Source organism: Flavobacterium sp. NG2, from assembly GCF_034119845.1.
Taxonomy (GTDB): Bacteria; Bacteroidota; Bacteroidia; order Flavobacteriales; family Flavobacteriaceae; genus Flavobacterium.
In genome coordinates this window covers 1,827,815-1,885,485 of sequence record NZ_CP139420.1, presented here as the reverse complement: position 1 = coordinate 1,885,485, position 57,671 = coordinate 1,827,815, and the positions used below count along the sequence as shown (strand labels likewise).

The window sequence follows — 57,671 nt, the reverse complement described above, 5'->3', positions numbered from 1 at the left end:
TCGTTTTTTGCATCAAGCAGTTGTTTTTGAAATTCACTTACCCAGTTTTTAAATTCGTTTCGTCCTTTTACCACTTTACCAGCTGTTGTGATACTATAATCTTCGGTCATTAATTCGTCAATGGCATCTAAATCGTGTGGAATATTCCAAACTCGGTTAAAGAACTCTAGAACTAATTTTTCAGGAATGGGTTGCAATGGATTATTAGATTTATTCATCATAAGTTCAGTTTTTATAATTTAATTTCTAGTAATGCTGCTTTAATATTTCTTTGTTGATAGGGAAGGTCGTTTGAATTTGGAGCTGTATAGTATTCAATAAATTGAAATCCAAAACTTTTGTAATATTCAATTAAATTGCTGTTATCTGCCCAAGTCTCCATACGTATATATTTCAGTTTTTTTTTAAGGGCAATTTCTATAGCCCAATTCAAAACTTTTTTAAATTGACTTTGACCTTTGAAATTAGGATTAACAATTATTCTGTGGATGTAAATAGCATCTCCTTGTTCTCTTTTTCGCCATATTATTGGATCCCTAAAACAAACACTAAAAATACATAGTGTATTATTTTCCTGTGTGATTTTGAATTGTAATTTATTCTTAACGTCTTGTACTATAAAGTCTTTGTCATAGTTATTCCAACCAACATATTTTTTCTTTTTTTGATAAGAAATAGCTTCTTCAAAAAGCCAATAGATAGTATTTAAATCGTCTATGTTTGCATTTTCTATTTGTTGTTTTATCTTCACTTGACGTCATTTTTTTATGATTTTATGATGGTGTTCAACGTGGTATATAGTAAAGTACAAAAGTTCTCTAATTGTAATTATGCCCAATGCAGGATGAGGACAATTGTAGCTTTCTAAATCATCTTCCTCCCATTTTTGGATGTTTAAAATTAAATTGGAGAGTAGTTCTTTTCCTTGTACAATTAATTCCGTAGTATTTAAATTTGAATCTGGTATGTAAGGAGCGGTTGATTTCACCCCTTTTTTTAGAGCCATTTCATAGACCTTAATTAACGACTTATAGGTCATTGATTTTCTATTTGATAATCCAAAATTGAGTTCTATTGTTTCTTTTGGAATATTCAAAAAGTTATTCACCTGGGAAAGCACTTTATTTAGATGTTCTGTATTTTGGTTTACTGACCATTTACCATCATGGGAACTTGAAGTATTGGATAAATGACTAGCAGTTTCCCAGAATGATAGATGCACGGAATTTAATTGGCTATTTATATCTTTTTTATTCATCTTTATTTGCTTTTTTTAAGTACTCTTCGGTAAAGTGCTCGTTGTGTTTTTCTTTAGAAAATTTTTCAGCATTATAATTATTTGAATTGCCTTTTGGAATAGATAGGGAAGTCCATTTTTCTTTACAAATCATTTTTCCAATAAATACTATTTGTCCCACGTGATAGGGGTAGTGTGCTAGTTGTCTGTTGATAGCTTCAGTAACCGAATGTCCTTGGTTTCGGATGTAAATAGTTTTGGATAAATCTTCTTCTTTCAAAGCATTTAACGCATCGAAAAGGCAATTCCATCCTTGATTCCATTTCTGAATAAGTTCTTCTTTGTTTTTAATATCATTCTCAAATTCAGCATCACGGTGTCTCCATTCTTTCTCGCCGTCAGAAGTCAAGAAATCTGTCCATCGGGAAAGCATATTTCCGCTGAGATGATTGACGATTATAGCAATGTTGTTGCTTTCCTCATTAAATTTCCAAAGTAAATTCTCATCTGGAATTTGGTCAAAGGTTTTATCACCTAACATTTTATAGTACTCAAATTGCTTTGTAGCACTTTCTAAATAATTAGTATCCATACTGTTTTATTTTTAGGTTGTTGTTTTTTATTATAATATTCCAGATTCCAGTTGCTCTAAATAGATAAACTCAGGTGATTTTACTCCTGCTTCTTTTCTGATTTCGATTAGTTTGGGAGACTCAAAGAATTGCTTTGCATTTTCTATTGAAGACCAAACTGAAAAATGAACAATCTTTTTGGGGTCGTTCTCGTATTTGAGAACTTGATAGGAGATTTCACCTGCTTCTTTTCTAATTTCAGAAGCGTTATCGAATATTTTTTTCCAAGCGTTATAATCTTCAACTTCGTGGATTATTAAGACGTATTTCATTTTTTAGGTATTAAAAGTTTGTAATTTTAAAATTGAAATAGACAGTACAATGTATGATAAGTACTACTCTAGTGTAAGTATCAATTTGTGCTAATTTGTACTTGTTTGTTTTATAATATCAAATTTAGAATATAAGATTTGATTAAAAATGTGTGTTTATGATAATATAAAGGTGTTTTGCGACAATGTTTTTTAGTAACTTTACAATTGGAAAAACAATATGTTTTTACAAACAGTTTAAAGTTAATTGTATGAAAAAGATTGCTGTATTAATTCCTGAAACCACTCTAATAAATGTAATTACTGATGTTGAGCATTTTTTTGAAGTAATTAATCAGATTTTAATTAATAGAAGAATGGATCCGGTTTTTATAATTCAACTAGTAGGTTTGAACAAAGTCGTTAACCTGAATAATGGAAAATATAGTATAACAGTTGATATATTATTAGAAGAAGATAAATCTTTTGATATTGTTTTTGTTACTCCATTGAGCGGAGACATGAATGAAGCTTTATTACTCAATAAGTCATTTATTCCATGGATAATTAAACAGTACGAAAATGGAGCTGAATTAGTTTCATTGTGTTTAGGTTCATTTTTTCTAGCTTCTACAGGATTGTTAAATAATAAAAAATGTTCATCACATTGGTTTTTAGCGGATAAATTTCGTTTTTTATACCCACAAGTTGAATTAGTTGATAATGCAATTATAACCGAAGATCAAGGTATTTATTCTAGTGGAGGTGCTAGTTCCTACTGGAACTTATTATTGCACTTAGCTGAAAAGCATACTAATCGTTCGATTTCAATTTTAGCCTCTAAATTTTTTGCTATTGATATTGACAGAGAAAGTCAGTCTGCATTTTCCATATTTAGAGGCCAAAAAAATCATAATGATGAAATAATTAAACTAGCCCAGGAGTATATTGAAAACAATATTGAAGACCGTATTAACGTTGAGGTTTTGGCAGATAGGTCGCTTTTAGGTAGAAGAACTTTTGAGAGAAGATTTCGAAAAGCGACCAATAATTCAGTTTTAGAATATATTCATAGAGTTAAAATTGAAGCCGCCAAACGCAGTTTTGAGAATACTAATAAAAATATAAATGATGTTATGCTTGAAATTGGTTATACTGATAGTAAAGCTTTTAGAACTATGTTTAAAAAAATCACTGGATTAACACCTATAGAGTATAGAAACAAATACAATAAAATAGTTTTGTCTTAATGGTTTATTGTACTTGTTTCTTTTTTTGTGGTTCTATGCTTTTATATTTATTTTTTAAAACCATCATATCTTCACTTACTTTTCTGTTCAGGACTTTTGCATAATGCTGAGTTGTATAAACAGAATGATAGTTGGAGGAACAGGAAAAATAGAGATGCTTAGGCATCTTTTTTTGTTTATGAAGTTGTCAATTCAGGATGATTTGTAAGAAAAAATAAATATATTTGATTATAAATATTGTGTGCTAGCAATCACACATATAAACTAGTTCGGTGCCATAGTAACTCGAAACAGCAGAAATGAAAACAGAAGAGAAAATATTATTAAATATTATATGCGATTTACAAGAACGTTTTGAGAAACTAACCGAATATGACTTATTAAAAGCATCTGGATTAATTCGACAACTTATTGTTGATACCAATCCAATTATTGAACAAGTAAATAAAAATTACAAACTAAAAATAGTTTACCGAGTTCAAAAACGTTTTAAAATGCCTGCTGGAAAAATAGATGAAGATGGAACTATTTGGAAACCCCTTTATGGTATGACTTTTATTGCACCAAAAGAGGATTCATCAAATATAGAATTATTAAAAAAAGACGAGTTTTTTAAATATGAATTACTCCATTATAATGGTGAAAGTTTTTCAGTTTTAGATATAATAAAAATATGTGCAAATAAATATGGCGGAATTCACTATGATGAAACTAAAAACCAAAAAGAGTTATTAATCGATACAACACACTTTGGTTTAACTTTTAATAATTCAAGTAGTGTATTACAATCTATGTATTCGATAATTGAAATTTGTCTTGAAGCATTCAATCCGTTAATTCTACAAATAAAATCAAACTACGGAACCTAACAGCAAGAGTTTCGATGCGTGCGTAGCACGAACAATGAAACTCGTGTTGAACGGAACCGCTGCCATTCTACAACTATGGTTTTTTCGATAAATGAGTTTTAAGAATTTCAAGAGGCTATTGTGCCTCTTTTTTTATACTTGTCTATTCGGGATTACTACTTGTCAAATCGGGAGTAACTGCTTTAGAAATACCAACACTCCAATAGTTCTGTTCTATTTTTGAGGGATGGAATGGTATGAGATTTTAGGTTTTGTTGTTGCTTGGGTTTTAGGTCTTTATTTGAGAGGGAAGATTTATGAGCATAAGAATGGGTATAAACGGAATGATAGTTGGAGGAATAGGAAGGAATAGAGATGCTTAGGCATCTTTTTTTGTTTATGAACTTGTCAATTCAGGATGATTTGTAAGAAAAAATAAATATATTTGATTAGAATATAAAGGAAAACAAAGCTTCGACAATGTACCTGATTTTGGGTGTATGTGCTAAGGTTTGTCTTGCCTATATGCAAGTTAGTGGCTATTTTACGTAAATATTTACATATCACATTATGATTAAAAACAGAAAATATCATTGTAATCTCATATTTTGCACATCTCCATTAAAAAAGAAATATAGATTTAAAGATATGTTTCAAATTACTCCTCTGCCTACGGAATTTGAATTAGCCTATGACAAACCAACTCACTTCCCTATACTTTTAGAATATTGGATTGATTCGGATGAAGTAAAACCAATCAATCTTGAGGAACTGGAAGACATTAGTGACTATGTTTCAGAATCAACACTGCAAAATAATTGGCTAAATAAATTAGTACGATTATTAACTGCTTTTACAAATCATTATTTTTTTGTTTATGATATAGAACAAGGATGGTTTATACCTTTAAATCTTCAAATCCCAAGAGAAGAATACAATAAAATATCAAGTTCCTGGGGTGTGAAATTTTATTATAAAGAAGAGTTACAAAAAAGGTTTCTTATTAATCAATTAACAGATGTAGAATTAGAAAATATTGAAGAACAAACTCATAATGAATATTTTCAAAGACCAAATATTGATAATAGGAATGAAGAAATAACCATTAGTAAATATACTAACGCAATGTTTGAAGCATTCTTTCTTCTTAATAAAATGGAAAGAAAATATTTTGACTCCGCTGTAACTTTAATTTACAATGGACAGCAAATTAAAGATAAAATGAGAAGTTTAGCATTTCTATCTTTTATTTCAAGTATTGAAACAATGACATCTTTAGAGTTTAAAGAGAAACAAGAAGAAATTCATTTAAAATGTAACAGTTGCAAAACAATCGAAAATTCTCCCTTTTCGTGCACTCAATGCGGTAGCCCAATTTGGGGTATTAGTCAACAATTTAAATTATATTTAAAAAAATATCTTACTACTGACCCAAAAGCAAATTCAGTAATAAATAAACTATATGGAACAAGATCTAAAATTGTTCATTCAGGTCAGTTGTTACTTGGTGATAGTTTTATTGATTGGGATAAAAATAAGCAACAAAATGAAGAATACGAGAGTTTAATTAGTATAATGCAATACAGTAAAATGAGCTTGGTTAATTGGCTATTAGCAACTGGAATAGAAAAAAACAGCCACTAACAGCTACTACAACGGATTTGGGGCATTTGGCTTAATGGAAAAATGGTTTTAAATTTGGGATGATTTGGCAAATCCGAATAATGGGCTTAATTTAATTCCAAACTGCTTGTAGCTCGAGAACGTTGTGTTATATAATACAAAATCTATGAAAATAACATCATATTTTGAAAACCATAAAAATATAATTGAAGTACAGTTATCTAAAGCGCAAAAAGAGGTGATAATTGGAGTCGCATGGATAAATTTCAACATATATTTTGATATTTTTAATGATCTTTTGGAAAGAAAAATAAAGTTAAAAATAATTTGTACGGATAATCCATCTAACCGAAATAATATAGTAGAGATAAATAAATTAAGACTAAGTGGTGCAGAAATAAAGCTTTTACAGATGCCAAATAGTAATTCACATATGCACCATAAATTCGCAGTTATTGACTCTAAAACTATCATGAATGGTTCTTTTAATTGGTCCAAAAATGCAATTAAAAGCTTTGAAAATCTTATGATTATAGAAGATTGTCCTGAAGAATGCAGAAAGTTTAAAAGAGAATTTGATAGAATTTTACAGTTAGAAAAATCGACAATTAAACATTTACAAAAATTTGTCAAGTGTAAAAATTGTGATGGAGAAATGCTAAACTTATTGGTATTTAGCGAGAGAAGTTCAAAATACTTTGAAACATACGGAGATGTCGTTAAAGCATGTAATTGTTGTATGGAATATGAAACTATGGAAGAATGCATACAAGACACTCAACTCTATATGTTGGTAAATAGTTTAAATGGTTCGAGTGATGATTATGAATACGAATATCTTAATGATTTAATTTTCAAAGAACTTAATTCATTTACAAATACTGAAATACATGCTATTGGAAAAGTAAAAACCACTTACGATCATCATGATGATGAGGACGTTGAAACTGTAATATTGTGGAAAAATAAATTTGTTGGAGACAGACTTGAAGATTCAATTGATAATGATTTTGGAGTTTACTATGATAATTAAAAATCACATCGCACAACAGCTAGAGATTCGTTGCGTGCGCAGCACGAACAATGAAACTCGTGTTGAACGGAACCGCTTATATCATAGTTATAAAGGCGCAAGATCTTCATAAAAAGAGATGTCCTGATGATAGCTGGAGGAAGAGAAATAGATAAGGAATATTATAAATTTAATCTAATCCCACAAAAAAGATGTTGAGGCATCTTTTTTTTATATAAAAACTTTTCATCGGAGCTTTTGAAAACAAACAAACTATGAATACGGTTAATTTATTAAAATATATTATTGATTTGTAGAACTATACACTAAATTTAAAAATTATTATCAAAATATAATATGAGTACAGATAAAGGAATTTTTTCAAAATTTGAGAGAGACGAACTTAATAAAATTACAGCTAAGTCAATATTAGAAAAGTTAATGAATATTCGACAAAATATCAATGTAGAATTTACTGCAAGAAGACTTGTATGGGAATTAATACAGAATGCAAAAGACAATGTAAACTTATGCAATGAAGCTGGAGAAAAAGTAGATGTGTGCATAAAAATAACTGAAAATCAATTCATCTTCTCTCACAATAATGGATTTTTTACAAATGAACACATAAGGGGATTAATTAGAAAGTATTCTTCAAGTGATAAAGACAGAGACCCTGAACAAATAGAAAAAATCATCAAAACAACAGGACGATTTGGTACGGGATTTATGACAACACATCTGCTTTCTGAAATAGTCCAGATTGAAAGTTATTATAAAAATGAAGATGGTACATTTAATATTTTTAATTTTTGGTTGGATAGATCTGGGAAAGGAGAAAAAGAGATAATTCAAGGAATTAATAAAGCTTTCGATGATGCTGAAGAAAGCATAGCGAAGTCACAGAAAATAAAACTAGATGAATTAGATTTTGTTACCTCTTTTACTTATCCACTATCAGAAAACAAAATAAGTTTAGCTAAAATAGCACTTGAAGAAGCTGAAAGTGGAATTGCATATACTTTAATCAATGTTCCTGAAATAAATTCAGTAACTATCGATAACGATTTACTTGGAGAAACCATTTATAAAATTGATTTAATTGAAGAAATACAATACTTAGATGATAAATTTTTAGTATACAATCTTTTAATAAATAATAAAAAAACGGAAGAATGTTTTATTACATTAGAAGATGAAGAGCTTAGAATAATAATACCTATTTCCAATGTAAAAGGAAAATATTATGTGTCAGAGCTAAGTTCTACAATTCCTAGACTTCATTTAGATTTTCCATTGATTGGAACAGAAGATTTAAACATACCTTTTACTATTAATAATTCATTATTTGAACCAACAGAGCCTAGAGATGGAATAAGCTTAATGTATGATAACAACATAGCCTCTCAAACAAATTGTGATATTATGTTACGGGCAGTATCGTTATATGAACAATTATTATCATTTGTTGGTGATAATAAAGATTGGAATAATTTATATAACCTTGCAAGGATAAAACTGCCTAATAAACATTCGTGGATTGATACTGATTGGTTTAAGGATAATGTATTACTTCCAATTCGGAATAAGGTTTTACACACACCAATTGTTGATGTTACTACTGGAGATAGAATTTCAATATGGAATGTTTATGATGAGCCGCAAGTCTATTTTCCTTATGCTGAAAAAAGTGTCGTTAGAGAAAAAATTTGGAGTTTATTACATAAATTATATCCAGAGTTTACGCCGATAAAAGAACATGTAAATGAATGGAATTCTATTGTATGGAAAGACTGTTATAAATTTTCAATTGAAGAGCTTTCAAAAGATATCGAATCTAAAGGTAGTATTTTGAATCTAAATACTAGTATTAATAACGAAGAAATCACTAGTACTAGATTTCTAAATGATTACTTTAAACTATTAAATTTAGAAAAAGAACATATTAAAGATATTAATAATGATAAATATAGAGTAATTCCGAATCAACAGGGAGAATTCATAAAAAAATCCGAATTATTTATTGATAAGAATATTGATGAAACATTGAAAGAAGCCTGTTCTTTAATAACTAATAGTCCTAAAGAATATTTAATTTGTAAAGGAATTAACACAGGCGAAGGATTACTTTACCATTCTAAAAAACAAGAAGACATAATAATTGTTATTAATAAAATTATTAAAGAAAGTACAGATAATAAAATTGCTGTTGTTTGTGATTATTTAGCATCTCTTTTTCCTGAAAATAATATTACCGAGAAACGAGCAAAAATTTTTGAATTTTCTCAAAAGATTTATCCCGAAGATTTTACTCAAAAAAGAGAACTGAAATACTATGATGATAGAATTTGGGAAGAGTCAGACAAGAAGTCTCTATTTTATATTGTCTCAAAAATAGCGGAACATAAAACAGTCGAAAAGGCATTTCAAGAATTTGGATTTGAAAGCAATCAATTCTTTATTGAATGGCTAAATAATTTGGTTACTTTTTTAGTTAAACAAGGATTTGAGAATAATATAAATAGAGAGAACCACCCAATTTTGCCTAACCAAAATGGAGATTTCTGCACAAAGGATAATTTATTTTTAGATGCTGGTGATATCGACAATGAATTAAAAGATATCTCCGAGGAATTAGGTTATGATTTTAGAGATGAATTATTAGAAATTTCAATATTTCTAGTGCTGCCAGATAATAGGTCTCACAATATAGAAAATGTTGCAGAAAAAATATCTGCCAATATAAAACCAATACTTAGAGATGTTGATAAAAGAAAAGTTTATAAAGAAACTTTGAAAAAATTTTATTTATGGATGAATGAAAATAGAACTAAAGCCGAAATTTATTTTCCTGATTTGTTCGAAAAAAGATTTCTTTTTTTAGAGGATGAAGATATTTCTAAAAACATAAAAAAGGCTACAGAATTAGATCAACTAATGGAGGAACACGGTATTGAATCAATTGAAGACCTTCGTGTACAATTATCAAAACTTCAGAATAGTAATAATTCAGAGAATAACGAGCTTGATAAAATTGATATTACCAAAGAGATTTTGGCAAGTTTAGGTATATCTTCTCCTGAAGAATTAGAAGAAGCATTTAAAAACCCTATGATATCATCAAGATTTTATCACACTTCAACACCCACAACTGAGATGTTTATTTATGCACAAAGTCTTATAGAAAGAACTAAAGAAAATATTATTAAATTTCTTCAAAACCATTCAGAATATGATTGTACTGATATTGAAGAGACTGCACCAACAACTTTAGCTGGAATAATTAAAAATGGAGTTTCAATTCAAATCGTAACACGACCATCAGATAATGGTGAAGTTATTTTATATTATTCTTCTGAAAAAGATACTTTAGATACTGATAATTCTGAACTTTGGGTTGACAATGGTATTAGCAATCCACATATTCTTACTTTAGGAAGAATTCTAAAGAGTACAGGTATTAATAGAATTCCAATAAATATGAACTAAAATATGACTTTACAAGAACAATTATCTTCAATAATATTACAGCCAGAAAGTGAAACTTTAGAGTATAAAGCTGTATTGCCTCCTTCGAAATCAATTGCTCAAATAATTTGCTCTTTTGCTAATACAAATGGAGGTATTCTTATATTGGGAGTTTCAGAAATAGGAGGTTTAAAAGTTTCAGGTTTAAGTGAAGATTTTCGAGCAACTTCTATAACACACAAAGCAATAGACTTATTAACTCCAAAACCGATAGTTGATTATGGTTATATATCACATAATTCAAAAAAATTATTTGCCATTAAAGTTGATAAATCTGCTGACATTGTTTCACTTGCTGGAAAAATTTATATTAGAGAAGGTGAAAAAATAAGACAATCAAATGCAACTGTTAATGTTTTTATCACAGGAGGATATCAGGGAATAACTTTGCTTAGTGCTACTCTAGAAAAATTGAAAATTGATGCAACAGACTCAAAAATAAGATTGATAGAGCATTATCAAAGTATCTTAAAAATGATGGATACGCTTAAGCCAATATTATATCCCGAAGATCCTGGTTTGTTTACGCTAGTAAAAGAAGGAAAGGTGTTATCAAGAATACTTTTCTCATCTGTTGTTGATAATTTTGAAACCTATTTGTCTGATATTCTTTTTGAAATTTATTTAGCAAAACCTGAAACTTTGAAATCAGATCAAATGGTAAAAGTTGAAGATGTCTTAAACTGTGTTGATATTCAGGATTTTATTACTTTTTGGGCAAAACAAAAAATAGGTAAGCTTCAAAAAGGAAGTGTTAAAGGTTTTATATCTGAAAACAAACAGATTAAAGATTTAAATATAATTGATAAGGCTGCTGAGGAAGAGATTGAAAAAATTCTACAAATAAGACATTTATACTCACATCGAAATGGAATAGTTGATGATAAATTTCTGAAGTATTACCCAACTGGATTTACAATAGGAACAGAACATCAACAATCAACAGATGAAATTTTAAATAAATTAAAATATTTGTCAAATGTTATTGATAAAATTGACAAAGCAGCTATTCAGAAGTATAGCTTATCAACAATTTAGCAAATGACTAATTATATTATGTGCTTTTGGATAAAGAGTGTTAAGAGAACTTATGTTTTGAATCTTTATATCTTCACTTGCTTTTCTATCTAGGACTTTTGCATAATGTATAATAGTTTTTAAATTTTTGCTTTCTTAGTATTTTGCTTCCAATTGCAATTTGAAGTTTATAAAAAACAAATTAAATGAAAAAACAATATATCACAGTTGCCCATTTTGCTGATAACCGACTAAGTCCATTAAATCAATCCAAGACTAAAGTTGTGTTACAGTTATTTGTTGGTAAATTTTCTGACGGTACAACGCCTAATTATCAACTTTTGTATGGATGGTGTATTGTTACATCACGACCTGATATTTCTGATGAGGCAACAATTAGTACATTTGAAAAAGTATATAGCGCAAATAGTTTTATTTGTGAAATAGCAAGAATATCTATTTATCAGTATCCTGAAAAAATTATTAAAATAGTTAACTCATTTCTTGCAGGAACAGCTTTTAAACTGTCTGCATCAAATGAAGGAATTAATGTAGATAAGATAAGATTCGATTTTTACTACAGTGCAGCTGTCGATGGTAACGTAGTAATTAGACCGATAATTTTCAACGAAACAAGCTCTACTGTTTCAAGAAATATGTTTGAAAAATACTCTCATAATAGTCCTTTTGGTAATACACCCTCTTTTACATTGCCAATAATAAGTTTAGATAAACTGAAAGTTTTTCAATCATCGGATGGCTACTATACTGATTACAAAAAAATATTAATTAAAATTTTAGACTATCTCTCTCAGGAAACAAAATTATTGTTTTCAAGTACTGAAAGTGCAAGATTTGGTAACATTGAATTAATTAATGGACCATGTGCTAATATTTTTGAAAAGGCTCAAGTATATTTCGAAAATATTAGTAGTGAAGAAGAACTTGAGGGTAAGAAGATTAAAACTTCCAAAAAAGTTGAGGTTACTATTTTGCCTAATGAGATTATTTGTTCTGAAGTTATATTAATAAATTGTTTTTCAAGAAATAGTGGTCAAGTAATTTTGGATGAAATTAAAGAAATAACTTACGTACCCAATGAAACTCTCGTGGTCACTTTTAATACTCAAGAACCAATAAGTGATTTAGTAGTTAGTATCTGGATTAAAGATGGTGATAAATGGCAAATTTGGTTCAAGCACTCTGCTGTATTATTAAGAAACATTGTGACAACAATGGGAATGGTAAGCAGAACTGGAAAAGTATCATCGTCATTTCTTGGTAAAGTATTAGCTGCAGGAAGTCATCTTAAAAAAGATGTTGATAAAGCAATGGAAATTAACAAATCAAGTTATCAAACTATGTCGATAGGTGGTCATAAACTTGACCCTTGGGTTGAAGTAGACAATAATTTTAATTCTTTAGTAAAGTCAATAGTTCCCGAAAAGTCAGAAGCAGCTTTTTTTCCGAAAGGATGGAATTCTGAAAATGAAGAACATGGAGCACTAGCTTTTTTGGAGTGGTTTAAAAAAGTTTGTGATCAAGCGAGTGATGTAATTATTCAAGATCCCTATTTTGATACGATTGGTTTAGAATTTCTAGCGAGAACAAGTAATTCAAATACTTCTTTTACGGTAATTACATGCACTCAAACACCTTCTAACGATGATGATAAAATTAAAAGTCAAACAATTTGGGAGGCTCTTAAATCTTTCTTTAAGATAAAAGAGAAAGAAATTGAAAGTATACCTAACCGAGCAACTCGTATAGTTAATTTGTTAAATGGCTTGCCAGAATTGTTTTCTTCTTTAAAATTAACTGTTTATGATTATCGAAACAAAACATCTAGTAATAAGAATTTATTACACGATAGGTATATAATTGTTTATTCTTTAAAGAGCGAACCAAAAGGATTTCATCTTTCAAATTCTATTCAAAATGCAACACAGAATTATCCCTTACTAATTACACCAATACCCTTAGATGTTCTTCGAAGTATTGAAAAATATAGTGTTGATTTAATCGAAGATGGTAGTCAAAAAGACACATTAGAGATGATACCGCTTTATGATTATAGGAATGAAATGGATTTAAAACAACGAGCAAAATCTCAAAATAGAGATTTACCACCTGATGATGAGTTATTTTCAAAGCTGAAAGCATTTGTCAAGAATGAAGATAAGCCCGATTTCAAATCAATTGAAAGTATGATTAGTTCTTATATGACCGATGACTATTTGAAATTCGAAAAGTTTTGGGATACTTTTGGATACTTTCTTGCCCGAACCTCTTCATGTGACGAGTTGTTAGATAATTTAAAAAAATGGTTCCCGATAGCATATTCTCATTTCCTATCTCAATATTTACAAAATTTAGTAAATGAAAATAATTTGGATAAATTTTCAAATGATAGAAATTTGAGTAGAAGTGGCTTTTATTTGCTTTTTCTTGAAGATTTTGATGAAGCGTTGGAAGCTTCTTTTAGAGTGGAAAATAGTTTTTTTGAAAATTATGGTTTTGGTAATTATGCTGCTGGTTATGCGAGTAGGGTTTTATTAAATATTGATGCCTTGTCCTTTGTGAACTTACTAACATCAATTCAAATTCAAATTTTAGATGAAAAGAAAAAAGAAAATATTAATGGAAAACCAATTCTAAGAATTACTGCTATTTTGTTTACAGATTTAGCAAAATCACTTTTTTGGCATTCTGATTTAAATATAATCAACATTTGTTTAGCATCAAAAGTTTTATCATTAAGAACCTTAGCGATTGCATCTATTGCAACTGATGCAGTTGAAAAAAAGGATGTAATATCTTTTGAAAAAGTTAAAGAGTTGTTTGGATTATTATGTTTTGAAGAGCAGATTAATGCCTTCATAGCACTTTTACATCAATCTAGATTTGATAGGGGTATTTCTCAATATCAACTCCGCAAAGATTGTTTTAGTGAAATATATAAGTTGTTAAAAACGAAAGATGAAAAAATTATTTTCGAAACCATTGAAAGAATAGTTTCTCAAAGATATTTTGTCTTAATTGAAGCTCTTACTACGAATAATTTACTTATCCCTCTAATAGATTATAAGTCGCTCACAATCAATAGTGTTCTAAATTTTTGGCGTTCGATATTTGAACGTGAGTTATCTGATTGTAAATCCATTTCAAAAAATGCTGGTGTAATGGATATTGCTGGTTGGTCCATTTATGCTGCCGCTGATGAAGTTGACAGCTTAAATTTTGTCAATTCATTGCTTAAAATGTCAAAAAGATATTTTGCTACTATCCGAAAGCCTTTCATGAGTGGCACAACAGATTGGGAAAATGATTATAGTAGATTATTGATGATACAGACGGTTGCTATGATAGCACTCAATTATCTTAAGCCTGGTGAGGAAACGGATAAATTATATAAAAAATTGAATTCGCTAGTTAATGAAATAAAGTTAATTAAGATTAATTATCCTTTTTTCAAAGATTATAATGAAACCCATTTAGTTAATGCTCAAATTACTGAAAAGTATTTTAGTTAATAAAAAGCCACTTTTAGTGGCTTTTTATCCGCAATTTACTTTTTTTTGAGTCAAACTTGAAAATTTTGATTTCAATATTTGCATATCCTCACTCACTTTTCTATCCAATACTTTTGCATAGTGCTGTGTGGTTCTCAAATTTTTATGACCTAACATTTTACTTACGGATTCAATTGGAACACCATTTGTGAGTGTTACAGTCGTTGCAAAAGTATGCCGGGCAATATGAAAGGTTAATTCTTTTTCAATGCCGCAAATCCCAGCTATTTCCTTTAAATAGGCATTCATTTTTTGATTTGAAAGAATAGGAAGTAGTTTTTCTTGATTATTGCTTTGTGGATGATTCTCGTATTTATCTATTATGATTTGCGTAATAGGAAGAATTGGAATTTTAGAAGCAGATTCTGTTTTTTGTCTGTGTGTAAATATCCATTTCTCGCCGTCTATTCCGTAGCTTATATGCGACTTTGTTAAGTTTTTCACATCTATGTATGCCAAACCTGTAAAGCAGCTGAATAGGAAGATGTCGCGAACTAGTGACAATCTTTCGTTATGTAAATCTTTGTTGATTAGGTTTTGTACCTCGGTTTCCGATAAATAAACGCGTTCTACTTCTTTTACTTTAGATTTGTAATTGGCAAATGGGTTTTTGTCAAGCCAGTCATTGGCTAAACATATTTTGATGATTTTATTGAAATTCTTAATGTATTTTACCGCTGTGTTATTAGCACAGTTTCTAACACTTCGTAACCAGAATTCATAATCGGTAATAAAAGCATGGTCAATTTTAGTAATATCAATATCGGAACAATTGTATTTCCATTGCATAAACTCAATGGTATGCTTCAAAGAAGTAGTGTAGCGTTCTAGTGTTCCTGGAGCGTATTCTTTACCCACCAATTCTTTGATTTTGTTGTTATGGTCTTGGAAGATGGAAACTAGCATTCTTTGACTTACTTCAGTTCCTTGTAATTTAGATTTTAAACTTGATGCAGTTGCAGCAGTTTTGTCTTTGATCATAGAATGATGTGCGTCATAAACTTGTTGCTCTAATGTCTTTAAATAAAGATTTAAAGATTTTACTTCGTTTGAAGAACCTGAAGCCTTTTGAATTTTGTTATCCCACTTATCGGGTTGAATGTATCTTTTGGAAGCAATTTCTTTTGGCTTTCCATCAATAGTAATTCTCAAATAAATAGGGGCGGTGCCGTTGGCTTTGATTTTACTCTTCTTGATGAAGAAAAGTAGGTTGAATGTTTTGTTCATTTTGTGGTGACTTTAAGTTTGATAAAATTATACTTCTTAAACACTCCTTACAAGATGTTCAAACCGTGAACACCTTATTATACAAGTGTTTCAGCGATTTCTAGTGACCTATTTGGGTTTATTCAAATAGGTCACTAAATAGGTCACTGAAAGAATACCATTTAATGAACTTTCTTGGTATAGCCACCAATAAAAAAACGCCGTAAAACATAAGTTTTACAGCGTTTTAGCCTTTTTTGTATTTCTACTGGCGGAGAAAGAGGGATTCGAACCCCCGGACCTGTTACAGTCAACAGTTTTCAAGACTGCCGCATTCGACCGCTCTGCCATTTCTCCAATAATTAGCAATCCTTTGTAGATTGCGAGTGCAAATTTAAACTTTTTTTTGATATTAAAAACAGAAAGTGTATTTTTTTTCTAATATCAATAACAATCTAAGTTCGAATAGATCCTAAAATATAAATGCCTCGAATTTTCGAGGCATTTATTATAAAATTACAGTATTAAAATCATTAATTATGATTTAGCCTGTACCAAAATATTTTTGTAATTTTCAATACTTTTAGGTGAAATCTGGGACGTTTTATATTTTTTAAATAAAAGTTCAAAATACAATCTTGATTTTTCCAACTCATTTATTTTATAATAATAATTCCCTAAGTATTCAAACATTTCAATAGAATCATAGCCTTTTGCAATAACTCTTTCATAAGTTTTATGTACATCTACAGAAACATATTTCTTTTTACAAATTGAATCGGCTGTAGCTGTCTGAGACCTAACACTTAAAAGATTGAACAGACAAAAACAAAAAACGAGTAGCACCGATAAAGCTGGGTAGGTTTTGCACGTGTTTTTCTTCATAAATAGGTTTTTGGTTTAGTTAAAAAGGAGGACTAAGATACATCTTAGAATTAAAAATGCAAATAACTTACTAAAAAAACACGAAAAACAGCTACTAAAACGTTGTATATTATTATTTTACTTACAGGAACACAACAATACTAACCCTATAAATTAGAATGAATAAAATTGGAATTTCAGATAATCTGACTAGAAAATAATGAAATGTTTTTTTAACTAACAAAAGGATTGTAGCTATAAATAATTCAAAAACACTTATGAGTCTCACAGAAAGACCTTTATAGTGACCATGGAGGGATTTGAACCCTCACGCCCTTGCGAGCACCACCCCCTCAAGATGGCGAGTCTACCGTTTCTCCACATGGCCAAAAATAAGTAGAGACGTTGCCATGCAACGTCTCTATAATTTTTTGTGACCCGACTGGGGCTCGAACCCAGGACCCCATCATTAAAAGTGATGTGCTCTACCAACTGAGCTATCGAGTCAATGCTATCAAGTAACTTATGTGTTGATCACTTTTTGTGACCCGACTGGGGCTCGAACCCAGGACCCCATCATTAAAAGTGATGTGCTCTACCAACTGAGCTATCGAGTCATAATTTGTTTGCTTGATTGCGGGTGCAAATATAAGGACTTTATTTAGAGTTTTCCAAGAAAAAATAGTTTAAATTTGTCTTTTTTAAATAAAAAAACTTAATACCTTAACTTATAAGGTTTTACTATATGAAGAAAATTATACTATTGGGCTATATGGGCTCAGGGAAGTCAACAATTGCAAATTCATTATCTAATTCTATCCAAATTCCGTTCATAGATTTAGACCATTACATCGAAAAAAAAGCAGACTTAAGCATCAAAGCTATATTTGACAAGCACGGAGAAATCTATTTCAGGAAGCTCGAACACGAAGCTTTTATAGAATTATTAAACAATACTGATGATTTAATAATAGGTTTAGGCGGCGGAACACCATGTTATGCAAATAACCATGAATTACTAATAGGAGACAATAGAACATCAATATACCTTAAAGCATCAATTGACACCTTATTCAATCGTTTGGTTTTAGAAAAAGAAAAAAGACCACTTATTGCCTCCAAGACAGATGAAGAGATGAAGGAGTTTATTGCTATGCATCTATTCGAAAGAAGTTTTTATTACAATAAAGCCCAATACACTGTATCTGTCGATAACCAGTCTATTGAGCAAATTGTAAATCAGATAGAAGAAGTCTTAGCTTAAGTAAGCATGACTGTTATCTTCTTCAAAAACAACATGAACATGTTCCAATAAAGAAGTAGAAAGAGAAATACCCTTAAAATCAGCTTTTACAGGGTATTTTTTATGATTTCGATCAACGAGAACCGCTGTTTTGAATTTTTTAAGTGGAACATCCAAAAAGTGACGTACTGCATAAATCAATGTAGTTCCTGAATTCAACACATCATCTACTAATATCAACCCTTTATTTGCATAAGTTTCTTTTGATATTGAAGTAGTAATGGCTGCATCTGGCTTTTCTTTGTCAATCTGTACTTCACAAAGACTAATTTTTAAATCAGATATATTTTTAAGTTCTAGAGCAATTTTTTCTGCAAAAACATATCCATTTGGTGCAATACCTGCCAAAACCAGTTCGTCATTATCTACAAACGTTTCATAAATTTGGTAAGCTATTCTTTTTATTTTATGGTTTATTTCCTGATGGGTAAGGATAATATTTTTACTCATTATGATTGTTATTTGAAGTTAATTATTTCAAGTAGTTATTCAACATCTAAGTCTTCATCTTCTATTGCATTACCATACTCATCAATATCCCTTCGGTCTTTCTTAGTAGGCCTTCCTGTTCCATGCTTGCGATAATGATCTTTCGAAAGCTTCAATAGTTCTAAATGTTGATAAACTTCAGCAGGAGTATCGTTACGTCTGTAGATGTCCACTAATTTAGCTCCTACCCGACTTTCTGGGATATCAAGAACCGTTATTATTTGTGTAATTTGATCTTTTCTAAAGGTGATTTTATCAGTAGGAAACACTTCTTTAGAAGGCTTGGCAACCTGACCATTTACGGTAATATGATTCTTTTTACAAGCTTCTGTTACCATGTTTCTGGTCTTGTAATATCGGACACACCATAAATATTTGTCTATTCGCATAATAATTGTAAAATCGAAGTTAAATAGTTTACAAAAATAAATCAATATTGTATCTTGCGCACTTAAAAATCAGTTATAATGAACAAATTTAGGTTTTATTTTATTTTATCAATTACAACATTGCTATTATTTTCTTGTTCGAAAAATGATACATCATTTGAAGAAATACCTCTTCGTGACTATCAAGAGCAATTTACAGACGATAATCAGTTAATTGAAGATTACTTAAATACTCATTATATTACAATTACTGATGCTCCTGGAGAACAAAGCGACCAAGATGTCGTTATTACTAAAATTCCTGATGGAGGTTCACAACCGAAAATTATGTCTTATTTGAATAATACTGGTTTCCCTAAATTAATAAAAAAAGAATCTATTCCACTTCACGGCATCACTTATTCTATGTATTATTTGATTTTAAGAGAAGGAACAGGAAGTTACCCTACCAATGTAGATAATGTTTTAACTTCATATAAAGGAACCTACCTATCTTCATCTACCCTTTCAGATGTCACAACCATAACAGCAACACAATTTGAGGAAGTAAAATTCCCTCAACAAATGTTTAGCTTATATAATGTCTTTGTTCGAGGATGGGTAGAAGTATTTCCTCAATTTAAAACGGGTAATCATACAGAAGGTGATAATGGAACCGTTAAGTATACGGACTTTGGTGCAGGTGTAATGTTCATTCCTTCTGGTATGGCCTATTATTTCCAAGGAAGTGCTAGCATACCTTCTTATGCTCCTTTGGTATTTAGTTTTAAATTATATGAACTACAACGATTAGATCAAGACGGTGACGGCGTACTATCCTATCTTGAAGACTTAAACAATGACCGTTATATGTTCGATTATAGAAACACCACTGCGTACCCTATAACCCCAACAAATATGGACGATACAGATGGTGATGGAATTCCAAACTTCTTAGATATAGATGATGATGGTGATGGCTATACTACGGCATTAGAAATTAGCAAAGGAACAAACTATCTCGATAAGAACAGTCATCCTTAAAGTTATTGAATTAACAAAAAAAAGAGAGGTTGCCAGATAATATTCTAGCAACCTCTCTTTTTTTCGTTAATTTGATTATTATTTCTCGTTGATTAAATCTTCAATTCTTTTATCTGGTACAATCCACAACAAAGCAACAGCAATATACAACATTCCTGAAATCCAAGGAGCAACAAAAGCAAGTGGAATAGCTACAGCATAACAGATTAAAGAAATTTTCCCTTTTTTATCATCTTTAATGGCACTTTTTAAAACCGAGTCCGTACCATGTAATTGAATTAATTTATTTTGCAAAGCAAAATAAGCAATGGCACACATTACCAGAACAAAACCATAAACACTCATGGGAACAGCTGAAAAATGTTGCTCACCAATCCAACTCGTTGTAAATGGAATTAATGACAGCCAAAACAACAAATGCATATTCAACCACAATACCTTACCATTGACCGATTTTGAAGCCTGAAATAAGTGGTGATGGTTGTTCCAATAGATTCCGATATATGTAAAACTCAACACATAACTCAAAAAAACAGGAATCAATGGAATCAAAGCGTCAAAACTACTTTCGTGAGGCGCTTTAATTTCAATAATCATTATAGTAATAATTATAGCTAATACTCCATCACTAAAAGCTTCAACTCTATTTTTATTCATGTTCGTTTTTCTAATTGTTTATTTCAAAGCTAACTCAATTGCATTTGAAAACAAATCTTCAAGCGTAATTCCAGCGGCAGCTGCTTGCTGTGGCAACAAACTTTCAGTAGTCAATCCCGGAATCGTATTCATTTCAAGCATATGTGGTTCGTCGTTTACAATAATAAATTCAGAACGTGAGAACCCTTTCATTTTTAACACTTCGTAGGCGCGTTTAGCAATCGCTCCTACTTTTTGAGTCATTTCATCGGAAATTCGTGCGGGAGTAATTTCTTGTGATTGTCCAAGATATTTAGCTTCGTAGTCAAAGAAATCATTTTCAGATACAATTTCAGTAATTGGCAATACTGTTGTTTCTCCTTTATAATTAATAACACCAACAGAAACCTCGGTACCGTCAAGAAAACTTTCGATAATAATTTCGTTATCTTCTTTGTATGCAATTTCGATTGCCGTTGGCAACTCTGCGGCCGATTTTACTTTTGAAATTCCAAAACTAGAACCTGCTTTATTTGGTTTTACAAAACAAGGCAAACCTACTTTTTCAATGATTTCTTCAATATTAACTACATCTCCTTGATTTAAATAATATGAAATAGCCGTTTTGATTCCGTATGGTTTTAAAACCGACAGTAAATCTCTTTTATTAAATGTTAAAGCCGCTTGGTAATAATCACAAGCAGTTTGTGGAATCCCAAGCAATTCAAAATAAGCCTGCATCAATCCATCTTCTCCTGGTGTACCGTGAATGGCATTAAACACACAATCAAAATGAATACGGTTTGCATCAATTACTACCGAAAAATCATTCTTATCAATAGGGAATTCAGTATCGTTTGCATCAACATAAACCCATTTTTCTTTAAAAATATGAATGCGAAAAGCATTGTACTTGTTTTTATCTAAATTTTGAAAAACAACGTTTCCGCTGATTAATGAGATCTTGTATTCACTAGAATACCCACCCATGATGATGGCAATATTTTTCATTTTATTTGTTTAATCGGTTAACCGATTAATCGAATTACCGATTAATCCTATTCAAAACAAAATTATCATTTTTTTTGGAACGAAATAGGTTTATCTTTGTCGTATTATAAAAATAAATTATGAGTTTACGTAAATACCTTACTAGTCGAGTGTTTTTTACACAAGTTTTTCTAGCCGCACTTATAATCGGCGTTTTAGGATATTTGTTAATGCATTGGTTGACTTTTACCACTGACCACGGAAATGAAATTACCGTTCCCGATTTAAGCAAATTGACTGAGGAACAAGTTGAAGAAAAATTAGACGAATTAGATCTGGCGTACGTATTGTTAGACAGCGTAGATTACAGAAGTGATTACCCTAAATATAGTGTGGTACAGCAAGACCCTTTGCCTGGCGCTAAGGTAAAAGTAGGACGTAAAGTATATATTAAAATTAACTCTTCTGGTTTTTCATCTGTCAAAATCCCTGATTTAATTGAAAAGACCTATCGTGAAGCGATTCCTACTTTGAGAGCTTTAGGACTAGAAGAAGGTACTATAACCTATATCCCTAATTTAGGAAAAGATATGGTGCTTGAAATGCGCTTTAAAGGTCGTAATATAAAAGCTGGTGATAAAGTCTTAAAAGGTTCTAAAATTGATTTGGTTTTAGGAGATGGAAAAGCGAGTTATGAAGAGAGTATACCAACGGACAGCCTAGCTAGTCCAATAGATGAAATGCCTAATGAACAATAATATAGAGTCGGTTGACTTAGAAGACGAATTATTCGAACACTTTAGATTTGAAGTTCCTAAAGGACAAGCCTTATTAAGAATAGACAAATATTTGATGGGATTAATCCCAAATGCTACCCGAAACAAAATTCAAAATGCAGCTTCGGGAGGAAATATTTTTGTAAATGAAATTGCAGTAAAATCAAATTATAAGGTAAAACCATTTGATTTGGTTACAGTAATGTTATCCCATCCTCCTTTTGAAAATCATATTCTACCGGAAAACATCCCATTAAACATTGTTTATGAAGATGATGCCTTATTATTGGTCAACAAAGAACCCGGTTTAGTGGTACATCCTGGTCACGGAAATTACACTGGAACACTTGTCAATGCATTGGCTTTTCATTTTGAAAATTTACCAATGAACAGTAGCGAACGTCCTGGATTAGTACATCGTATTGACAAAGACACTTCTGGATTATTAGTAATTGCTAAGACAGAGGCAGCAATGACCCATTTGGCTAAACAATTTGAAGCCAAAACTACTGAAAGAGAATATATCGCTTTGGTTTGGGGAAATGTTACTGAAGAAAAAGGAACGATTGAAGGAAACCTAGCGCGTCACTTAAAGGACCGAATGCAAATGGCTGTTTTTGCAGACCCTGAGATAGGAAAACCTGCTATTACACATTACAAGGTACTAGAACGTTTTGGCTATGTTACATTGATTTCTTGCCAACTAGAAACAGGACGTACACACCAAATTAGAGCACATATGAAACATATTGGTCATCCTTTATTTAATGATGAGCGTTATGGTGGACATTTGATACTAAAAGGAACAACTTTTACTAAATACAAACAATTTATAGACAATTGTTTTAAAGCATTACCAAGACAAGCCTTACATGCTAAAACCTTAGGATTTATCCATCCTACAACAGGTGAACACATGCGATTTGACACTGATTTACCTCAAGATTTTCAAGATTGCATTGACAAATGGAGAGGGTATTCAAAATCTCATATGATTGATGATGAAGAATAACTAAAATAGAAAAAGCGCTGGTTAGCGCTTTTTTTTTATGAATTACCTTTTTAACGAAAAATGACCAGTTGCCTCTCTTCCATCTTCTAGTTTTACTGTAAACCAATAATCCGTTGCAGGCAATAAAACACCTTTAAAAGTCCCATTCCAACCTTGCTCCAAAGGTCTTAGCTGTTTTAAAAGTTTACCATAACGGTCAAAAATGGAAATCATTGAATTTGCATTAGCTGTCCCGTTAATTCCTTTTATATTCCAATAATCATTATAACCATCACCATTTGGCGTAAAATACTTGGGAGCACCAAGAACATAAACCGTTCTATTGTCACTACCACAATTACTGGTATCTTTTACAAAAACCTCGTAAACTCCAGGTGCAATATCATTAAAAAAATTAGACTCTTGATAACCACCATTAACCCCTTCAATACTATACAAGTACTTACCCTGACCTGAATCGAGATGAATTGTTATCGAATTATTATCGGTTAATTCAACAATATCAATAGCCTTAATTTTAGGTGCTTCGGAAGGAATTACTTTAATTGTTCTAACACTACTACAATTGGTTAATTTCGAACTTACTTTGACGGTATAGACTCCATCAGAATTAACCGTTAATGTGGGATTAGTTTCAGACGGTGTGATTAATATTCCATTTTTAGACCAAAGATAAGTGTAATCACTAGTAGGTGTACCGTCGTTTATTCCAGCTTCTAATAAGATCGAAAAGGTAGAGATACCAGAACAAATTAAAACATCTTCATCTCCATTCTCATTTGTATTAATACTTGGTAGAGGATTTACAATAACATTCGTTGTTGAAGACACTGATGAAGAACAGCCGTTAGTAGTCACCATCACAGTATAGTTTCCAGTAGTTGAAACGCTAATTGACTGAGTTGTCTCACCAGTTGACCAAAGGTTTCCAACAGAGGAAGATGAAGTTAAAACGACACTTCCGCCAGAACAGAAAGTTGTTGCACCAGTTGTTGAAATCGTTGGCGTGGCAGGAATCGCATTCACTGTAACCACAGTTCCCGCTGAAGTAGGTGATGTACAACTACCGTTCATTACTTTCACTGTATAAGTTCCTGATGAAGTCACTGTTATTGATTGTGTAGTCTCTCCTGTCGACCATAAGTTTCCAACAGACGAAGACGAAGTTAAAACTACGCTACCACCAGTACAAAAAGTAGTCGGGCTAACTGTTGTAATAATTGGGGTAGCTGGTGTAGGATTCACTGTAACATTAGTACCCGCTGAAGTTGCTGATGTACAACCATTACTAATTACTTTTACAGTATAAGTTCCTGACGAAGCAACTGTTATTGACTGAGTTGTCTCACCAGTTGACCAAAGGTTTCCAACAGACGAAGATGAAGTTAAAACGACACTTCCACCAGAACAGAAAGTTGTTGCACCAGTTGCTAAAATCGTTGGCGTGGCAGGAATCGCATTTACTGTAACCACAGTTCCCGCTGAAGTAGCCGATGCACAACTACCATTCATTACTTTCACTGTATAAGTACCTGATGAAGTCACTGTTATTGATTGTGTAGTCTCTCCTGTCGACCATAAGTTTCCAACAGACGAAGACGAAGTTAAAACTACGCTACCACCAGTACAAAAAGTAGTCGGGCTAACTGTTGTAATAATTGGGGTAGCCGGTGTAGGATTCACTGTAACATTAGTACCCGCTGAAGTTGCTGATGTACAACCATTATTAATTACTTTTACAGTATAAGTTCCTGACGAAGCAACTGTTATTGACTGAGTTGTCTCACCAGTTGACCAAAGGTTTCCAACAGACGATGATGAAGTTAAAACCACACTTCCACCAGAACAGAAAGTTGTTACACCTGTTGCTGAAATCGTTGGCGTGGCAGGAATCGCATTTACTGTAACCACAGTTCCCGCTGAAGTAGCTGATGCACAACTACCATTCATCACTTTCACTGTATAAGTTCCTGATGAAGTCACTGTTATTGATTGTGTAGTTTCTCCAGTTGACCAAAGATTCCCTGTAGCTGAGGAAGAGGTCAGCACGACACTATCACCTGTACAGAAAGTAGTAGAACTTCCTGCCGTAATTGTAGGCGTAGCAATCACATTTACAGTTAAACTTACTTCATTAGAAAATAAACTACAGGAAGCACCTGTTTTTTTAATAAGTACTCTATACCTATAGCTATTCATTGTATTTACTGGGCTAGTAATTTTTAATTCAGTTGAATTTGAGTTACTATAAATAGCATTATTCGTAACATCTTTCCAAGTCGCACCATCTGTTGAAACCTGCCATTGATACAAATCACCATCACTTAGAATTGAAAAAGAAACATTTTCGCCACAAGAAGAAACCGAAGTAGGCTGTGTTGTTATTGTTATAGCAGTACCAATGACATCATACATCAAAGGAGGCTGCGACGTCCCATTAATACTATAATCTAATTTATACCGTAGCGTACCTGCAATTGCTGTTGTGCTCAAGATCCCATTAGTTTCACCAGGCATAAGTTCCCAACTACTTGTCGTTGTATTGTATTTACTCCATTGAAGCGATGTAATCCCCTGAAATTCAAACAAAGGAACAGAGGCATGCAACGGACTTAAATCAGGTGCATCTACCCAAGCAGCAGCCGTCCTAGATTGAAAGTTAAATTCGGCATTATCTTCATCATGAGGAGGAATCGCTCCAACGGTTCCATTAGCATTATAGTCATTAGGTTCAATCAATACTAAAGTTGTTGGGTTTTTATCCCAATTTTCATATCCTAACGGCATTCCATTAACCCAGTACCAACCCTTATTATTTATCCCTGTCCTATCATCAAAATCATAAGCATTCCCATATTGCTTTAAACCCAACCAAAAAGCATAGCCAGAAGGCACTTTTGGAGGTCCTTGCTTATTCAAATAGCCTAACGCATCTAATCCGCTCAAAACAGTAGTCTCTTCTAGAGGCTGTGCACCACCAGGAGTTCCTCCGTTAATAATGTACATAGAGGCACCAGGTATGTTCGAAATTAAATCATCGGCTGCTGTCCAAGACATCGAAAGTGGCTTTGCATCAGTACCTACTTTTACAAAATAATTTGACTGCTGAAACTGAGCTACCTTAACTAAATTCAAACCTAAACCATTGGTATTTTTGGCGGTAAACTCTTCGGTAGTTAATAAACCTTCAGCTTTAATCTGAACTATTTCTCCTTCACACAATACATTGGATTTACTTGGCACTAAACTTGGCGAAATTTGAAAAGCAATAATTCTTAATCGAGTACCAATCGCATATTTAGTATTGTCTTCTGTATTTTTCAAATAGTATTTCTGCCCACTAATAAGAGCATCTGTTGGCAAAAAAGCAGTCCCTCCAGTTGCAGCATTCATCCATACTGCACCATCACCAGGAAGAAGACCAGTCACTCTTGAATCCAAATCAGCAACTGTAGCCGAATTTGCATAAACAAAAGTTTGTTCTACAATAACTATTTGACGTGGTTGCGACCAAGTGTAACTCCACATTAAAATTAACAGCAATTGAAAGATTGTTTTTTTTATAAAAGATTGGTTCATTTTGGTTGGTATTTTTATTTGGTAGTCAGTAAATTAAAAAAAAACACAGCTATTACACACAAACTAAATTATCAAATACTAACTCTTATTTACCTTATATAATTTATTCATCTATACGATGTGTTTTTAAGAATATATCTCTCTACAAACATAATTTCTTATTTAATCAAATCCCGTTTTAGCAACTAGATTAAAACTAAACCTTCTACCATTTATTTAAAATTCAACACAATATTACAGTTGAAAAATCAATAACACCATCCTATCAATAAATAATAATTAATCATTAGACACCAGCTTAAACAAAACAAAAAATCACTATTTATCATAAAAACATGAAGATTAAAGTTTTTTTTTCCCTTTTAACGATTATAATTTAATCCTAGCCTTTATTATAGTAGGTTTGATTGTAATTAATACCGAAACTTAATCCTAAACAGTATGGAAGATATATTTGACCCTGTCTACAGACAAGATTACATGGAAGGATATTCATATGGTTTAAATCCCTTTTTACACCTAAACTCCAGTAAGAAAGAATGCCAAGCATTTAATGTAGGTTTTCATTGTGGCAGATCTGACTATGAGAGATTGAATGGTAAAATAACAGATGGGATTCCTTCCAGAATTGTCACAAATAAAGTATTAGACGAATTTCAATTAGCTGGAATGCTTGGAATGAATATCGATTCTGAAGGTTTCACAGAATATCAATTGAATATTATTGAAGATTGGTATAAATGTGGAATTGAAAAATATGATGCTGATCAAAGCCTTTATCTTTTGGCAATTTTAGAACAAAACAACATACAGACGATGTAAATTACAATTGTTAATTTACGGAAAATCCCCTGATAGCACTAACCACTATCAGGGGATTTTTATTTAATCCTGTTTCTTTCGAACTAGAACAATAGAGTAAAACCAATTTTAAAGTTTCGTCCACGTGTGCTATAACCTACGTTTTCAAGAAAATCTTCATTAAAAATATTCGTTACCGAACCAAATACATTCATCCTATTTTTGATTAGGTTGTATCTAGCCGTTGCATTTACTAATTGGTATGCATCTAAAAGTACTGGTGTAGATTTAAAAGTAGCTCCGTTAAAATAAGAAGTATTCCTTTTATCTACATATTGATAATTCACATTGAAAGATGTTCGTTCATTCAATTGGTAATCAACAGAAGCATTTGCTTTGTGTTTTGGGATCAATTTGCTTAATGCTTCTTCCACTTGTGTAAAAGTATAGTTTACATTTACTCCTAAATCCTTTGAAAAAGCATAAGAAACCATAGCCTCTACCCCTCTCGCATTATATTTCCCAACCGTGTTGACGTAATTTGATTTATAGGTTGTAGGATTTGTATAAAAACCTATCGCATTATCTTCTTGCCTGTAGTAAGCAACGGTATTCAATGTTAGCTTCTTGTCTAATAATGACACCTCAAATCCTGCTTCAACAGTACTATTTTCCTCAGGAGTCAAATCAAGGTTTCCATAAGGAGAATACAATTGATACAAACTAGGAGTAATATAGGCTGTACTATAAGAAGCCAATAATTTTAAAGGTAAATCAGAAAATGAAAACGATGGATTGATATTATACACTAAATGCTCTCCATAAACACTATGTATATTGTATCTACCTCCTAAATTTACATTTAAACCAAAATCCGAATTATAAACTGCTGTAAAATACGGATCGACAGTGTTAAATTTAGCCATTTCACCAGCAATACTACCGTAAACAGTCTGAGAATTCATTTCTTGAAATTGAAACTGACTCCCTAGAACTGCAAAAAATTGCTTGCAAAACTGGTATTTATTGAAGGCATCAACGTTTACATTTCGTGATTTATATTCACTTGGATCAACTTTTTTTGTCCTGCTATTGAACACGTTATATCCTCTTTCAATCATATTAAAACTAGAATTCAATACTAACTCTCCTTTATTGTATTTGTATTTTGGTGAAAATCCTAAACGAAATTGCTCAGAAGTTGAGACATTTACAGGCGAATCTGGGTTGTTAAAATTATCATAGACATCATCAAACTCATTTTTGATTCGGTCATAGTTAGCTGAAAAATCTAAGCTTAGTTTTTTAGTTGGAGTAAAACCTAATTTCACAACCGAATTTACTCTTTGAAAAAGATCGTCTTCAAAATCAACACCTTTAACTTCTGAAATTCCTTGAACAGCACTACTATTTAAAGAGGCAAAATAATTGATTTTTTCATTTTTAGCACCAAAATTGAATCCTTGATTGAATTCTTTCGGACTATAGTTGGTCTTATCAGCAGTTACTTGCGTACCTGTATTCAGATATACCGTACCAGAAATATCTTTTTTAGTTCCTTTTTTTAGGGTAATATTAATAACACCTGCAGCTGCACCAGAGCCATATAAAGTACTTGAGGCTCCTTTCATGATTTCGACACTTTCTACTTGTTCCACAGGAAGCAAACGCAAATCATATTCTAAATTAATTCCTGAAGCATCCGAAACGGGAACACCATCAATTAAAATCAAGGTTTGACGTGTACGGCTACCACGTATGTACACCCCTAAATTTCTACCAGCATTACTCTGATTTCCATTAATTTCAACACCTGCTACAGAACTTAATACAGTGGCAAGAGACTGTCCTTCTCTTTTTGCCAAATCTTCAGCAGTGATTTTCACAATTACTTTTCCTGATTTTTCTTTTGGTAAAGCAAATTTTGAATCGGAGATAACAACTTCGTTTAATTCATTTGGAACCGCGATAGCTCCTTTTTTTTGTGCAAAAGTAGATGCACCTATTAGTAGGCACAACATACTAATACGAACGATTTTCTTGTTCATTTTAATAAAACATTTAGCAAAGGTCTATAAACCATTGCATGATTAAAAATGGGAGAAAAGCATAGAATGACCCATACCCAAACCTTTTTTCCCGAAAGTTTGATACTCGATGTAATAGGCAGGTCTCCTGGCTTGCGTCTTGTTGTTTACCTTCTCATCCGCCTAGACGAACAATGGTTTTGTAGATAACAACAAGCTTGATAGCTTACAGTTGCGGGTACAGCTCAGGATTTATTATTATAAATAAATTCACCTGATTCCCTTTTAATGCTGTTTCAATTAAAAAAACAGCAACCTCAATACGGCGGCAAATATAATACTAAATTTATTGTTTTCGATATTTTTAATTCACGAGCAGCAGACTTAAATCAAACCACTAACTAACAGCCTATTAAACTTAAAAAAACCATAAAAACAATGTTAACTCAGTTGCTATTAAGTAAGCAATTCCCTAGCCCCAACAGCAGTGAAAAGCCTTTGCAGGATAAATAATAATTTTTCTTGCTAGGAGAGAGCGACCAACGGAAGCTCCTCTCCTAGCGTAGAAAAATAGTATTTATACAAAAAGCTTGTAACGAATGGTGGGATTATGCTACTAACAAAAATTCTATTCCCAAACGATGAAACAGTAGTTTTCATGGGTCGTTGTAGTGTATGTGGGTAAAGAAATTGGATTTTTGAACAAGGGACAATGGATAACCATAGTGTGAAATTCGCCATTTTCGCCACAGGGGTCAATGCCTTTTTCCTGCAATTCTTGGGCTAATTCGTGAGTCAAGATGCGACCAAGATAGTTCTCACCCATTTGTGCATTGCAGGAAACAATCATGGTTTCGATTCCATTGGCCAACATCTCATTGACTAGGACCAAGCGGTCTTGCTGCCAAAGCGGTAAAACAGCTTGTAAACTAGCAGCAGCACAAACCTTATCTTCCCAGTCTTTATGCGCTTGCAAATCGATATCTCCAAAGACGGCTGCTTCAAAATCGTATCTGGACTTTAGTGATTTTAAAGTCTGAATGTATTTGACTTCATAATCTTCCCAACTGGCAGGAACCGCTTCTAATGGTACATCCATTTGCAAAGCTTGTTGTTCCAAAATCGCTAGTGGCAATCCATGAGAACGGGAAATCTTTCCGTTTTCGTTCATCATATTCAAGAGCACTTTGGGAACAAAACCTTGCTCAACGGCTTTCATCATGGCGTAGCAACTGTCTTTTCCGCCGCTCCAAGAGGTTAAAAAATTCATATTTACGAGTTTAAACGATTTATTATTGTAAGGTTGAAAATTCACCATTAAGTCATTGAGGAAATTTAATGGTTGGATTTCAAAATATTTCCCAAAAGTATTGCAATAAAAACTTATTATAAGCAGCCTTTTATTAAAATCTACCTTTTAAAGTTAGTTGCTTTTTAAAAAGTATCGCCTCCAGAAAACCTGCAAGCAAAGGGTTGTTTCCAAACAGTTTCTCTAGCCAATGCTAGTATCCTTATAAAAAACGTATCTTTGCACAAAATATACGTTTTATGAGCACTTTTGAGCAATTTAATCTTCCGAAATCAGTACAAAAAGCCGTTGAGGATTTAGGATTTGTAACCCCTACTCCTATTCAGGAAAAATCATTTTCTGTTATCATGTCTGGGCGTGATATGATGGGTATTGCACAAACGGGAACTGGAAAAACCTTTGCTTATTTACTGCCTTTATTAAAGCTATATAAATTTACAACTACGCATACCCCAAAAATTGTCATTCTGGTTCCAACACGTGAACTAGTAGTTCAAGTAGTTGACGAAATCGAAAAATTAACCAAATATATGTCGGTTCGTACCATCGGAATTTTTGGAGGCGTAAATATCAACACCCAGAAAAAAAATGTCTATGAAGGGACTGATATACTGGTAGGAACTCCTGGTAGAACCATGGATTTAGCCCTAGACAACGTAGTCCGTTTTGAAGAAATTCAAAAACTAGTGATTGATGAGTTTGACGAAATGTTGAACCTTGGTTTTAGAACCCAATTAACCGCTCTATTGGCGATGATGCCTAAAAAACGTCAAAATATCTTGTTCTCTGCAACGATGACCGATGAAGTCGATGCTGTTTTGAATGATTACTTTGATTATCCTGAAGAAGTTACGCTTTCGGCCTCAGGAACACCTTTAGAAAACATTACACAAATCACTTATAATGTTCCCAACTTTAATACCAAAATCAATTTACTGAAACATTTGTTAGCCACTAACGAAGACATGAGTCGTGTCTTGGTTTTTGTGAATAACAAGAAGATTTCGGATATGGTTTTTGAGCGTATCGAAGAGGATTTTGAAGGACAATTTGGAGTCATCCACTCTAATAAATCACAAAATTACCGTTTGACCACGATGGCAAGTTTCCAAGAAGGCAATCTTCGCGGACTGATTACCACGGATATTATGGCCAGAGGTTTGGATATTTCGAATATTACCCATGTCATCAACTTTGAGATGCCCGAATTTGGAGAATTGTACATGCACCGTATTGGTCGTACTGGTCGTGCTGATGCTACAGGAACAGCGATTAGTTTCATCACTCCAAGAGAGGAAGAATCCAAAATCGAAATCGAAGTCTTGATGAACATGGAACTAGAGATTGAAGATTTCCCTGAAGAAGTTGAAATTTCGATGAAGTTAATCGAACCTGAAAAAGAACGTCCCGTCATTAAATTCAATAAAAAGAAGAAACCAGATGGTGAGGGTGCTTTTCACGAAAAAGCCAAAAAGAATACCAAAGTCAACCTTGGAGGGCCATCCAAAACCAAAAAGAAAACGCATGGTTCTGTTAACCGAAACATGTTAAAAACTAGAGCTCAAAAAAAGAAGAAAAAATAAAGAAAGCCACAGATTAAAAGGATTACACAGTTTATAAATATCCTTACAATCAAAGATTAGCTTAAAAATATAAGTTCGTCTATTTGGGCGTGCCACCAGCCAAAAAAATGGGCTACTATTCGTTGTGAATAGTAGCCCATTTTTCTGGCTGCTGTCGGGCTATCCGCACCGCTTTGGCGGTTTGCTCCTATCCCTCACGCGGGTCCGGGGCAACTTGCAACTTCAAGTTTCCATCTCCCAGCTTCCATCTCCCAGCTTCCATATCCCAACTTCCTTACTCTTTTCCCGTAAACACCAAACAAACAGGCGAGCACAAATCAATTCTCTTCCCAGTATCCGTCAATAATCCTGTTGCCTTATCTCTTTTAAAAATCACTACACCGTTACTAAATTGGTGCCCCACTAACAAAAAATTCCCCGTAGGATCAATGGCAAAATTTCGTGGCCCATCACCCAAAGTGCTTGTTCTAGATACAAATTCTAATTTGCCATTTTTTAAAATCTTAAAGCAACTAATATCGTTGGCTTCTTTTCTATTGGTAGCATATAAAAAACGTTCGTCAGGTGAAATATGGATATCTGCAGCAGTAAAGGATTGATTAAAACCATCACTTAAAACGGTGGTTTCTTGAATTAATTTAAGATTCCCTTTTTTATAATTAAAAACCGAAACAGTACCATCCAATTCTTGTAACAAATAGGCTTTTTTACCGTCTTTACTAAAAGTAAAATGCCTTGGTCCGCTTCCTGCTTTCGCATCAATAGTATACTTCAATTCCAAAGGTTGATTTGCATTGGGACTATATGCATAGGAATACACTTTATCACTTCCTAAATCGGTTGCTAAAACATAGTTGTGGTCTGGAGAAAATTGCACCATATGCAAATGGGCTTTTTCTTGTCGCTTGGCATTAGGCCCTTTCCCTTCATGCTGCACCAATTGTTTTAAAGCTGTCACAGTTCCGTCACTATTTTTACCAAAAACAGAAACATTTCCACCCGAATAATTGGCTGATATCACTGTTTTATCATCATTAATGATAAAACATGGATTCACACCATTGGTTTTTTCTTTATTCAAAAAATTCAGTTTTCCCGTTTTAGCATCAAATCCAAAAGCAGTTACGGCACTATTGGCAGCATCAGAATTGACCGTATAAACAAATTTATTATCTTGTGAAACCGCCAAATAACTAGGACTATCCGTTGGCACCGACTCTGATTGTAAGGTGAAATTGCCCGTATTAGTATCAAATTCATACACATAAACCCCTTTACTATCACATTTATTGGTGTAGGTTCCAATAATTAAATTAAGCTTGCTTTGTTGTGCAAAAAATGAAATACTAAATAGAAGCGCGAATACAACCGAAGGATACTTTTTCATCATAAATAATTTTTAGAAATGCTAAAATACAGATTAAAACGAACAATTGTATCCTTTAGACAGCCACGAATTACACAAATTTGATCAGTCATTGACTGATTCGTGAAATTTAAACATTTCTTTTTCGTGTTAATTCGTGCAATTCGTGTTTAAAACATAAAATCTTCATTTGAAAAAATCTTCTCGTCTCCATTCATAACTGTTTACAAATTTGTATTTTTGGCTAGCCATTCACTGTTTTCCTTTCGAACAGTAAACTTTTGAACTCAATGTATTTTAAACATCCTGAACTTTTATACTTTCTGTTCTTGTTGATTGTCCCTATTTTGGTGCATCTTTTTCAATTACGCCGATTCAAAAAAGAATATTTCACTAACGTTCGATTTCTAAAAGCTCTTACAATACAAACTCGCAAAAGCTCCACCATCAAAAAATGGCTGCTTTTAGGATGTCGTTTGCTGCTTCTGACCTTTATTATTTTGGCTTTCGCCCAACCTTATTTCAAAGCCAAAGACAGCGAAAACCGTTCGAATGAAATGTACATTATTCTCGATAATTCGTTAAGCATGCAAGCCAAAGGCAAAAAAGGGGAATTGCTAAAACGTGCGGTTCAGGAATTATTAGAAACCATCCCCGAGAACGCTACTTTTTCGTTATTGACAAATTCGGAAACCTTTTGGAACACCACCAAAAAAGAAATCCAAACAGAACTGCAAAACCTAAAGTACAGCGCACTTCCTTTTCAAGCCGAATCGCTTTTGGCACAAATAAAAGCGCATAAATCGGCATTCAAAAAAGACATTGTCATTATCACCGATGCCATAGGACTTGAAAAAAAACAACTGCAAAACATCCACAAAGAAGACAATACTTTTTTTGTGATTCCAAAAGCAGAACAAAAAAACAACATTGCTATTGACAGCGTTTACATTCAGGAAACTCTGGAAAACTTCTACAATCTGAATGTGGAATTATCGAGTTATGGAGACGATATCAAACCAACTTCGATTGCGATTTACAACAATAACAAACTGATTGCAAAAACGATTGTTTCTTTTGATACTCCCAAAAAAACAATTCCGTTTACGATTCCTAAACAAGCCTTTCATGGTGTTGTAAACATTGACGATAATGGCTTAGCCTATGACAACAGCTATTATTTCAGCATTTCAAAAACGCAAAAAACAGCCGTTTTAAGCATTGGCGAAGCCGAAAAAAGCAATTTCTTATCTCGAATATATACCAATGATGAATTTGATTTTCAAAACAGCACATTGACCTCTTTGGATTACAATGCACTCGAAAAACAAGATGCAATTATCCTTAACGAAATCGATGAAATTCCTGTAGCCTTACAAACTACCTTAAAAACATTGGTCGAAAAAGGCAGCAACTTGATCCTCATTCCTTCCTCAAAAGGTTCGGTTCCGAATTTGAATTCGTTTTTGAAAAACTTTGGAAACATCCAATACCAACCGATTGAAAATACTGAAAAACGAATTACCAAAATCAATTTCAACCATCCTTTATTGGCTTCGGTTTTTGAGAATCAGGTGAGCAATTTTCAGTATCCAAATACCAAAACCAACTTTGGATTATCAGCTTCGTTTCCGGTAGTTTTATATTACGAAGATGGAAAGTCTTTTTTGAGTTCCAAAGTGAATTCGGTTAGCGCTATTTCTGTTTTTAGTGCGCCAATAAACCCGTTGAATTCTAATTTCCAGCAGTCGCCGTTAATTGTGCCTACTTTCTACAAAATGGCTGTTCAAAATAAAAACAATGGCATTAAGGCGAGAATCATTGGCGATTCCAGTCCTTATTTAGTTTCGGTTGCACTGTCAAAAGACGCTGTTTTAGAAGTTAAAAACAAAGAAGAACAATTTATTCCCGTACAAAAAAGCATTAATAATAAAGTTCAATTAAACTTCAACGATTATCCTGAACAAGCAGGCAATTTTGACGTTTTAGACCAAAAAGAAGTTGTTGACCAACTGAGTTTCAACTACAACCGAACCGAAAGCCAATCGAATAATTCTAATGAAAACGAATTAGCCGATTATAAAATATTGGATTCCGTTACCACTGTTTTTGACCAACTACAAACCGAGCGAACAGACAGCCAAATTTGGAAATGGTTTGTTATCTTTGCACTGCTTTTTCTATTGATAGAAATGGCGCTTATCAAATTTTTGAAATAAACGAATTCCTTTTGAATTCCATAAATAGCAACAATCTTATGAAACTAATCATCCGAGAAGCAAGAATTATCGACCCTAAAAGTCCTTTTGATAATAAAATTGTAGACATTCTAATTGAAGATGATTGTATCGCCAAAATAGGAACTGGATTAGCGAATCCAGAAAATATTGAGGAGTTAAAATTGGAAAACCTACACCTTTCACAAGGTTGGTTTGACAGCAGTGTGTCACTAGGTGAACCTGGTTTTGAAGACAGGGAAACCATTGCAAACGGACTTAAAGTAGCAGGAAAAAGTGGGTTTACAGCCATCGCTTTGCAACCCAATTCGTTTCCAGTCATCGACAATCAATCGCAAATTCTTTTTGTAAAAAACAAAGCGAACGGAAGTGCAACGCAACTCTACCCTATTGGTGCTTTGACCAAAGGTAGCGAAGGTAAAGACCTAGCCGAATTATTCGACATGAAAAATGCTGGAGCAGTTGCTTTTGGGGACTACAACAAGAGTCAGGACAATGCCAATATGCTGAAAATTGCCTTGCAATACGTACAAGATTTTGATGGATTGGTTATTGCTTTTCCGCAAGACGAAAAAATCAAAGGAAATGGCGTGGTTAACGAAGGTGCAGTTTCTACTCGATTAGGATTAAAAGGAATCCCAAACCTAGCCGAAGAATTACAAATCGCCCGCAACTTATTTTTACTAGAATATACTGGTGGAAAAATGCACATTCCTACCGTTTCAACCGCAAAATCAGTGCAAATGATTCGTGAGGCAAAAGCCAAAGGATTGCAAGTGACTGCAAGTGCTACGGTACATCATCTCGTTTTTACCGATGAAAAATTAGAAGAATTTGATAGCCGTCACAAAGTAAGTCCGCCGTTGCGTACGGATATTGACCGCAAAGCGCTAATCGAAGGCGTTATCGACGGAACGATTGACATGATTACAACAGACCATAACCCGATCGATATCGAACATAAAAAAATGGAATTTGATTTGGCCAAAAACGGAACCATCGGACTCGAAACGGCTTTTGGAGCCTTGATGACCGTACTTCCTTTAGAAACCATAATCGAAAAACTAACGGCTGGTAAAGCTACTTTTGGAATCGAAAGCTCCCCAATTATGGAAGGTACCAAAGCCAATTTCAGTTTGTTTAACCCTGAGGGAAAAAAAACTTTTACTACCGCTTCTATTCTTTCAAAATCTAAAAATTCCGCTTTTCTAGGAATGAAATTAAGAGGGAAAACTTATGGAATTATCAATCAAGGACAATTATTAATTGCTGAATAAAACATATGAATCAAGATAAAGAAAGTAAAAACATCGCCATCATAAGCTATTTTACTATTATAGGAGCAGTTATTGCACTTTTTATGAATAACGATAAAAAAAGTGCTTTTGCGGCTTTCCACATTCGTCAAGCATTAGGAATTTTTCTATCATTCTTTTTAATTGGCTATTTTATTGGCTATTTTGACAGTTGGACCATTTCATCTGCTTTTTATTTATTTTATTTCATCCTTTGGATATACGGATTTCTAGGGGCTTTACAAGGCGAAATGAAATTGATTCCGCTATTAGGAGAGCAATTCCAAAAAATATTTAAAAACGTTTAATCACAAGCATGAACTTATCCTTAGAATACCTCATCAGAGAACCCAAAATAAAATTAGACAAAAACCCTTTACTGCTTTTATTACACGGATACGGTAGCAACGAAGCCGATTTGTTTTCATTTGCTTCAGAGCTTCCTGACGAGTATTACATCATCTCAGCACGTGCACCATATGACTTACAATACGGAAGCTATGCTTGGTATGCCATCAACTTTGATGCAGATCAAAATAAATTTTCAGACCACGACCAAGCACGTTCATCTAGAGACATCATTGCTGGCTTTATTGATGAACTGATTGCTAACTATCCTATTGATGCCAGTAATGTAAGTCTACTCGGTTTTAGCCAAGGAGCGATATTGAGTTATGCCATTGCGCTTTCGCATCCTGAAAAAATCAAAAACGTAATTGCATTAAGTGGCTACGCTAACGATGACATCATGGATGCTAATTACCAAAACAATGATTTTAGTAACCTGCGTATTTTCCATTCTCATGGTACTGTTGACCAAGTTATCCCTGTAGAATGGGCTAGAAAAACAGTTCCGTTTTTGAAGAATTTAAATATCGATGCCACTTATAAAGAATACCCAGTAGGTCACGGTGTGGCTCCTCAAAATTTCTATGACTTTAGAAATTGGTTGATGGAGAAATAATTCATTTCATAGTATACAACATCAAAAAGAGTTTGCCTTTTCATAAAGACAAACTCTTTTTTTATATCTTTCCTTTTTAAAACAAGTTCAAATTACAATTTGAAAACCAAATACAAAAACGATAATGTTACCCATTCATAACCGCCTATTCATCCTGATTTTTACAATCTTAGCCATGAGTTGCAAGAAAAATACCAGTCAAGAAAATCACAAATACACCAATGATTTAATCCACGAAACCAGTCCGTACCTCTTGCAGCATGCGCATAATCCTGTGAACTGGAAAGCGTGGAACCCTGAAACCTTGGCATTAGCCAAAAAAGAGAATAAACTCATCATCATTTCCGTGGGGTATTCGGCTTGTCACTGGTGCCATGTTATGGAAGAAGAAAGTTTTGAAAACGATTCGGTTGCTAAAATCATGAACGATAATTTTATCTCTATCAAAGTCGATCGCGAAGAACGTCCTGATATTGACCAAATCTATATGAATGCCGTTCAACTCATCAGTGGTAGCGGCGGATGGCCACTCAATTGCATTGCTCTTCCTGATGGTCGCCCAATTTTTGGTGGTACCTATTTCCCAAAAGAAGATTGGAAAAAAATCCTACTACAAGTAAATGATTTCTACAAAAAAGACCCTGCAAAAGCAGCAGAATACGCAACAAAATTGTTAGGCGGAATCAAAGAATCAGAACAAATAAAATTCAATACAGCTCAGGCTGAATTTAAGTCCGATGAAGTCACCCAAGCCCTAACCGAATGGAACAAACACATTGACCCTAATAAAGGAGGATTGATGGGAGCGCCTAAATTCCCAATGCCTAAAGCCTTGCATTTCCTATTGCGTTATGCTCATCAAAATAAGGATGCGCAATGGCGAAATTATGTAGAAACTACCCTTCAAGCCTTGGCAAATGGTGGAATTTACGACCAAGTAGGTGGTGGCTTTTCACGATACTCCGTAGATGAAGATTGGCATATTCCTCATTTTGAAAAAATGCTGTACGACAACGCCCAACTCGTGAGTTTGTATGCTGATGCGTATTTAGCAACTAAAAATCCAACTTACAAGCAAATTATTGAGGAAACCCTAACTTTTGTAGACCGAGAATTGACTAATGATAATGGTGCTTTTTACTCCTCCCTTGATGCTGACAGTAAAAATAAAAACAACAAACTCGAAGAAGGCGCTTTCTACAGTTGGGAAATAACCGAATTAAAAGCAGTCCTAAAAACTGATTTTGATTTATTCAAAGACTATTACAATATTAATAAAACAGGATTCTGGGAACACAACCAATATGTACTTATCAAAACTCAATCTGATGTTGCTTTCGCAAAAAGCCATTCGGTATCGCCAGTTGCATTAGCCAGTAAAGTAAAAAAATGGAAACAAACCTTATTAAAAGTGCGTAGCAAAAGAAACCGTCCGCACCTAGATGATAAAACACTAACCTCATGGAATGCCATGATGCTCAAAGGATATGTGCAAGCGTACAAAGCTTTAAAAAAACCTCATTATTTAGAAGTAGCCATCAAAAACGCCCAATTTATTCTAAAAAATCAAACCCAAAAAGACGGTAGTTTGTACCACAATTACAAAGAAGGTAAAAGTACCATCGACGGTTTTTCTGAAGATTATGCTGCTGTGATTGACGCCTATATCAGTTTGTACCAAGTAACACTGGACGAAAAATGGCTCCGTCAAGCCAATGCATTGACAAAATATAGTTTAGCTAATTTTTTTGATACAAAAACGCATATGTTTTTCTTCACTTCTAAAAATGCCAAAAACCTAATTACTAAAAAAATGGAAATTCAAGATAATGTTATTCCGGGGTCTAACTCAACAATGGCAAAGAATTTATTCCAATTAGGACATTACTTTTCGGAGGCGAATTACAGCAAAATAGCAAAACAAATGTTGAACAACGTCAAGAAAGACGCCATTGCATTTCCTGTGGAGTACTACAACTGGCTCGACTTGATGCTCAATTACACGGATACCTATTATGAAGTTGCGGTTTCTGGTCCTGAAGCGGTTCAAAAAATAAAAGCCCTACAAAGCTATTATTTGCCCAACGTCCTTTTTGCTGGAGCAACCACCGAGAGCAAAATACCGCTTTTAGAAAGCAGATTTATGCCCAACCAAACCGACATTTACATTTGTGTAGAAGGTGCTTGTAAACTACCCGAAAGCGATGTTGCAAAAGCAGTATCCAAAATGAGATAATCATTTCAAAATACAAACAGGCTTTTTGATTGTTCCCAAAACAGTTAAAAAGCCTGTTTTTTTGTGCCAATTCCTGCTCCCGACAATTCGGGATGCTATAGCCCTTGTTCAAAACGTTTTTATCAAAAAGGGCTTCGACCCTTCGATATACTCAGGGCAGGCTTAGCTCAGCCTGACAAAGAAAACGTCATTTTAATTGCTTTTTTTAGCATAAAAATTAACCCTCGAAGTGACGGAGAAAGAAACGAGAATTAATGAACTTGTACGTCGTTTTGCGTGAGGGATTGAAGTGGAGCTCTTTTTATTACTGGCTTTTTTGGCCAGTAATAAAAAAGCGGGAACGTAAAGCCCGACCCGTAGTTTTTACGGAGGGGCACGCCCAAATGCTTTTTATTAAGGATTAGGTACAATCAATTTGTTGGTGGATAGTTCGCCACTTGGGATGGGCCAAATGTAGTTGCTGCTGGATACTAAAACTAAGGGTGCGGTTCCTATGGCGCCTTTTTTGGCGGGTAGGGTTTGGAGGTTGCGTTGTAAATCCATTAAGCGGAGGCCTTCGCCTAGGAACTCGATGCGTCTTTCGGTACTGAGGGTTTGTAGTAGGGCTTCCTTTGTATTGATGGCGGTAGTAGGAAAAACGAAGCTTGGATTTGAACGGTTGCGCACGGCTTGTAAAAGGGATGTTGCTGTGGCGAGATCATTGTTTTGGGCTTTGGCTTCAGCATAATTTAGTAAGACTTCGGCATAACGCAGTACGGGTACGTAATCTCTAAAAGGGGCTGTGGCGAGGCTGAATTTTTTAAGTAACTTTTGGTTGGCACTGTTTTTTATAATCAAACTGGCGCGAGAATCATCGGTGGTATTGAGTGCGGGATCGTTAGCAATTCCCTCTGTAGCAAGGTACAAAATAGGTTGTCCCAAGTAGGTAAAAGCTAGAGAACTCTGGGCAGTAGGTGTTTCGGTGGTACTATTGGCAAAAGGGATGGAAAAAATAGCTTCAGGACCAGTGTAACTTCCTGTAAAAATGGCATTGTATGTTGGCTCTAATTTTTGGGTCAAATTCCCTGTATTGTATTGGTAAGGTGCATTGATTGAAATAATCTTCTGTCCTTCTTCGATGACTTTGTCAAAGTTGTTTTGAACAAGATACACTCTTGTTTTTAGGGCGATGGCTGTTACTTTTTTGGCTCTTGAGGTGTTGAGTAAACTGGTGGTGTACTCAGTTGGTAAATCGGTTTCGGCTTCGTTTAAATCTTTTAGGATTTGGTTGTAAATTTCTTCAATGGTGCTGCGTGCTAAGTCGTTATTCCCTGCGGATGTAATGGGTGTAAGTCGCAAGGGCAAGCCCAAACCATTTTTGTCCAAAGCATAGGGTTTAGCATAGGTTTGAATGAGACTGAAATAGGCCAAGGCACGAACAAACTTGGCCTCGGCAATGTAATTTTTGGCTAGATTTTCAGAGACAACAGTGGTTCCTTCTAATTTGCTAATCAAAATATTGGACGCATTGATAGCGGTATACCCCACAGACCACACATTATTGACAAAATCATTGGTCGAGGCCACGTTTTGATTCCACACCGCTGAACCTGCGGCGGCGTTTCCGTCACTTTGTCCAAATTCATCAGCGCGTTGCTCGTTAAAAACGAGGTAACGACCGCCATAAAAACTTTGGTTTTGGAGCAAACGGTACAAATTATTGACTTGTGCCAAAATCTTGCTTGGAGTACTATAGGCTTCTGCTTCGGGGATACTGGTTTTGGGCGTGGTGTCTAGCAAGTCACTATTGCAAGCGGTTAAAGACAAAACGATGAGACTAAGTAAAATATATTTTTTCATTATGAATGCGTATAAATAATAAAACTTAAAAACCAACATTTACCCCAAAAGTAAAGGCTTGGGCATTGGGTGGAACGTTTTGGTCTTTTCCTGAATTGATGGAATTTCCGTTGATAGAAATCTCTGGATCTGAGCCTCGATATTTTGTCCAAGTGTACAAATTACTGGCTTGTAAATACACATAAATGGTGCTGAGACTGTTTCTTAAAAATGTTTCTTTGATAGGAACGTGATAACCAAGAGCGATGTTTTTGAGTTTTAAGTACGACCCATCTTCGACTTTTGAAGTGCTGGTAAATGAAAATCCTGCGGAGACATTATCACCATAATACAATTTTTGAATATCCGTAATTTGTCCAGGGGTTGTCCATCGGTCTTTGATGAATTCTCCGTTGTTAAAATAACGTTGATCTGAGTTGGTGGCACGAGTACCATTGTATAATTTATTGCCCGAAGCAAAAGTAAAATTGACATTCAAATCAAAATTCTTGTATTTGAACGTATTGTTGACTCCTCCAAAAACGGTTGGTAAAGATGGCCCTTGTATCAGTCCATCCGTATAATTATCAATCGCAGGCGCCGCTGAACCATCAAGATAGGTCCATTTTGGGGAACCAATATGGTTGTACTGAACTTCTTTTCCTTGGCTATTAATGAAAACCATTTGTCCGTTATCTGGGTTCACACCTTTGGTAGGAACGGCAAATATAGATCCTATGGAATGCCCTTGCCGTGTCATGTTTTGAACTCCAAAAACACTGGGTACAAAAACATCATTAGCCAAATCAGTTACTCGGTTTTTGAGTGTGGATAAATTCAGTCCTAGATTCCATTTGAAATCCGTGTTATTGAGGACCAAAGCATTAATTCCTAACTCAATTCCTTGATTGTACATGCCTCCACTATTTGTACTAATGGCATTATTAGGTATTCCTGCCGATAGTGCTTGCGGAGCTTGTAGGATCAAATCCTTAATGGTGTTTTTATAATAATCGAATTCGACCGTGATGCGATTGTCAGCTACGGAAAAATTAAATCCCAAATCGAATTTTGAACTCGTTTCCCATTTCAAATTAGGATTAGCCGTTTGTGAATATCCTAGCGAAGGACTGCCTCCATACGTAGCCGAATTATAAGTTCCAATGGCTGGGTAATCCCCTATCTGGCTATTACCCACAATACCATAACTTGCACGTATTTTTAGATTATTGACTATTTGACTCAAACGACTGTTTGCATAAAAACGTTCTTGACTAAGATTCCAACTAGCTGAACCACTACCAAAATTTCCGTATTTATTTCCATCAGCCAAAGCCGAAAGTCCGTCACGACGGAAATTAAGACTAAAGAAATACTTTTGTTTAAAATTGTAATTTATATTGGTAAAATAGGACAACAAACCATTCTGAGCATATACATTCCCAATAGGCGAAATATTGATAAATGATCCTTGATAATTAGTATAGGAAGCATCCGTCATATTGCTCTGCATTGCTCCCCAACTGTTTGTTGTAGTTTTTATTTGCTCTTGTCCTAACAATACATTTAGATGATGATTGAGACTAAACTGTGAATTATAACTCAATAAGTTTGTCCAATCGCTACGTAAATATTTGGTTTGAATATTGGTTGCCACTCCAATTGAAGAGGCGCCACCACCATGAATGGGATTTAAAAAGGAACTATTAGCTACCTGCAAGTTATTAAGCCCTAAACTGGTTTTGAATTTTATGTTTTTGATCAAATCAAATTCACCATAAACACTCCCTAGAAATGCATTATTCTCTGAGGAATTTACATCAAGATTTTGTACCATTGCTAAATTATACGCATTGATTGTACCAATAATCGAAGGAATATTAGCACCATACCCTACGCTAGTCCCGTTTTGAATACTATACGAACCATCCGCATTGTACACAGGTACATTTGGCGGCAGGACATACGTCATACGTCCCAAAGGTTCATTGGTAATATATTCCGTATTATAAGCGGACGAAGCGGTTGAATTACTAGTAATAGCTCCTGTATTAGGACTTAAATTTGTTCCGTTACTATACGATAAATTCGCGCCTACTTTTATAAAATTATTGAGCTGGTGATTGATGTTTAATCTTGAACAATAACGTTCGAATGAATTGTTCTTGATAAAACTATTTTGATGGGTATAGCCTGCCGAGAAAAAATAATCCGTTGTTTCATTGGCACCTGAAACACTAATGTTATGATTGCTTGAAAAACCAGGTCTATAAGCTACATCATACCAATTGGTATCCACAGTACTTCCATCAGGGTTTTTAGATAAAAAGTAACCTGGTGCTTTTCCAGCATTGACCAAAGCTTCATTTTTTATCATTACATAATCTTCAGCATCTAATAATTTAGGTAAATTATAAGGCGTATTGACACTGTACCAAGTGTCGTAATTAAATTTTGTTTTTCCTATTTTACCTCTTTTGGTTGTGATTACAATAACACCGTTAGCTGCTCTTGAGCCATAAATAGCGGCCGCAGAAGCATCTTTGAGCACATCAATGCTTTGAATATCATTAGGGTTAATATCGGACAATGGATTATTTCCTGCCATTCCGCCTATCGATCCCACAAAAGCACTCACACCATCAATAACTACCAAAGGGAATAGCCCTGACGTGATAGTGTTAAGTCCGCGAATCCTTAAAACAGGAGTGCTGTTAAGGATTCCTGATGGCTGTATAACATCAACTCCTGTTGCTTGACCTCCTAGCAACTGATCAAAACTTGTAGCTGGACGATTTTGTAGTTGTTTTGCTGTTACTGTTGCTACCGATCCTGTAAAATCAACTTTCTTTTGAACTGAATAGCCACTGGACACCACTACTTCGTCTAGTGTGTTGTTTTTTACATTCAGCACTATGCTAACAAATTCAGAGGTTTTTAAATGGATTTCTTTAGAATGATATCCGTCTAAATCGAACTTTAATTTCAATGGTAAAACAGCGTGTGTACGAATAGAAAAAACACCGTTATTATTAGTTAAAGTCCTTTCATTTTCCCCGTCAATAGAGACTACTACATTTTCTAAGGCTGTGTTTTTAATTGAAGTTACACTTCCTTTTAAAACTATTTCTTGAGCAAAAAGGGAATTTGAAGAGAGGATAAAAAAGTATAAAAAAATTCGAAAACGAACTGGAATGCCTTTCCAGATTTTCAATATAGAAATAGCTTTCATTTATAAAAAAATAATACGGTTAAAACAGAAAGAAAAACATAAAAAAACTCCAAAACCATTGCTAGATTTTGAAGCTTTTTTAGAAGTATATTATTATTTTTTAGAAGTAACTTTAAATAAATCGTGGGTATCGTTATTGTTTGCTACCAAAACATATTTTGAGTTGTTATTCTTGATAGAGACACAGTTACGTACATCTTTATTAGCAAAGAATCCTGAATTGAAACTAGGGACAAAAGTAAATCCTTTGTCTGAATTCTTTTTCAAGAAATACCCTAAACCAGCATCAGAACGAGTGGTTTCAATTTCAGCCATATAGTTGTTTCCAGCCATCAGCAAATCTTTTCTACCATCACCATCAAAGTCTTCGAATAAAATACTGTTAATAGGCGATACCTGAACTTCATTTGAAAAAGGTTCGAAAACAAATTTTGATTGTCCGTTATTGATAAAAATTCCAGATCGAAACTCATTAACCACATAGTGTAAAGCCGAATCAATAGCACCTCCTACAATTCCTTTTAAATCTGCTGAAGCGAAATTATTGTAACTCGTGATTTTATTTTTCAAATGAGGCATCTGCTGTGCCGTACAACTTTTTCCTCTTACTGGCACTGTTTTATTTTTGTACTCATTAGCTAAAAATATGTCTTCGACACCATCGTAATCAAAATCGTGCGTATAAACATGAAACGGTTTTTTCGCTGTAGCATGAAATTTATAATTCAGTCCTAGATTACCCGCAACTAAATCCATATCCCCATCATTATCAACATCCGCAACTAGCAATTTATTCCACCAGCCTTTAGCATCAGATAATGATTTATAGGAATTACTTTGAATTAAACTTCCATTGGTATTCAAAAAAACTTCAATTCCCATCCATTCACCACAAACAATTAAATCTAGTTTTTTGTCGTTATCAATATCAAACCAAACGGCATCTGTAACCATTCCGATATTTTGAAGTTTACGCGCTTTAATTTGTGTTTCATTGGTAAACACCCCTTTGTTATTAATCAAAAGGAAACTCTCTGGTGCGTAAGGATATTTATTTGGAATGACTCTTCCGCCTACAAATAAATCAATATCTCCATCGTTATCATAATCACAAGGTGTCACAACGGAACCTGCTGAAATCATTTCGGGTAAATTATTTAATGCACGTTTAAATTGTCCTTTACCATCGTTGAGATACAAACGGTCTTGCAATAATTTTGGCGTTTTATCAAATTCATAACTTCCACTTACTACGTATAAATCTTGATCGCCATCATTATCTGCATCAAAAAAACAAGCACCTACATCTTCAAATTCTTTATCAGCCGTAAAAGCAGCTACACTAGAACTACCAATTAAATTGTTTTTGTTGCCCAACAGCAATTGTCCTGCTTGGGAATGTCCTCCACCTATATATATATCCTCTACTCCATCATTATTCACATCAGCTTTAGCAATTGCCGGACCTGTTTGTGACAATTTATGAGGTAATAAAATTTGGTATTTATAATCATCTGTAGTAGGATCAACGTGTTTGAAGTTAAAAGGTACTTTAGAAAAAACCGTAGCATTTGTTGCTGTTATTTTACCCAATGATGATGCATTAGCATAATTAACGACTAAAACTTCATTAGACTTACTATTTTTTACTATTTGTTTTTTACCGTCAGGCCAAATAATTTCTAACTGCTTAATAGCGTCATCGTTTTTAAATCCAAAATGCAATTGATTAGAAACTGCTGATAAAAACCCTTTGGTATTAATTAATTGTCGGGTTTGTTTGGCACCACTTTTAAGCAACAAATTAACTTTTGTCCCTACTCCAAACGGATTGGTTTTAGGACCTTTTAAATTAACAGCTAGAAAGCTACCTTTGTCTAATTCTCTTGAATTATTTTTAAGTATCGTTGCTGCTTCATTAATATTGTTAACTACTAAATCTAAATCTCCATCGTTATCTAAATCTGCATAAGCAGCACCATTTGAGAACGTACTTTTAGCATTATTCCATTTTTTTGAAGTGTCTTCGAAAGTTAAATCTCCATTATTTTTATAAAAATAATTGGTCAATTTTTGTTGTGGCAACATTTTAGCAAAACTCAAGAAATCTTCTTTTGTTGGTTTTCTTTGATTTTGTTTTAAAATAGCTAAAATTTCATTGTTTTTATCTTTATCAATTACATCACGATAGACACCATTTGTCACATAGATATCATTGAATCCATCCAAATCAAAATCAGCAGATAGTATGGCCCAACTCCAATCAGTATTCGCAATTCCAGCCATTTTACTGATCTCGCTAAATGTTCCATTTCCGTTATTGAGTTGTAACATATTGTGCATGTATTGATAGTGATGGTCTTTTTGAACCATTTCATCAAAATTCTCTTTTGAAGTCATTCCCATAGTTGTTTTGGAGCGAATATAATCTTCAGGATTCATGTCGAGGGTCATCAAATCCAACAACCCATCATTATTAATATCCGCAATATCCCCTCCCATACTATTAAAGGACATATGTTTTACTACTTGGTTCCTTTTATCGGTAAAAGTTCCATTTCCGTTATTGATATAAGCAAAATCAGGTATGTTAAAATCATTACATACATAAATATCCAAATAGCCATCATTATTTAAATCACCTACTGTTGGATTCAAACCAAATCCTATATCAGGTACAATTCCTGCTTTAACCGAAACATCAGTAAAATGTCCAGTTCCGTCATTATTGTATAATTTATCACTACCCTTTTTAGAAATAGTTGTTGGGTTACTCTTGATTGTAATAAAATCAACCAATTCAGGTTTAGCCGTCATGTCAGGTGTATTGGACACATATAAATCCAAGTCATTGTCATTATCATAGTCAAAAAACACAGCATTTATAGATCTGTTTTTATCAGCAACACCTAATTCTTCCCCTTTTTCAGTAAAAGTCAAGTTTCCGTTATTGATAAATAACTTATTAGCAAACTTATTATTTGAGTCATCCCATCCACCTCTAGAGATATAAATATCCATAAAACCGTCGTTGTTGACATCGGCAACTGTTACTCCTGTATTAAAACCAGCTTCAGTTGTAATTCCGGCTTTATCGGTAATATCTTCAAATTTTAAATTGCCTTTATTTAGATATAATTTATTTTTATGTGTGTTCGATGTAAAAAACAAATCTACTAAACCATCATTATTAAAATCTGCTGTGGCTACCCCACCACCGATATAAGTATAATTGTACTGGAAATAATTAACATCAATATCTTCTTGAAGTACATTAATAAAATCAACACCCGTATCATTTGCGTTTAGGGATGTAAATAACTTTTCACTATCATCATCAGAGGATACTTCTGATTTTTTACATGATTGGAATATTGTAAGTGATAAGACTCCTATAATAAGGTATTTTAAAGAATTTGATTTAAACATAAAAAATAATGATTGTTGTTATAAAAAATCCGAACAAGTCAGAGTTAAAAATACAATTATTTAGCAACTATTGCTTCTAAATTTAAAAAATAACGGCATCACCCTAAAGTGATACCGTCAGTAAATATTTTTTATACTTTTTTAAAAATTTATGGTTTAAGTTCAGGGTGTTTAGCAACTTCACCTGCAGGAATAGGAGAGAAATAGTTATCTGTTCCTAGAGAGCCTTTTATAGGATTAGTCGCTGTAGTGATTGGTCTTGGACTAGCAACTCCATTCGTGTAAGTCGTTCCTATTGAAACTCTTGGGTTTCTATTCCCTAAAGCTTCTTGTACACGTTCCATACGCACTAAATCATTCCACCTTAAAAACTCACCTGCTAACTCCCATTTTCTTTCTGTAAAGGCAAGTTCCGCAATATCTCCTGTAAGAACATCAACTGTAGGATCTGCAGTTGCAAAAGGCTTACCTGCAGCTCTACGTCTTATTTGATTTAGAGCTTCCCATGATGCAGCTGTTATATTACCTGACCTACCCGAAGCTTCAGCAAAAATTAATAAAACTTCAGCATATCTCATATAGTAGTCATTTCTATCTGTTTCAAAAGTTGCATAATTATTATCAGAAAGTGGCCCGATTATCTTTTTAAATAAAGGATTTTGTTGGTCCGTAAATTGAGTCCAACTGCGCATTAATGAACTTGATAGATTAACTTTATATGTTTGATCTAAAGGATCCAATGGCTTCACTTTTTCAACAGGAATATCTGTAATATATGTTGCTTTTTTTCTAGGTCCTTCAGGAAAGTCCTCAAAGAAACGAATCTCTGCAAAAGTTTCTTGCCAACCTGCAAAATCACCTGGCATACCTAACATTCCAAATTTACGGTTAGGAACTCCGCAAGATTTACAATAAGAAATGGTAAATATCCCCTCAGTATTAAACCTTCCTCCAACAGTCCAAAGGTTTTCTAAATTACTTACTAATTCGAATCCATGAGAAACCTTCTCATCAATTACTTTTTTAGCACTTGAAGCAGCAGTTGCATATTTTGTATTATCTTTTACAGGAAAGCCAGCCCAATCCATATACAGTCTAGCTAATAAAGCTCTAGCCGAACCAGAATTAGGTCTTGGTGCACCTGGATTTACTCCTGGATATTTTGCTGGAAGCAAACTTTCTGCCTTTAGTAAATCAGTTTCAATTTGTTTGTAAACATCAACTTGAGATGCCAAAGTAAGCTTAGGTTCTGGTGTTGAAACATCAAGAGTTAATGGAATTCGACCGTGAATACGTGTCAGATGCAAAAACAAAGTACCTCTTAAGAAATATGTTTCCCCTATTAATCTATCCTGAGCAGCTTTATCTGCCAACACCAATCCCTCACTACTAGCTAAAACAGTATTTGCTGCTCTAATCATAGAATAACAATTAGACCAAGTATCACGTACTCTAGAATTTTCGGGTGTTACATTTCTTTGATCAAATTCTCTAAAATCTGCTTTATTACTTGCTGCATGAGTAGTAATATCATCTCCTGCCCAACTACTTACATAAAAAGTAGTCATCCAAGCAGCACTTCTTAATTGACCATAAATACCTGTTACTGCATTTTCTAACTCAGTTACATTACTATACTTTTTAATAATTTGATTTGAAATTGCTGGATCTTCATTTAAGTCAGCACAACTTTGAAAAGTCATGGTTAACCCCAAGAAAAAACTTGACACTACAAATGTCTGGGTTATATACTTTCTATATTTATTTAATTTTATCATCTGTATTATTTTTAGATTTATTTCTACAAAGTAACTTTTACACCAATATTATACACCCTTGGATTTGGATAAGCTCCCGTGTTAATTCCCGATCTTACATCATCATTTCCTTTTCCATCTGGTGTCGAAGAAGTATGTTCAGGATCGTAACCTGAATAATTTGTTATTAAAAACAAATTTTGACCTCCTGCATAAATTTTGATTGCATCAACGCCTTTTATTCCTTTAAATGTATAACCAACATTTAAATTACTTAACCTGATAAAATCTCCTTTTTCTACAAATCGAGAGGAATTATAATACGTTGAATTGGCAGGAATATCAGTTTCATTTGTAGCCGTCCATTGATTTACCTGGTCAGCTGCTAGAAAACTTCTTGAATCTCCAGCACCTCCAGTAATCGAAGCTTGAACTAAATTATACACATCAAAACCTGTTACTGCTTGCATAAAAAAGTTTAAATCCCAATTTTTATACGTAAAAGTATTGTTGAATCCCCAAAGTGCTTTAGGTGTACCATTCCCTATACTTTCAAATACGGGGTCAAATTTATCATCTAATTTGTATTTAGCATCCCCTGGTTTTGCAATAGGAGTTGAAGCACCTGGTTTTGTAGGAATGTTGTCTGTAGTCTTCCAAGTTCCCAAAAACACAGCACCATATAACTGACCTATTGGCTGTCCTTTTTCAATTACATTTACGGGTCTAGCTTGTCCTCCTGGAGCGTAGAAGGTACCGTCAATAGAATTTAGATTATCATATAAATCCACAACTTCATTTTTCATAAATGACACATTTAGATTTGAATTCCATGTGAAATCATTTACTTTCAAAATATCACCTGATAATGAGATGTCGATACCTTTATTTCTTATTGACCCAACATTTCTAAGCAAACTAACCGCCCCATTATTCCCTCCGTTAGTATTACTTACGGGAACATTTAATAATAAATCAGTTGTGTTTTTCACATAACCATCAATTGCTAAATTTAATATATTATCAAACAAACCAAAATCTAGACCAACATTAAATTGTTTAGTAGTTTCCCATTTTAAATCTGGGTTATTGAAACTTACTAATATACTCCCTGTAGAAGCTGAAGTCCCATCAAATGAATATTGGTTATTACCAAGTAATCCATAAGAACCATAAGGATTGATACCTGCATTTCCTACCTCACCATATCCAGCTCTTAATTTAACTGAATTCAAATATTTATTTTCGTTTAACAAATCATTAAAATTATAAGCTAAAGCAAATGATGGAAAAACTTTTGATTTGTTATTTTGAAAAACAGACGAAGCATCATTACGAACAGTAGCAGTTAACAATAATTTTTGGTCGTAATTATACTCAGCACGCCCCATTACTGATTCGATTGCTAATTCATTAAAACTAGTATTAGCAGTTTGTGACGCACTTGAAGTCACAGCTGGAAAAAGATAATATCCTAACGGCAAACTCAATTGGTTTGCAGCAAAAGAATTATTTCGATTTTGGTAACCCGAAAATTCATAAACACCCGTTAACTTAATTCCATGTTTACCATAATCTTTATTCCATGCTAAAATATTAGACACTTGATATGTTTCATTTGCATTAGAGTTATAACTAGTATTAGGCTTATGGTCAGGAGTCTCTACTAAATATTTTTGAGATGAAAAGTTCGTTAATGTCATCCCTGAGATTAATGAATAACTAAAGTTATTAGTAAAACTATAATTTAAATTCAAGTTTCCGCTTACTCTATTTCTAAAGTCATTCAAATCCGTTTCATTCATTAAAAAAACAGGATTGTCATTAAGTGAACCAATACCCCTAATTGACCTTAAATTATAATTTCCATTAGCATCATAAACAGGAGTAGTCGGATCCCAAGTAACCGCTTTTAATAGTGGACTACCTTGAAAAAGGTTAAATCCGTTTAAATCATTTTTAGTATTTTCTTTACTTCCAAATAAATTCAATGTCACTTTTAATTTATCTGTAACATCTGTCGAAACATTGGCACGCAATGACCCTCTTTTATACCCCGTATTAATAACAATACCCTCTTGATCAACATAATTCCCAGACAAATAGTATCTAATCTTACCTTCGGAACCCGAAGCTGACAATTGTAAGGTCTTAGTAATACCTACTTTATAAATTTCATCTTGATAATTGGTACCGCCTTTAATTTTTAATTCATTGATGTCGGCATCGGTAAAAATTGGCGACCCTCCAACTCTTACTCTTCTTGCATTTTCAATTGTAGCAAAATCAGCAGCATTTAATTGATCCAGAAAACGAGGTACTTCGGAAATTGTTGTAAAATAATCTACATCAATCTTAGCTTTCCCTGAACCTCTTTTTGTAGTAATCATGATGACTCCATTAGAACCTCTTGAACCATATATCGCTGTAGAAGAAGCGTCCTTCAAGATATCCATAGAGGCTATATCGTTTGGATTTATAGAACGCAAATCACCTCCAATGATTCCATCTATAACAACAAGCGGATCATTATTTCCAGTAATCGAGTTTACTCCACGAATTCTAATTTTAACACCTGCTCCAGGAGCTCCACTTGATTTAGAAACAGTAACCCCGGATGCTCTACCTTGTAAAGCATCTTCTACTCTACTCAAAGGCTGATCTTCAAAAGATTTTGCAGAAATTTGTGAAACAGCTCCTGTTAAATCCTTTTTTCTAGCCGTTCCATATCCAATTACTACAACTTCTTCTAATGAAGCAACGTTTGGTACTAATTTCACATTTATAACCTTATTTTTTCCTACTTTAATATTTTGAGGATTATACCCAATAAACGAAAACATTAAAACATCGCCTTCTTTGGCAGCAATACTAAACTTACCGTCTATATCAGTTGAAATCCCTGACACAGAACCTTGCTTAAGTACATTCACTCCTGGTACCCCCTGATTGGTCTCATCAGTAACTTGGCCTGAGATTTGCTGAGCATAAAATTCCTGTACACTCATCAATGTCAGGAAAAAGACGAAATACGAGCTCTTTCTTAAATACCTTGTAATTTGTTTTTTCATAATTGTTTGTAATTTGGTTAATAATTTTTTGGTTTTTTTTGAATTTAATATTAACAGGTTTTGACTTATTAAGTTATGCTTTTTTTAACATAAATATACAGACTTATTTCAAATAATAAATAATTCAAAACATAAACAAATCAAATATGTTAAAAATTATCATTATTAAATTAGCCAATATATTCTTTAAATAGTAAAATATTACCCAATAAAATAAACATTCAGTAAATATATAGATTACCGATAAAACATATGTGTAAACAAGTAGAACATATGATTAAAACAAGGCTTTTCTGAACTAAATTTACCTTAAAAAAACTAGATATTATATAGACAGAGCTTCCTAAAAACAGACCAATAATGAAAAATGCCCCAAAAAGTATCTAACTTATTGGGGCATCTTCATTATGTATTTAAGACCTTCTGACATCAATATCTAAATACAACAAAAAACGATTGGTATTTAATTCTATTTCTGATACAACAATGACTGAATCACTTCAAATGAAATGGAGTTGTCATCGTTTACAAAGTATTTCAACAATACCTCTCCCCAAATTTCGCCATCACTATAATCAGCTATAATCCAACGGTGATTTAAGATTTTAATTTTATTGATTACAAATTTATTAGCACCAATCTGGTCTTGACCTGTATAAGGATTTCCTTTGGGATTGGAATTCAAATCCAATAATCTCTCCTTCACATATGGAATCAATTTTTCGTAGGCTATCGCTTTTTGAACATTTTCATTGTCAAAATAATTCTGAGCATTTTCATTTTTTTCTAAGGAAAAATAAGCGGCGTCATTTAGTTTTGTCGAAACAGAAGTCAAACTATCTTTTAACTTTTTAGTCACTCTTTCATAGCGTGCTTGCTCAAACTCTACTTCTTTACTATAAAAAGCATAAGTAAAAATATTGATTAATATCAACAGAATGAAAGCATAAAGCAAAAATGATCTTTTCATTTTAATAGTAAATTATAAAGTGATTTCTAAATTATCGTAAGCAAGGAAAACGTTATCAGGTAATTTTTTTTGAACTTCTTCATGAAAACCCATAATATGACTAATATGAGTCAAATAAGCTCTTTCTGGTTTAACCAAAGCGATAAAATCCAATGCTTCTTGTAAGTTAAAATGTGAAAAATGAGGTTCTTCACGCAACGCATTAACAACCAGAACTTTTAGGTTTTTTAGTTTTGCGATTTCTTCGACTTCAATCGTTTTTACATCCGTTAAATAGGCAAAATCATCTATTCGATACCCAAAAACCTGCAAATCACCATGCATCACATTTACAGGAACAATTTCTTTATTACCTATTTTAAAACTGGTATTATTAACAACTTCATGCACCTTAACTGATGGAGCACCTGGATATTTATTGACTGTTTCAAAAACGTAATCAAAACGCATTTTCAGATTATCAATAACCCTTGTATGAGCATAAACGGGCATTTCTCCCTGTCTAAAATTAAAAGGACGAATATCATCCAATCCAGCCGTATGATCTGCATGTTCGTGCGTAAAGAGAATAGCATCTACTTTTTTACAATTAGAAGCTAACATTTGCTGTCTAAAATCAGGACCACAATCCACTACAAATGAATAGTCTTCCCATTGAATTAAAATAGAAACTCGCAACCTTTTGTCCTTACTATCCTTGCTCAAACAAACAGGATGATCGCTACCAATAATTGGAATTCCTTGAGAGGTACCTGTCCCTAAAAAATATACTTTCAAATCGTTTTAATTTTTTACAAAAATAACATTAAATCTCTTTCTTTCCTTATCAAATTCATTAACTTTGTGACATATTAGCCATATTTACACAAAAAAAATGGGTACTGAAATAAAATTAAAGGGTGACAAAGTCATCGAACAAATACCTTCTATAAAGGACAAGGCACTTCGCATCAACTTAAACGAAAACATTTACGGTACTTTTGCCGAAATTGGTGCCGGACAAGAAACAGTGAGACACTTTTTTAGAGCCGGAGGTTCGTCAGGTACAATTGCAAAAGCCATGTCTGCTTACGACAAAGACTTTAGTGACGCCGTTTACGGCGAAGAACGCGATGGTCGTTATGTAACCGAAAGCCGTCTTAAAAAAATGCTAAGTCATGAGGTAGGCCTAATCGAAAAAAGGCTTAACCGTGAAAAACATCCTAATAAAATGTTTTTTAGTTATGCCAATACCGTAGCTACGATTGATTTTGCTAAACAATTCAAAGGACACGGATGGGTAGGAATAAGCTACCAAATCGAACCTGATGAAGATTACAACGAAATTATCCTTCACATCCGTTTTAAGGAAACTGATGTACGATTGCAACAAGAAACTTTAGGTATTCTTGGGGTAAACTTAATTTACGGGGCTTATTACAAATACGATGACCCTAAAAAATTGTTGCGCTACTTGTATGACCACCTTGACAAAGACCAACTTGAAATTGACACCATTAACTTCTCGGGGCCAAGATTTAAGGATGTAGACAACCGTTTGATGAGTTTACAACTGGTAAAAAACGGAATGACAGATGCGGTTATGTTCAACCCAAATGGAAAAAACATTTTACCAGCAGCTATTTTATACAAAAAAAATATTTTGGCGCTAAGAGGAAGCTTCCGTCCTGTAACCAAGGTAAACATGGACATGTACAAGCGTTCCTTGAATATGTTCCTTAAAGAAAAGAAGGTTGAAGAGAAGAACACTTTGGTAATTTTCGAAATCACACTTTCAAATTTACGCTCTGATGGTGAAATTGACGAACGTGATTTTATGGATCGAGCCGAATTGCTTTGTTCACTTGGTCAAACGGTAATGATTTCGAATTTCCAAGAATACTACAAAGTGGTTGAATATTTCTCTAACTACACCAAAGCTCGTATGGGATTAGCTATGGGAGTAAATAACTTAGTTGATATTTTTGATGAGAAATATTACCGCCATTTGAGTGGTGGAATACTGGAAGCTTTTGGAAAACTATTCTTCAGAGATATGAAAGTATTTTTATATCCAATGTATGATGAAGAAGGAGTATTAACCACTTCACAAAACTTAAAAGTACATCCACGAATGAAAGAGTTATACAAATTCTTTAAATTCAATGGAAAAGTAATTGATATTGAGGATTTCGACCCTGATAATCTAGAAGTGTTTTCTAGAGAGGTGTTGAAAATGATCCATAACGGTAAACCTGGATGGGAACGTATGCTTCCTGTAGGTATTGCCGACTTAATCAAAAAAGACTGTCTATTTGGTTATGAACCCAATAAATCTTTAGAAGAAAATCATTAAGCTT

42 protein-coding genes, 4 tRNA genes and 1 riboswitch (1 of these 47 cut by a window edge) are annotated in these 57,671 nt (G+C 33.5%); of the genes, 19 read left to right on the top strand and 27 right to left on the bottom strand.

What is annotated here, in order from left to right; all coding sequences use genetic code 11:
* The 5 genes in view from SLW70_RS08080 to SLW70_RS08060 are tightly spaced (at most 30 nt apart) and all read right to left on the bottom strand, a layout consistent with a single transcriptional unit that may run on beyond the window.
* Positions 1 to 221: the beginning of an ester cyclase gene (locus SLW70_RS08080; RefSeq protein WP_320891603.1), read on the bottom strand. It extends 235 nt beyond the left edge of the window; 221 of the gene's 456 nt are visible here — the first part of the coding sequence; the start codon lies at positions 219 to 221; the stop codon falls past the left edge of the window.
* A gap of 11 nt (positions 222 to 232) precedes the next feature.
* A complete protein-coding gene (locus tag SLW70_RS08075; protein ID WP_320891602.1) occupies positions 233 to 751 on the bottom strand; it encodes a GNAT family N-acetyltransferase in 519 nt (172 codons plus the stop codon).
* A 6-nt stretch (positions 752 to 757) separates the two neighbouring features.
* Positions 758 to 1,222, bottom strand: a complete 465-nt coding sequence (locus tag SLW70_RS08070) for a DinB family protein (protein WP_320891601.1) — start codon at positions 1,220 to 1,222, stop codon at positions 758 to 760.
* Between the two features lie 28 nt (positions 1,223 to 1,250).
* Entirely contained in the window at positions 1,251 to 1,829 is a 579-nt protein-coding gene (locus SLW70_RS08065) for a DUF1572 domain-containing protein (protein ID WP_320891600.1), read from the bottom strand.
* Positions 1,830 to 1,859: 30 nt separating this feature from the next.
* The gene (locus tag SLW70_RS08060; RefSeq protein ID WP_320891599.1) at positions 1,860 to 2,141 is read right to left on the bottom strand and encodes an antibiotic biosynthesis monooxygenase; all 282 of its coding nucleotides are present in this window, start codon (positions 2,139 to 2,141) and stop codon (positions 1,860 to 1,862) included.
* Between the two features lie 356 nt (positions 2,142 to 2,497).
* Between SLW70_RS08060 and SLW70_RS08055 the strand changes: the two genes are divergently transcribed.
* Entirely contained in the window at positions 2,498 to 3,370 is an 873-nt protein-coding gene (locus tag SLW70_RS08055) for a GlxA family transcriptional regulator (RefSeq protein ID WP_320891598.1), read from the top strand.
* A gap of 4 nt (positions 3,371 to 3,374) precedes the next feature.
* Here SLW70_RS08055 and SLW70_RS08050 read toward each other — a convergent pair whose 3' ends face one another.
* A complete protein-coding gene (locus SLW70_RS08050) occupies positions 3,375 to 3,536 on the bottom strand; it encodes a hypothetical protein (RefSeq protein WP_320891597.1) in 162 nt (53 codons plus the stop codon).
* A gap of 133 nt (positions 3,537 to 3,669) precedes the next feature.
* Between SLW70_RS08050 and SLW70_RS08045 the strand changes: the two genes are divergently transcribed.
* The 6 genes from SLW70_RS08045 to SLW70_RS08020 all read left to right on the top strand — a co-directional run bounded on the left by SLW70_RS08045 (position 3,670) and on the right by SLW70_RS08020 (position 14,931).
* Positions 3,670 to 4,239, top strand: a complete 570-nt coding sequence (locus SLW70_RS08045; protein WP_320891596.1) for a hypothetical protein — start codon at positions 3,670 to 3,672, stop codon at positions 4,237 to 4,239.
* A gap of 627 nt (positions 4,240 to 4,866) precedes the next feature.
* Positions 4,867 to 5,862, top strand: coding sequence for a hypothetical protein (locus SLW70_RS08040; protein ID WP_320891595.1), 996 nt, complete (start codon positions 4,867 to 4,869; stop codon positions 5,860 to 5,862).
* 145 nt (positions 5,863 to 6,007) lie between these two features.
* Positions 6,008 to 6,874 (top strand): phospholipase D-like domain-containing protein, encoded by an 867-nt coding sequence (locus SLW70_RS08035; protein WP_320891594.1) that lies wholly within the window; start codon positions 6,008 to 6,010, stop codon positions 6,872 to 6,874.
* 336 nt (positions 6,875 to 7,210) lie between these two features.
* On the top strand, positions 7,211 to 10,342 hold the full coding sequence (locus SLW70_RS08030) for an ATP-binding protein (RefSeq protein ID WP_320891593.1): 3,132 nt from the start codon (positions 7,211 to 7,213) through the stop codon (positions 10,340 to 10,342).
* A 3-nt stretch (positions 10,343 to 10,345) separates the two neighbouring features.
* The gene (locus SLW70_RS08025) at positions 10,346 to 11,419 is read left to right on the top strand and encodes an ATP-binding protein (protein ID WP_320891592.1); all 1,074 of its coding nucleotides are present in this window, start codon (positions 10,346 to 10,348) and stop codon (positions 11,417 to 11,419) included.
* A 185-nt stretch (positions 11,420 to 11,604) separates the two neighbouring features.
* Positions 11,605 to 14,931: a VPA1262 family protein gene (locus tag SLW70_RS08020; RefSeq protein WP_320891591.1), complete on the top strand. Its 3,327-nt coding sequence runs from the start codon at positions 11,605 to 11,607 to the stop codon at positions 14,929 to 14,931.
* 24 nt (positions 14,932 to 14,955) lie between these two features.
* Here SLW70_RS08020 and SLW70_RS08015 read toward each other — a convergent pair whose 3' ends face one another.
* The 6 genes from SLW70_RS08015 to SLW70_RS07990 all read right to left on the bottom strand — a co-directional run bounded on the left by SLW70_RS08015 (position 14,956) and on the right by SLW70_RS07990 (position 17,657).
* Entirely contained in the window at positions 14,956 to 16,197 is a 1,242-nt protein-coding gene (locus tag SLW70_RS08015; protein ID WP_320891590.1) for a site-specific integrase, read from the bottom strand.
* 248 nt (positions 16,198 to 16,445) lie between these two features.
* Positions 16,446 to 16,533, bottom strand: a tRNA-Ser gene (locus SLW70_RS08010).
* A 180-nt stretch (positions 16,534 to 16,713) separates the two neighbouring features.
* Positions 16,714 to 17,061, bottom strand: coding sequence for a hypothetical protein (locus tag SLW70_RS08005; RefSeq protein ID WP_320891589.1), 348 nt, complete (start codon positions 17,059 to 17,061; stop codon positions 16,714 to 16,716).
* 284 nt (positions 17,062 to 17,345) lie between these two features.
* Positions 17,346 to 17,428 (bottom strand) — tRNA-Leu (locus tag SLW70_RS08000).
* Positions 17,429 to 17,474: 46 nt separating this feature from the next.
* Positions 17,475 to 17,547: transfer RNA gene (locus tag SLW70_RS07995), tRNA-Lys, on the bottom strand.
* 37 nt (positions 17,548 to 17,584) lie between these two features.
* Positions 17,585 to 17,657: transfer RNA gene (locus tag SLW70_RS07990), tRNA-Lys, on the bottom strand.
* A 128-nt stretch (positions 17,658 to 17,785) separates the two neighbouring features.
* Between SLW70_RS07990 and SLW70_RS07985 the strand changes: the two genes are divergently transcribed.
* A complete protein-coding gene (locus tag SLW70_RS07985) occupies positions 17,786 to 18,304 on the top strand; it encodes a shikimate kinase (RefSeq protein WP_320891588.1) in 519 nt (172 codons plus the stop codon).
* Here SLW70_RS07985 and SLW70_RS07980 read toward each other — a convergent pair.
* Together SLW70_RS07980 and SLW70_RS07975 are read right to left on the bottom strand one after the other, a co-directional pair.
* Positions 18,296 to 18,793, bottom strand: coding sequence for a phosphoribosyltransferase family protein (locus tag SLW70_RS07980; protein ID WP_320891587.1), 498 nt, complete (start codon positions 18,791 to 18,793; stop codon positions 18,296 to 18,298). The genes SLW70_RS07985 and SLW70_RS07980 overlap by 9 nt on opposite strands.
* Before the next feature lie 35 nt (positions 18,794 to 18,828).
* On the bottom strand, positions 18,829 to 19,221 hold the full coding sequence (locus tag SLW70_RS07975; protein WP_320891586.1) for an RNA-binding S4 domain-containing protein: 393 nt from the start codon (positions 19,219 to 19,221) through the stop codon (positions 18,829 to 18,831).
* 78 nt (positions 19,222 to 19,299) lie between these two features.
* Here SLW70_RS07975 and SLW70_RS07970 point away from each other — a divergent pair, with 78 nt between their 5' ends.
* On the top strand, positions 19,300 to 20,244 hold the full coding sequence (locus tag SLW70_RS07970) for an FKBP-type peptidylprolyl isomerase (protein ID WP_320891585.1): 945 nt from the start codon (positions 19,300 to 19,302) through the stop codon (positions 20,242 to 20,244).
* 78 nt (positions 20,245 to 20,322) lie between these two features.
* Here SLW70_RS07970 and SLW70_RS07965 read toward each other — a convergent pair whose 3' ends face one another.
* Both SLW70_RS07965 and SLW70_RS07960 read right to left on the bottom strand, forming a co-directional pair.
* Complete coding sequence (locus tag SLW70_RS07965; RefSeq protein WP_320891584.1) at positions 20,323 to 20,901, bottom strand: TMEM175 family protein; 579 nt, start codon at positions 20,899 to 20,901, stop codon at positions 20,323 to 20,325.
* Between the two features lie 18 nt (positions 20,902 to 20,919).
* Positions 20,920 to 21,891 (bottom strand): D-alanine--D-alanine ligase, encoded by a 972-nt coding sequence (locus tag SLW70_RS07960; protein ID WP_320891583.1) that lies wholly within the window; start codon positions 21,889 to 21,891, stop codon positions 20,920 to 20,922.
* 119 nt (positions 21,892 to 22,010) lie between these two features.
* On the opposite strand from SLW70_RS07960, the gene SLW70_RS07955 reads away from it, so the two are divergent.
* Both SLW70_RS07955 and SLW70_RS07950 read left to right on the top strand, forming a co-directional pair.
* Positions 22,011 to 22,628: a PASTA domain-containing protein gene (locus SLW70_RS07955; protein WP_320891581.1), complete on the top strand. Its 618-nt coding sequence runs from the start codon at positions 22,011 to 22,013 to the stop codon at positions 22,626 to 22,628.
* The gene (locus tag SLW70_RS07950) at positions 22,618 to 23,658 is read left to right on the top strand and encodes an RluA family pseudouridine synthase (RefSeq protein ID WP_320891580.1); all 1,041 of its coding nucleotides are present in this window, start codon (positions 22,618 to 22,620) and stop codon (positions 23,656 to 23,658) included. The genes SLW70_RS07955 and SLW70_RS07950 overlap by 11 nt, the downstream gene beginning before the upstream one ends.
* A 42-nt stretch (positions 23,659 to 23,700) precedes the next feature.
* Here SLW70_RS07950 and SLW70_RS07945 read toward each other — a convergent pair whose 3' ends face one another.
* Positions 23,701 to 27,237 carry a T9SS type B sorting domain-containing protein gene (locus tag SLW70_RS07945; RefSeq protein ID WP_320891579.1) on the bottom strand — a complete coding sequence of 1,179 codons (3,537 nt, stop codon included), beginning with the start codon at positions 27,235 to 27,237 and terminating at the stop codon, positions 23,701 to 23,703.
* Positions 27,238 to 27,717: 480 nt separating this feature from the next.
* On the opposite strand from SLW70_RS07945, the gene SLW70_RS07940 reads away from it, so the two are divergent.
* Positions 27,718 to 28,059, top strand: a complete 342-nt coding sequence (locus SLW70_RS07940) for a hypothetical protein (protein ID WP_320891577.1) — start codon at positions 27,718 to 27,720, stop codon at positions 28,057 to 28,059.
* An 83-nt stretch (positions 28,060 to 28,142) separates the two neighbouring features.
* Here SLW70_RS07940 and SLW70_RS07935 read toward each other — a convergent pair whose 3' ends face one another.
* Both SLW70_RS07935 and SLW70_RS07930 read right to left on the bottom strand, forming a co-directional pair.
* On the bottom strand, positions 28,143 to 30,086 hold the full coding sequence (locus SLW70_RS07935; protein WP_320891576.1) for a TonB-dependent receptor plug domain-containing protein: 1,944 nt from the start codon (positions 30,084 to 30,086) through the stop codon (positions 28,143 to 28,145).
* 99 nt (positions 30,087 to 30,185) lie between these two features.
* A riboswitch (cobalamin riboswitch) is annotated at positions 30,186 to 30,400 on the bottom strand.
* Positions 30,401 to 30,693: 293 nt separating this feature from the next.
* Positions 30,694 to 31,335 (bottom strand): diphthine--ammonia ligase, encoded by a 642-nt coding sequence (locus SLW70_RS07930; RefSeq protein ID WP_320891575.1) that lies wholly within the window; start codon positions 31,333 to 31,335, stop codon positions 30,694 to 30,696.
* 278 nt (positions 31,336 to 31,613) lie between these two features.
* Here SLW70_RS07930 and SLW70_RS07925 point away from each other — a divergent pair, with 278 nt between their 5' ends.
* Positions 31,614 to 32,957: a DEAD/DEAH box helicase gene (locus SLW70_RS07925; protein WP_320891574.1), complete on the top strand. Its 1,344-nt coding sequence runs from the start codon at positions 31,614 to 31,616 to the stop codon at positions 32,955 to 32,957.
* 274 nt (positions 32,958 to 33,231) lie between these two features.
* Here the strand turns inward: SLW70_RS07925 and SLW70_RS07920 are convergent, their stop codons facing one another.
* Positions 33,232 to 34,347 (bottom strand): lactonase family protein, encoded by a 1,116-nt coding sequence (locus tag SLW70_RS07920; RefSeq protein WP_320891573.1) that lies wholly within the window; start codon positions 34,345 to 34,347, stop codon positions 33,232 to 33,234.
* Positions 34,348 to 34,613: 266 nt separating this feature from the next.
* On the opposite strand from SLW70_RS07920, the gene SLW70_RS07915 reads away from it, so the two are divergent.
* The 5 genes from SLW70_RS07915 (at position 34,614) to SLW70_RS07895 (ending at position 41,055) form a co-directional block, all read left to right on the top strand.
* Entirely contained in the window at positions 34,614 to 36,542 is a 1,929-nt protein-coding gene (locus tag SLW70_RS07915; RefSeq protein WP_320891571.1) for a BatA and WFA domain-containing protein, read from the top strand.
* A 38-nt stretch (positions 36,543 to 36,580) separates the two neighbouring features.
* Positions 36,581 to 37,837: a dihydroorotase gene (locus tag SLW70_RS07910; RefSeq protein ID WP_320891570.1), complete on the top strand. Its 1,257-nt coding sequence runs from the start codon at positions 36,581 to 36,583 to the stop codon at positions 37,835 to 37,837.
* Between the two features lie 5 nt (positions 37,838 to 37,842).
* Positions 37,843 to 38,163 (top strand): hypothetical protein, encoded by a 321-nt coding sequence (locus SLW70_RS07905; RefSeq protein ID WP_320891569.1) that lies wholly within the window; start codon positions 37,843 to 37,845, stop codon positions 38,161 to 38,163.
* A gap of 8 nt (positions 38,164 to 38,171) precedes the next feature.
* Positions 38,172 to 38,819 (top strand): alpha/beta hydrolase, encoded by a 648-nt coding sequence (locus SLW70_RS07900; RefSeq protein ID WP_320891568.1) that lies wholly within the window; start codon positions 38,172 to 38,174, stop codon positions 38,817 to 38,819.
* Between the two features lie 175 nt (positions 38,820 to 38,994).
* A complete protein-coding gene (locus tag SLW70_RS07895; RefSeq protein ID WP_320891567.1) occupies positions 38,995 to 41,055 on the top strand; it encodes a thioredoxin domain-containing protein in 2,061 nt (686 codons plus the stop codon).
* A 393-nt stretch (positions 41,056 to 41,448) separates the two neighbouring features.
* Here the strand turns inward: SLW70_RS07895 and SLW70_RS07890 are convergent, their stop codons facing one another.
* From SLW70_RS07890 to SLW70_RS07860, 7 genes are all read right to left on the bottom strand, one after another.
* Positions 41,449 to 42,894, bottom strand: coding sequence for a RagB/SusD family nutrient uptake outer membrane protein (locus SLW70_RS07890; RefSeq protein ID WP_320891566.1), 1,446 nt, complete (start codon positions 42,892 to 42,894; stop codon positions 41,449 to 41,451).
* A gap of 25 nt (positions 42,895 to 42,919) precedes the next feature.
* On the bottom strand, positions 42,920 to 46,105 hold the full coding sequence (locus SLW70_RS07885) for a SusC/RagA family TonB-linked outer membrane protein (RefSeq protein WP_320891565.1): 3,186 nt from the start codon (positions 46,103 to 46,105) through the stop codon (positions 42,920 to 42,922).
* Positions 46,106 to 46,198: 93 nt separating this feature from the next.
* Positions 46,199 to 49,534 (bottom strand): VCBS repeat-containing protein, encoded by a 3,336-nt coding sequence (locus SLW70_RS07880; protein WP_320891564.1) that lies wholly within the window; start codon positions 49,532 to 49,534, stop codon positions 46,199 to 46,201.
* Positions 49,535 to 49,683: 149 nt separating this feature from the next.
* Positions 49,684 to 51,312 carry a RagB/SusD family nutrient uptake outer membrane protein gene (locus tag SLW70_RS07875; protein WP_320891562.1) on the bottom strand — a complete coding sequence of 543 codons (1,629 nt, stop codon included), beginning with the start codon at positions 51,310 to 51,312 and terminating at the stop codon, positions 49,684 to 49,686.
* 23 nt (positions 51,313 to 51,335) lie between these two features.
* On the bottom strand, positions 51,336 to 54,362 hold the full coding sequence (locus tag SLW70_RS07870; RefSeq protein ID WP_320891561.1) for a TonB-dependent receptor: 3,027 nt from the start codon (positions 54,360 to 54,362) through the stop codon (positions 51,336 to 51,338).
* A 469-nt stretch (positions 54,363 to 54,831) separates the two neighbouring features.
* Complete coding sequence (locus tag SLW70_RS07865) at positions 54,832 to 55,332, bottom strand: hypothetical protein (RefSeq protein ID WP_320891560.1); 501 nt, start codon at positions 55,330 to 55,332, stop codon at positions 54,832 to 54,834.
* Between the two features lie 12 nt (positions 55,333 to 55,344).
* Positions 55,345 to 56,109 (bottom strand): MBL fold metallo-hydrolase, encoded by a 765-nt coding sequence (locus SLW70_RS07860; protein ID WP_320891559.1) that lies wholly within the window; start codon positions 56,107 to 56,109, stop codon positions 55,345 to 55,347.
* A 97-nt stretch (positions 56,110 to 56,206) separates the two neighbouring features.
* On the opposite strand from SLW70_RS07860, the gene SLW70_RS07855 reads away from it, so the two are divergent.
* Complete coding sequence (locus tag SLW70_RS07855) at positions 56,207 to 57,667, top strand: TonB-dependent receptor (protein ID WP_320891557.1); 1,461 nt, start codon at positions 56,207 to 56,209, stop codon at positions 57,665 to 57,667.
* The last annotated feature ends 4 nt before the right edge of the window (positions 57,668 to 57,671 follow it).

Excerpts from the sequence above, each read along its gene's own strand:
- SLW70_RS08065 (WP_320891600.1), bottom strand. The coding sequence starts at position 1,829 with ATGGATACTAATTATTTAGAAAGTGCTACAAAGCAATTTGAGTACTAT.
- SLW70_RS08060 (WP_320891599.1), bottom strand. The coding sequence starts at position 2,141 with ATGAAATACGTCTTAATAATCCACGAAGTTGAAGATTATAACGCTTGG.
- SLW70_RS08055 (WP_320891598.1), top strand. The coding sequence starts at position 2,498 with ATGGATCCGGTTTTTATAATTCAACTAGTAGGTTTGAACAAAGTCGTT.
- SLW70_RS08050 (WP_320891597.1), bottom strand. The coding sequence starts at position 3,536 with ATGCCTAAGCATCTCTATTTTTCCTGTTCCTCCAACTATCATTCTGTT.
- SLW70_RS08045 (WP_320891596.1), top strand. The coding sequence starts at position 3,670 with ATGAAAACAGAAGAGAAAATATTATTAAATATTATATGCGATTTACAA.
- SLW70_RS08040 (WP_320891595.1), top strand. The coding sequence starts at position 4,867 with ATGTTTCAAATTACTCCTCTGCCTACGGAATTTGAATTAGCCTATGAC.
- SLW70_RS08035 (WP_320891594.1), top strand. The coding sequence starts at position 6,008 with ATGAAAATAACATCATATTTTGAAAACCATAAAAATATAATTGAAGTA.
- SLW70_RS08030 (WP_320891593.1), top strand. The coding sequence starts at position 7,211 with ATGAGTACAGATAAAGGAATTTTTTCAAAATTTGAGAGAGACGAACTT.
- SLW70_RS08025 (WP_320891592.1), top strand. The coding sequence starts at position 10,346 with ATGACTTTACAAGAACAATTATCTTCAATAATATTACAGCCAGAAAGT.
- SLW70_RS08020 (WP_320891591.1), top strand. The coding sequence starts at position 11,605 with ATGAAAAAACAATATATCACAGTTGCCCATTTTGCTGATAACCGACTA.
- SLW70_RS08015 (WP_320891590.1), bottom strand. The coding sequence starts at position 16,197 with ATGAACAAAACATTCAACCTACTTTTCTTCATCAAGAAGAGTAAAATC.
- SLW70_RS08005 (WP_320891589.1), bottom strand. The coding sequence starts at position 17,061 with ATGAAGAAAAACACGTGCAAAACCTACCCAGCTTTATCGGTGCTACTC.
- SLW70_RS07985 (WP_320891588.1), top strand. The coding sequence starts at position 17,786 with ATGAAGAAAATTATACTATTGGGCTATATGGGCTCAGGGAAGTCAACA.
- SLW70_RS07980 (WP_320891587.1), bottom strand. The coding sequence starts at position 18,793 with ATGAGTAAAAATATTATCCTTACCCATCAGGAAATAAACCATAAAATA.
- SLW70_RS07975 (WP_320891586.1), bottom strand. The coding sequence starts at position 19,221 with ATGCGAATAGACAAATATTTATGGTGTGTCCGATATTACAAGACCAGA.
- SLW70_RS07970 (WP_320891585.1), top strand. The coding sequence starts at position 19,300 with ATGAACAAATTTAGGTTTTATTTTATTTTATCAATTACAACATTGCTA.
- SLW70_RS07965 (WP_320891584.1), bottom strand. The coding sequence starts at position 20,901 with ATGAATAAAAATAGAGTTGAAGCTTTTAGTGATGGAGTATTAGCTATA.
- SLW70_RS07960 (WP_320891583.1), bottom strand. The coding sequence starts at position 21,891 with ATGAAAAATATTGCCATCATCATGGGTGGGTATTCTAGTGAATACAAG.
- SLW70_RS07955 (WP_320891581.1), top strand. The coding sequence starts at position 22,011 with ATGAGTTTACGTAAATACCTTACTAGTCGAGTGTTTTTTACACAAGTT.
- SLW70_RS07950 (WP_320891580.1), top strand. The coding sequence starts at position 22,618 with ATGAACAATAATATAGAGTCGGTTGACTTAGAAGACGAATTATTCGAA.
- SLW70_RS07945 (WP_320891579.1), bottom strand. The coding sequence starts at position 27,237 with ATGAACCAATCTTTTATAAAAAAAACAATCTTTCAATTGCTGTTAATT.
- SLW70_RS07940 (WP_320891577.1), top strand. The coding sequence starts at position 27,718 with ATGGAAGGATATTCATATGGTTTAAATCCCTTTTTACACCTAAACTCC.
- SLW70_RS07935 (WP_320891576.1), bottom strand. The coding sequence starts at position 30,086 with ATGAACAAGAAAATCGTTCGTATTAGTATGTTGTGCCTACTAATAGGT.
- SLW70_RS07930 (WP_320891575.1), bottom strand. The coding sequence starts at position 31,335 with ATGAATTTTTTAACCTCTTGGAGCGGCGGAAAAGACAGTTGCTACGCC.
- SLW70_RS07925 (WP_320891574.1), top strand. The coding sequence starts at position 31,614 with ATGAGCACTTTTGAGCAATTTAATCTTCCGAAATCAGTACAAAAAGCC.
- SLW70_RS07920 (WP_320891573.1), bottom strand. The coding sequence starts at position 34,347 with ATGATGAAAAAGTATCCTTCGGTTGTATTCGCGCTTCTATTTAGTATT.
- SLW70_RS07915 (WP_320891571.1), top strand. The coding sequence starts at position 34,614 with ATGTATTTTAAACATCCTGAACTTTTATACTTTCTGTTCTTGTTGATT.
- SLW70_RS07910 (WP_320891570.1), top strand. The coding sequence starts at position 36,581 with ATGAAACTAATCATCCGAGAAGCAAGAATTATCGACCCTAAAAGTCCT.
- SLW70_RS07905 (WP_320891569.1), top strand. The coding sequence starts at position 37,843 with ATGAATCAAGATAAAGAAAGTAAAAACATCGCCATCATAAGCTATTTT.
- SLW70_RS07900 (WP_320891568.1), top strand. The coding sequence starts at position 38,172 with ATGAACTTATCCTTAGAATACCTCATCAGAGAACCCAAAATAAAATTA.
- SLW70_RS07895 (WP_320891567.1), top strand. The coding sequence starts at position 38,995 with ATGAGTTGCAAGAAAAATACCAGTCAAGAAAATCACAAATACACCAAT.
- SLW70_RS07890 (WP_320891566.1), bottom strand. The coding sequence starts at position 42,894 with ATGAAAAAATATATTTTACTTAGTCTCATCGTTTTGTCTTTAACCGCT.
- SLW70_RS07885 (WP_320891565.1), bottom strand. The coding sequence starts at position 46,105 with ATGAAAGCTATTTCTATATTGAAAATCTGGAAAGGCATTCCAGTTCGT.
- SLW70_RS07880 (WP_320891564.1), bottom strand. The coding sequence starts at position 49,534 with ATGTTTAAATCAAATTCTTTAAAATACCTTATTATAGGAGTCTTATCA.
- SLW70_RS07875 (WP_320891562.1), bottom strand. The coding sequence starts at position 51,312 with ATGATAAAATTAAATAAATATAGAAAGTATATAACCCAGACATTTGTA.
- SLW70_RS07870 (WP_320891561.1), bottom strand. The coding sequence starts at position 54,362 with ATGAAAAAACAAATTACAAGGTATTTAAGAAAGAGCTCGTATTTCGTC.
- SLW70_RS07865 (WP_320891560.1), bottom strand. The coding sequence starts at position 55,332 with ATGAAAAGATCATTTTTGCTTTATGCTTTCATTCTGTTGATATTAATC.
- SLW70_RS07855 (WP_320891557.1), top strand. The coding sequence starts at position 56,207 with ATGGGTACTGAAATAAAATTAAAGGGTGACAAAGTCATCGAACAAATA.